We start from the raw sequence: 57,671 nt of genomic DNA, 5'->3' as shown, positions 1-57,671 counted from the left end.
CCAATCGCCGCCGCTGCGCGGTCTGCACGCTCGCTCGCCGCGCGAGCGATATGCATTTCGTCTTGAAATCGCGTCCACGCGATATTGGACTTCACCGCCCCGCACGCCTAGCCTTACGGCATTCCGATCGGACGCCGCTGCGGCGCCGTTCAATCCCTCTTCCGCGCTCGGCCAACAGGAGAATTCACGTGTCAACCGTATCAGGCGAATCGTCTTCGCCGCTTGCGCCGCCCACCGGGCGGCATGAGGCGTTCATCCGTTCGCTGACGGAAATCGTCGGCCAGCAGGACGTACTGACGAACGAGCGGGACACGCGGCGCTACCGGACCGGCTTCCGGTTCGGCGAAGGCCGGACGCTCGCGGTGGTGCGGCCCGGCACGCTGCTCCAGCAGTGGAAGGTGCTGCAGGCCTGCGTGGCCGCGAACGTGATCGTGATCTGCCAGGCGTCGAACACGGGCCTCACCGGCGGCTCGACGCCCGACGGCGACGACTATGACCGCGACATCGTGATCGTCAGCACCGCACGGATCCGCAAGGTGCACGTCATCAAAAGCGGGAAGCAGGTGATCTGCCTGCCGGGCGCGACGCTCGATCAGCTCGAGCAGACGCTGAAACCGCTCGGGCGCGAGCCGCACTCGGTGATCGGCTCGTCGTGCATCGGCGCGTCGGTGATCGGCGGCGTCTGCAACAACTCCGGCGGCGCGCTGGTGCAGCGCGGCCCGGCTTACACGGAGATGTCGGTGTTCGCCCAGGTCGGTGCGGACGGGCGCCTGAGGCTCGTGAACCATCTCGACGTGCGCCTGGGCGCGGTGCCGGAGGAAATCCTCGCGCGCCTCGACAACGGCGATTTCTCGGAGCGCGACATCGTCGACGGCGATGCGTCCGGTTCCGATCACCACTACGCCGAGCACGTGCGCGACGTCGATGCCGACACGCCCGCGCGCTACAACGCCGATCCGCTGCGGCTGCACGAAGCATCGGGCTCGGCCGGCAAGGTGATGGTGTTCGCGGTGCGCCTCGACACGTTTCCGATCGAAGCCGGTGCGAAGGTGTTCTACATCGGCACCAACGATATCGACGAGCTGACCGACATCCGCCGCCACGCGCTCACGCAGTTCAAGCGCCTGCCGATCGCGGGCGAATACCTGCACCGCGACGCGTTCGACATCGCGCAGAAGTACGGCAAGGACACGTTCCTGATGATCCGCCACTTCGGCACGAAGCGCATGCCGATGCTGTTCGGCTTCAAGAGCAAATGCGACGCGTGGTTCGACCGGCTCGGCTTCCTGCCGCGGCATCTGAGCGATCGCGTGATGCAGGCCGTCAGCAACCTGTTTCCGAATCACCTGCCGCCGCGCATTCGCGACTACGGCAAGCGCTACGAACATCATCTGATGCTGAAGGTATCGGCCGATACCGCGGAGGAAGCGCGCACCTTCCTGACGTCGTTCTTCGCGAAGCGCACGGGCGCGTTCTTCGAATGCACGCAGGCGGAAGGCGAGAAGGCGTTCCTGCACCGGTTCGCGGCGGCCGGCGCGGCGATCCGCTACCGCAACGTGCATACCCGCGACGTGGAGGACATCGTCGCGCTCGACATCGCGCTTCGCCGCAACGATCGCGACTGGTTCGAGACGCTGCCGCCCGACATCGACGCGCCGATCGCGATCAAGCTGTATTACGGCCACTTCCTGTGCCACGTGTTCCACCAGGACTACATCGTCAAGAAGGGCAACGACTGCCTCGCGCTCGAACACGCGATGTGGAAGCTGCTCGACGCGCGCCGCGCCGAATATCCGGCCGAGCACAACGTCGGGCACCTGTACCACGCGAAGCCGGCGCTCAAGGCGTTCTACGAAGGGCTCGACCCGTGCAACTGCTTCAACCCGGGGATCGGCCAGATGTCGAAGTTCGCGAAGTACCGCGAAGCGCACGACTGATCCGCCGCGGCCGCGCCGTACCCCGAACCAGCAAACCGTTTTCAGGAGCCGCTGCATTGAAAGTAGCCTTGTTCATCCCGTGCTTCATCGACGCGTTCTTTCCCGACGTGGGCGTCGCGACGCTCGAACTGCTCGAGCGCCTCGGCTGCGAGGTCGACTATCCGCTCGACCAGACCTGCTGCGGGCAGCCGATGGGAAACAGCGGCTGTGAAAAGCAGGCCGCGGCCACCGAGAACCTGTTCGTGCGCAACTTCGCCGGCTACGACTACATCGTCGCGCCGAGCGGCAGCTGCGTGCATCACGTGCGCGACCATCTGAGCGCGGCCGATCAGACGCCCGACGCGCTCGCGGTCCGCGGCAACACCTACGAGCTGGTCGAGTTCATTCACGACGTGCTGCAGGTGCACGACTTTCCGTGGGCGGAATTTCCGCACAAGGTCGGCCTGCACAACAGCTGCGGCACGCTGCGCGGCCTGAAGACCGCCAGCATGTCCGAAATCGGCGGCCCGTTCTTCTCGAAGCCGCTGACGCTGCTCAAGGGCGTGAAGGGCATCGAGTTCATCGAGCCCGACCGTCCCGACGAATGCTGCGGCTTCGGCGGCACGTTCTGCGTCTCGGAGGAGCCGGTATCCGCGCGGATGGGCGCCGACAAGGTGCGCGATCATGCGCGCAACGGCGCCGAGTACGTCGTGTCGGCCGATTCGTCGTGCCTGATGCACCAGAAGGGCTGCTCGGAGCGCCTCGGACTCGGCCTGAAGTTCATCCACATCGCGAGCATCCTGAACGGAGCACGAGCATGAAACGCGTCGACCACGTCGGTTACTCGAAGAAGTTCATCGCCGACGAGAAACACGTCGAGTTCCACGACAAGCGCCTCTGGGGGCTGCGCACCGCGCGCGACGAGGCCGTGCATGCGATCCCCGAATGGGAAACGATGCGCGCGCTCGCGTCCGCGGTCAAAGAACACACGCTCACGCATCTGCCCGACTATCTCGAGCAGTTCGAGCGCAATGCGACCGCGAACGGCGTGGTCGTGCATTGGGCGAAGGACGCGGAAGAGCACAACCGGATCGTCTACGACATCCTGCAGGGCCGCAACGTGCGCACGCTGGTCAAGAGCAAGTCGATGCTGACCGAGGAGTGCGAGATGCGCCCGTACCTCGAGGCGCGCGGCATCGCGGTGGTCGAAACCGATCTCGGCGAGCGGATTCAGCAGCTCGACGACGAGATGCCGTCGCATATCGTCGTGCCGGCCGTACACAAACTCGCGACGGACGTGGCGCAGACCTTCGCGGCCTCGTTCGGCACCGATCCGGCCGAAAGCAGCATTCCGCGGCTGGCCGAGGCGCAGCGGCAGGCCACGCGCCCGCACTTCCTCGCCGCGGAAGCGGGCATGACCGGCTGCAACTTCGCGGTGGCGGAGACGGGCGGCATCACCGTCTGCACGAACGAAGGCAATGCCGACCTAAGCGCCAACCTGCCGCCGCTGCACATCGCGTCGATCGGCATCGAGAAGCTGATTCCGAAGCTCGAGCACCTCGGCCTCTTCATCCGCATGCTGTCGCGCAATGCGCTCGGCTCGCCGATCACGCAGTACACGTCGCATTTCCGCGGGCCGCGCGACGGCGGCGAAATGCACTTCGTGCTGGTCGACAACGGCCGCTCCGAACGGCTCGCGATGGACGACTTCTGGTATTCGCTGAAGTGCATCCGCTGCGGCGCGTGCATGAACACGTGCCCGGTCTACCGGCGCAGCAGCGGGCTGAGCTACGGCGGCGTCTACTCCGGTCCGATCGGCGCGATCATCAACCCGACCTACGACTTCAAGAAATACAGCTCGCTGCCGTTCGCGTCGACGATGAACGGCAGCTGCACCAACGTGTGCCCGGTCAAGATCAACATCCACGAGCAGATCTACAAGTGGCGGCAGATCATCGCCGAGCGGCACGCGCTGCCGTTCGTCAAGCGCGAAGCGATGACGGTCGCCGGCAAGGTGCTGTCCCGGCCGAAGCTCTATCGCGCGGCGATCAAGGGCGCCGCCGGCGCGATCTCGACGCTGCCGCGCGCGGTGCTGTACAACCCGCTCAACGAGTGGGGCAAGCAGCGCGAACTGCCGGAGCCGCCGGCCGAAACTTTCCGTGACTGGTATCTGAAGAGGAACAAGAAATGAGCAGCCGCGACCTGATCCTTTCCCGCCTGCGCACGGCCGGCCGGACGCCGGCGCCGCTGCCGGCGGTGCCGTTGTTCGATCAGGATCTGCCGCCCGCGCTCGACGCGTTCAAGCAGGCGCTCGCGCGGGTCGGCGGCATCTGGTGCGAGCCGCCGGCGGACGGCGACCTCGACGCGCTGATCCGGGCGCGCTTTCCGGATGCGCGGGTGGTCTGTTCGGCGGTGCCCGAGGTGGCCGGCACGCGGCGCATCGAAGCCGTCGAGCGGCCGCACGAGCTGAACGACGTCGACGTCGGGATCGTGCGCCCGGCGTTCGCGGTCGCGGAAACCGGCTCGCTCTATCTGAGCGAGCGCGAGTATCGCGTGAACGCGCTCGGCTACCTGTCGCAACATCTGGTCGCGCTGCTCGACCCGGCGCAGATCGTCGGCAACCTGCATCACGCGTATCACCGCCCCGAGTTCTTCGCGGCGCGCTACGCGTGCCTGATGAGCGGGCCGTCCGCAACCGCCGACATCGAAGGCGTGCTGATCCGCGGTGCGCAGGGCATCCGGTCGCTGACCGTGATTCCGGTCCCGCTCGCAGGCGACGCACGTTGAGCGCGCAGGATCGACGATGGGTCTAGTCTCAACCGCTCGCGACCGATTGCGGCGCTTCGTCAATCTCGGCGGACACTACCTGCCGCTCGCCGAAGCGCTGCGCGGCGGGCTGATCTGTGTCGTGCCGGCCGTCGCCGCGGCGCGGCTGCATATGCCGATGCTGTGCTGGTCCGCGATCGCCGCGTTCTGGACCTGCCTCGCCGACGAGTCCGAGCGCCCGGCCGCCGGCCGCCTCGCCACCGGCCTGTCGTTCGGGATGCTGGGCGGCCTGGCGTCCGCCAGCGCGATCGCGACGCATGCGCTGCCGCCGCTGTCGATCGTCATCGTCGGGGCCGTCGCGTATCTGGGCGCGTCGGCGCGCAAGTGGGGCGGCGCGGCCGGCACGCGCGGCATTCTGACCGCGACCGCATGCGCCGTCTCTGCGTGTTTTCCGGTTCATGGCGGCGCGTCGGCCGTGCAGTACGCGCTGTTCTACTTCGGCGGCAGCGTCTGGGCGACGCTGGCCGGCATCGTCCTGTGGCAGACCGACGGCAGCGCACGCGCGCGGATGGCGACGATGGCGTTCCTGCATGCGATGGCGAACTTCGTCGAACGGCTCGCACGGGCCGCGAACGGCGATTCCGCCTCGCTCGAGCGCGGCCGCGCCGCATTGCGCGCGCGGCTCGACGCGATGATCGCCGTGTCGATGCACCCGCGCGGCGGTCTTCCGCCGCTGTCCGCCAAGTGGCGCGCCGATGCGGAACGCGCGATGGCGTTGCTCGCCGGCCTCGAGTCGCACATCGCCGCGGCCGGCGTCGGCGAACGGCGCGAAGCCGCCGCGCTGCTCGCGCCGGTGCTCGCGCAACTGGCGCGGCTCGTGGAAGCGTGTCCGCGCGCCGTTGGCCGCGACGGCGCGGCCGCCGACGCGGCGCAGTCGCTCGCGAACGACCTCGCCGAACTCCGCGCGACGCTCGCGGGGCGCGTCGCCGAGTTTCGTGTTGCGCATCGCGACGACGCGGGGCTGACGTGGTTGCGCGCGTGCGAAACGCTGATCGCGCGATACGCGGCAGTGCTGCTTCATCCGGCGGTGGAGTCGCCTTCTACCGCGACCGTTCCTGCGGCGCTCACCGCGCCGGCACCGGGCAAGCCCGCGCGCGGCGCGGGCCGGCTCGCCGCGCTGCGCCGCGAGATCGTCGCGCCGAATCCGTTTCATCGATATGCGTCGCGTCTTGCCGTGGCCGCGATGATCGCCGTCGCGCTCGCGCGCATCTCGGGCGTGCAGCAGGGATACTGGCTCGCGCTGACGACGATGTTCATCATGCAGCCGACGCTGTCGCAGACGGTGAAGCTGTCCGGGCTGCGCATCGGCGGCACGCTGCTCGGCGCGGTGCTCGCATCGGCCGTGTCGCTGCTGGTTCACGATCCGTTGCTGCTGGCGCTCGCGGTGCTGCCGCTCGCCACCGGCACGCTCGCGACGCGCAGCGTGAGCTACGTGTCGTACATCCTGTTCCTGACGTCGCATTTCATTCTGGTCGCGCATCTCGGGACGCCGATCGGGCCGTCATGGATGCTGGCCGCGCTGCGGGTCGGCAACAGTTTTGCCGGGGTGCTGGTCGGCGTGCTCATCAGCCTGCTCGCATGGCCCGACCGCGAGCATCACCGGATCGGCGAGGTGGCCGATCTCGCGATGGCGGCCACCGCGACCTACCTGCGCGCGGTCGGCGACGACGCGCCCGCGCGCGCGCGCGCGCGCCGCGAATCGCTGACCGTGCTGCGCCGCCAGGCGTGCGTTGCGATCGACCGGCTCGATGCGACCATCGCGGCGACGCGTTTCGAGTCGATTGCGTCCGACCCGCGCACCGCGAGCGCAACCGTCGCGATGCAGCAGATGAAGGCGCTGGTCGGCGCGCTCGCGCCGGTCGAGTATCTCGACGATACGCTCGACGCCCTGGACCGGGCGACGATTGCCGCCGCCGCGCGCGACGCCGCGCGCCTGATCGCCGACGCCGCGCCGGCGCCCGCGCCCGCGCACGCGACGCGGCCGGAAAGCCCGCGCGACGGCGATCGCGCGTCGGGCCACGCGCGCGAAATTCAGCGGGAAGTGGCCGAGCGTGCGTGGATCGTCCATGCGCTGCGTTCGCGCATCTCGGCCGTGCAGCGCGCGCCGTTGCGCCGCGCGGAAGCGGCGTCCGGCAAGCCGTCGAGCGCATCGCGGCAGCGCGTATGAACCCACGGATTCGAGCCGCCGTGCGTGGCTGCATCGTCGCGCTGTTCATTCCGGCCGTCGCGCGTGCGCAGGGCACGGTCGCGATTTCCGGCCTGATCGACGGCGGGATCGCGTTCGTCGACGACATCGGCAGCCACCGCGGCGACGCGCACGCGTTCCAGGCGAAATCCGGCGACGCCAACGTGAGCCGCTTGACGCTCTCCGGCAACGAGCCGCTCGGCGCCGATCTGAACGCGTTGTTTCTGCTCGCGACGGGGTTTGCGGTCACCAGCGGCGCGCTCGGGCAGCAAGGGCGGCTGTTCGGCTTCCAGTCTTACGTGGGGCTCGCGTCCGGCCGGTACGGCACGGTGACGGTCGGCCGCCAGTTCGATTCGACGCTGCAACTGGTCCAGCCGTTTGCATTGGCCGGCACGCCGTTCGGCGGCGTCGCGTTCGCGCATCCGTTCGACAACGACAATCTCGCGAACTACACGCGCACCAACAACTCGGTGAAGTACACGAGCCCGCTGCTCGGCGGCTTCCGGTTCGGCGCGACGTATGGATTTTCGAACGAGGCCGGCGGCTTCGGCAACAACCGCGGCTACGCGTTCGCGGCCACCTACGAGCACGGGCCGTTTTCGGCCGGCGCGAGCTACCTCGCATTCGACCGCGAAGGCAATCTGCCGCCCGCCAATGCCGATGGCGCGGAGCCGGCCGGCGCGCCGTTCAACGCGGCGCGGCAGCGCACCGTCAGCGCGGCGGCCGCTTACACGTGGGACCGGCTGCGGGTGTCCGCGATCGCGACGCGCACGCGGCTCGATGCGGTCACGTCGATCAACAACGTCGCCGATGCGCCGATCGTGCTGCACGGCGCGAACATCACGTTCCACAACGCGGAGATCAACGCGCGCTACGCGCTGACGCGCAAATGGACCGTCGCGGCGGACTACGTGTTCACCGTCGCGTCGTTCGACGGTGCGGCGGGCGCGGCGCGGCCGCGATGGCAGCAAGCCGGCGTCATCGCGATCGATGCGCTGTCGCCGCGCACCGACGTTTATACGGAAGCGCTGTTCCAGCATGCGAACGGACTGGCCGGAACGGGCATTGCCGGCGCGCAGATCTCGAATTTCTCGCGCGCATCCGGCGCGAATCAACTGGTGATGGCGGTCGGGATCCGGCATCGGTTTTGACGCGCATGCGGGCGCGGGGGGCGTGCTCTGGTAGCCGCGTACGACCGCCAGGCTCGTCAAGCATCGCCGCAGCAAGCAACACTACACCGGCGCGGCAACGCGCTGCGCGGCGAATCCGGCCAGCGTCCGCAACGCGTAGCGCGCCGATTGCAGATAGAACGCCTGCAGATGAAACACATGCCAGCGCGCGGCATGAATCTCGAGCCGGCACGGCACGCCGCATGCGCGCGCATGCGCGGCGAGCCGCTGGGCGTCCGACAGCAGCACCTCCTGATCGCCGACCTGCACCAGCATCGGCGGCAGCCCGCGCAGGTCGGCGTCGAGCGGGCCACGCGACGCGCCGGCGCCCGCGCCGTGATACCAGCGCAGCCCCTGTTCGAGCCAGCCGCGGCGGATCATCGGATCGTCGTGGCGGCGCGAGGCGAGCGTGGCGCCGCCGAGCGCCGCGTCGGTCACGGGCGAGATCAGCAGCAGCGCGGCCGCGGCCGGCTCGCCGCGCTCGCGCAGCGCCATGGCGAGCGCCAGTGCGAGCGCGCCGCCGGCCGAATCGCCGGCGATCACGATGCGGTGCGGCGCGTAGCCCTGCGCGCGCAACGCCTCGTACGCGGCCAGCGCGTCGTCGACGGCCGCCGGGCTCGGATGCTCGGGCGCGAGCCGGTAGTCGGGCGCCCACACCGGCAGCCCGGCTTCGGCCGCGAGGCGCGTCGTCACGCTGCGATGCGTACGCGGGCTGCCGACGCAGAAGGCGCCGCCATGCAGGTAGAGGATCACGCCGCCGGCGTCGCCACGTTTCGGCGCGATCACTTCGACCGGCACGCCGGCGGCAGCCGTCCGGTAGCGCAGCGTGCCGCCCGCGCCGGGCATCAGCGGCGACAGCATCGCGACGACGCGGCGCTGCACGCGCGCGCCGAACGGCGGCCCGATCAGCGGCCGGAACGCAGCGCGCAGGAAACCGCGCAACGACGCTGCGGCCAGCGCTTCCACGCGCCCGGCAGGCGGCGCGACGACGACCGCCTGTGTCGGCGCGGTGTCGCCGGCCAGCGGTCGCGAGAAGCGATACGCGGACAGGCCGGTGAAGCGCGTGATCCAGCGGTAGCTGAGCGTGAAGCCGGGCCAGTTCGTGCTGTTGTGGCCCGACGCGTCGACGTACCAGCTCTTGCAGCCGCTCCACACCGAGCCTTCGAGCCGTTGTTGCACGTGCGCGTTGTAGCGGCGGTAGCGGCGCGGGTCGACGTCGATCGCGCTCGCGCCGTCGCGCTGCATCGCGCGGAGGCAGCGCATCACGTGCGCGATCTGGCTTTCGAGCATGTAGACGATCGAGTTGTGGCCGAGGTTCGTGTTCGGGCCGTACAGCATGAAGAAGTTCGGAAAGCCCGGCACGGTGACGCCCAGATACGCCTGCGCGCCGCGCCGCCACGCGTCGTTCAGGTCGAGCCCGTCGCGACCGGTGATGCGCATCGGCGACAGGAATTCGGTCGCGGCAAAACCGGTGCCGTAGACGATCGCATCGACTTGATGGTGAACGCCGTCGTCGGTCTCGATGCCCGTTTCGGTCACGCGGCGGATGCCCCGCGTGACGAGCTCGACGTTGTCGCGTCCGAGCGCGGCGAGGTAGTCGCTCGACAGCAGGATCCGCTTGCAGCCGATCGGATAGTCGGGCGTGAGCTTGCTGCGCAGCGCAGGGTCGCGCACGTCGCGTGCGAGCAGCTTCCGGAACGGCCGGCCGACCGCGAAGTCCATCAGCCCGTGCAGCCGCGTGAAGGCGATCGCGCGCGATTCGTAACGCAGGTAGATCGACGCGCGATGCAGCTTCATCGCCCCCGGCAAGCGGCGAAACAGCGTGCGTTCCCAGCGGCGATACGGTCGATCCGGGCGCGGCAGCACGTAGGCCGGCGAACGCTGGAACACGAGCAGCCGCGCGACGTCGCCGGCGATCGCCGGCACGAACTGGATCGCCGATGCGCCGGTGCCCACTACCGCCACGCGCTTGCCCGCGAGCGGATAGTCGCGATCCCATTGCGCGGAGTGGAACGCGCGGCCGCGGAACGTATCGATGCCGGGCAGTTTGGGCAGCGCCGGCCGGCTCAACTGGCCGGTGCCGCTGATCAGCACGGCGGCGCTGAGCGTCGTGCCGTCGGCGAGCGCGACGCGCCACAACGCACCGGCTTCGTCATAGCGTGCGTGCTCGACCTCGGCGCCGAAGCGCAGATGGCGTGCCAGCCCGTACTTGCGCGCGCAATGCTGCAGGTACGCATGAATCTCCGGTTGCGGTGCGAACACGCGCGACCAGTTCGCGTTCGGCTCGAACGAGAACGAGTACAGATGCGAAGGCACGTCGCATGCGGCGCCGGGGTAGCGGTTGTCGCGCCACACGCCACCGACGTCGTGCGAACGCTCGACGATCACGAAGTCGTGTATGCCGGCGCGTTGCAGCGCGACAGCCATGCCGATGCCGGCGAAGCCGGCGCCGATGACGATGGCCGCGAGCGGTGCGCTCGCTTCGGCGGGACGTGACGTTTCAGGCGACGACATGACGGTTTTCCTCCGGGTGGTGGGCCGCGTCCGAGGTGCAGGACGGGCACAATGGGGCGGCGGTTTCGGATGCGGTGTCGATGGACGGCCGCGCGGGCACGCGGCGCACGCCGCGGATCAGGTCGACCGCCTTCTCGGCGATCATGATCGTCGGCGCATTGGTATTGCCACCGATCAGCGTCGGCATCACCGACGCATCGACGATTCGCAGCCCGTCGACGCCATGCACGCGCAGTTGCGGATCGACGACGGCGAGCGCGTCGCGTCCCATCCGGCAGGTGCCGACCGGGTGATAGACGGTATCGGTGCGGCGCCGCAATACGTCGCGGATCTCGTCGTCGGTGCTCACGTTGGCGGTGAACACGTCGCGCGTGGTCCAGTCGGCCAGCGCCGGCGCTTCCATCAAACGGCGCGTGAGCCGGAAGCCGGCGACCATGTCGTCGAGGTCGCGCGGATCGGCGAAGAACGCCGGATCGATGCGCGGCGCCGCGAGCGGATCGGCGCTGTGCAGCGTGACCGTGCCGCGGCTGCGCGGGCGCAGCAGGCACACGTGGCACGACAGCCCGTGGCCGGCATGGTGCCGGCGCGCATGATCGTCGACCAGCGCGACCACGAAGTGCAGCTGGATGTCGGGCGCGGCGAGGCCGGCGCGGGTCGTCAGGAAGCCGCCGCCTTCGGCGAAATTGGACGTCAGCATGCCGCGCCGCTCGCGCCGAAAGCGCGCGAATTCGCGCAGCAGGCGCAGCGCGCCGCGCGCGGACACGCCCATCGTGTCGACACCGCGGGTGCGGTAGCCGAGGACGAAGTCCGGATGGTCCTGCAGGTTGCGGCCGACGCCCGGCAGATCGACGCGCACCGGAATGCCGAGCCGCTGCAGTTCATCGGCCGGGCCGACGCCCGACAGCATCAGCAGTTGCGGCGTCTGCAGCGCGCCGGCCGCGAGCACGACCTCGCGCCGGGCCCGCAAGGTGCGCACCTCGCCGTGCTGCCGCACCTCGACGCCCGTTGCGCGCGTCCCGTCGAACAGGATGCGCAGCACCTGCGCGTGCGTCTCGACGCTCAGGTTGTCGCGGCGGCCGACGTGCGGCAGCAGATACGCGCGCGCCGCACTCCATCGCTCGCCGTGCTTCTGCGTGACCTGGTAGAGGCCGATGCCTTCCTGCTGCGCGCCGTTGAAGTCGTCGGTGAGCGGCAGCCCGGCCTGTCGCGCCGCTTCGAGATAGCGCGCATGGAACGGGTTGCCGGTACGCAGGTCGCTGACCCACAGCGGGCCGTCGCGGCCGTGAAACGCGTCGTCGAAGCATTCGTTGTGTTCGCTGAGCCGGAAGTAAGGCAGCACGTCGTCGTAGGCCCAGCCCTCGTTGCCGAGCGCGGCCCAGCCGTCGTAGTCGACGCGATGGCCGCGCACGTACACCATCGCGTTGATCGCGGACGAGCCGCCGAGCGCCTTGCCGCGCGGCTGGTAGCCGATGCGTCCGCCGAGCCCAGACTGCGGCACGGTGTCGAACGCCCAGTTGTTCACGCGCGTCGGCAGCATCGCGACCGCGCCGGTCGGCACGTTGACGAGCGCGTCGTCGCCGCGGCCGCCGGCCTCCAGCACGCAGACGGTCACGGAAGGGTCCTCGGTCAGCCGTCCCGCGGCGACGCAGCCGCCCGAACCGCCGCCGACGACGATGTAGTCGAAAGTCCTGCTCATGGAATCGTCTCCCAGTGGTCGATGGTCACGCGAAGCGCGTCAGCACGCGCAGCAGCAGATCGAAGGTCTTGCCGTACGGCGGATGGAACAGCGCGGTGCCGCTGCGGCGCGCCTGATGGAACACGGGCTTGTGGTGGCTGAACGTATCGAAGCCCCATTTGCCGTGATAGGCGCCGATGCCGCTCGCGCCGACGCCGCCGAACGGCTGGTGCTCCTGCGCGAGATGCCACAGGCAGTCGTTCACCGTGACGCCGCCCGACACCGTCTCGCGCAGCACGCGATCGCGCCGCGCGGCGTCGCGGCCGAACCAGTACAGCGCGAGCGGGCGCGGGCCGCGGTTCACGCGGTCGATCGCATCGTCGAGATCCGCGTATTCGACGATCGGCAGCACCGGGCCGAAGATCTCCTCGCGCATCACGCGCATCGTGTCGCGCGCGTCCAGCACGAGGGTCGGCGCGAACTTGCGCGAGCCGGCAGCGAAGCGTTCGCCTGCCGGGTTCACTTCGCGCACGCGTGCGCCGCCGGCGCGCGCGTCGTCGACGAGCGCCGCGAGGCGGTCGCGAGGCGTGGCGGCGATGATCGACGTGTAGTCGGGATTGGCGGCGAGCGTCGGGTAGTGATGCGCGATCGCGTCCGCCACGCGTGCCGCGACGGTCTCGGCGGTGCCGGCCGGCACCAGCAGATAGTCGGGCGCGATGCAGGTCTGGCCGGCGTTGAGCAGCTTGCCGAACGCGATGCGCGCGGCCGCGTGCGCCAGATCGCACGACGGGTCGACGATCGCCGGCGACTTGCCGCCCAGTTCCAGCGTGACCGGCGTCAGGTTCGCGGCCGCGGCCTGCGCGACGTCGCGCCCGACCGCGGTCGAGCCGGTGAAGAACAGATGGTCGAACGGCAGGCGCGCGAACACCTTCGCGGTGTCGACGTCGCCGGTGACGACGGCGAGTTCGTCCACATCGAACGCGTCGGCGACGAGCGATTCGAGCAGGGCCGACAGCCGCGGCGTCAGGTCGGACGGCTTGACCAGCACGCGGTTGCCGGCGGCGAGCGCGGCGACCGCCGGCCCGAGCGCGAGCTGCAGCGGATAGTTCCACGGCGCCATCACGCCGACGACACCGCGCGGTTGCGGCGCGATCCGGTTGTAGCCCGGCCGGAAATGCGCGGCGGTCGGCACGCGGCGCTCGCGCATCCACTGCCGCAGGTGCGCGCGCGCATGGCGCAGGCCGCTACGGACCACGAACAGTTCGGCGAGCTGCGTCTCGTGCGCGGAGCGTCCGCCGAAATCGGCGTCGATCGCCTGCACGAGCGCGGCTTCATGCGTATCGAGCAGCGCGCGCAGACGGTCGAGCCGCGACAGGCGGATCGCGAGCGGCGGCGCGGGATCGCGCGCATAGGCGGCGCGCTGGCGTTCGAAGCGGGCGGCGAGCTCGGGTGGGCGACTCGGTCGCATGGTGTCTCCTCCGGGGTGTTGGCGTCGTTCGGGCGACGACTGATGACGCCGATGGTGCGGGCCGCATGGGAAAACACCAATGCTGGTTCGGGACAATTGTTTTAGTATTTGGGCCAAATCGGCGCTTCGAGGGTTTCTCCGCATGAGCTTCTGGGACTTCACCCGGAGTCCGGCCAGCGCACGGCTGCTGGTCGATTTCGGCGACGAACGGGGCGTGCCGCATGCAAGGCTGCTGGCCGGCACGGGCCTCGCTGACGCGCAGCTCGACGATCCCAACGCCGAGGTGACGGCCGCGCAGGAACTGCGGCTGACCGGCAACCTGGTGCGCGCGCTCGGGCGTGCGCCGGGCCTGGGGTTCGAGGCCGGGCAGCGCTATCACTTCTCCGCGTACGGCGTGTGGGGCTATGGGCTGATCGCGAGCGCGACCGCGCGCGACGCGCTGGCGCTCGCGATGCGCTTCCTGCCGCTCACGTATGCGTACACGGTGATCACGTACCGCGAGGAGCCGCATTCGGGCGTGCTGAATTTCGGTGCGCCGGAGCTCGAGGCCGATCTGAGCCGTTTCCTCGTCGAGCGCGACATGGCGGCCGCTGCCGTGCTGCTGCAGGAAATCGGCGGCGGCGATTTCAGGTTGTCGCGCTTCACGATGCAGGCGGCGAGCGCGCCGAGTGGCGCCGCGCCGCGCATTGCCGGCATCGAACCGGTATTCGGCGCGCGGGCGAACAGCCTCGGGTTCGATCGCACGTTTCTGGACCGTCCATTGCCGCATGCGAATCCGCTGACCGTTTCGATGTGCGAGCAGATGTGCGCGCATCTGCTCGATGCGCGGCGTGCCCGGATTGGCACGGCGGAGATGGTGCGGCAGTATCTGACCGCGACGCCCGGCAACGTGCCGTTTTCGCTCGACGACATCGCACGGCTGATGAACACGAGCCCGCGCACGCTGAAGCGCCGGCTGCAGGAGGAGGGCACGACGTTCCGTACGCTGCTGGCCGAGGCCCGCGGCGCGATGGCCGAGGCGCTGCTCGGCGACGCGCATCTGCCGCTGACCGAAGTGGCCGAACGGCTCGGCTTCAGCGATTTATCGAGCTTTTCGCAGGCGTTCAAGCGCTGGTATGGGGTGCCGCCGGGGGCTTATCGGAGCGGGGTGCGGGGAGGCGGTGGGGCGGGGGGATGAGGGGGGGCGGCGTGCGCGGATTCGTCGATCGCTCGCCGACAGGTGGTTCGACGGTGGCGCCGGCGAATGCCCAGCGGTTGCGCTGCTGTTGGGATGGGCAAGCAGCCGGCTGCTTGCTTGGCGAGCTTGGCGCGCAGAACGTGACGTCGTGACGGTGTGCGCCGCGACACCGTCGAGGCGCGTCAATCGTCAATCGTCCGTTTCGTGCAAAAGCCGGCGGTCTCGGCTCAGAGCCGCATGCGGCAACGCTTCACGTCCAAATCCGACGGCCGTTTGCAGACCTCGCCGGGATCTCACGCAAGCCGGCTGTCCTGCCATCAATCGCGCTTCGCCCCAGCATCCGCCGCATGACCGCCCGGCAGCGCACCGAACATGTGCTGACTGCACTTCGCCTCGCGCCACGCGGTCCCGAGCCGAATGCCGCCGATCATCCGCCGCGCGACGGGAAGAATCTGTTCGCCCGCCAGAATGCCCAGCAAGCCGGCCAGCGCGATGGTAGGCGGCGCCGGAGACGGCACGCCGATCAGCGCGTAGACGACGCCGGCGAGAATACCGGCGAGAAGTGAAGCAGCGTACGGTTTCATGGCAATGGAACGTGACGGACAGCGTGTTGAAATGGCGATCGCGACCGGTTCGGCGGCGATCCGAAAGTCTCGAATCAGCCTATCAGGTCTTCGCGTTCGTCCCATGTGCTTTCATTGAAATTCAGATCTTTTAAGCCTGAATATCGCTGGTCGAGATAATCAGAACGATTAACTGGCGTAGTCGGCTGCTTGCCGCTGAAATGGTGCGCGTTGACTGTCGAACCGCTCGACACAACGCATCGGACGCCTCGCAGATTCGTCGGCGGGGCAAGCCTCACATTTCTCCGCGTCAAAGGACATCATCGCCATGAGCAACCCGAAGCTTGAAGTACTGACTCCGCACAACAGCCAGCTGATCTTCATCGACCAGCAGCCGCAGATGGCGTTCGGCGTGCAATCGATCGATCGCCAGACGCTGAAGAACAACGTCGTCGGCCTCGCGAAGGCCGCGAAGGTCTTCAACATCCCGACCACGATCACGACCGTCGAAAGCGACAGCTTCTCGGGCCACACGTATCCGGAACTGCTCGACGTGTTCCCGAACCAGAAGACGCTCGAACGCACGTCGATGAACTCGTGGGACGACCAGAAAGTGCGCGACGCACTGGCCGCCAACGGCCGCAAGAAGGTGGTCGTGTCGGGCCTGTGGACCGAAGTCTGCAACACGACCTTCGCGCTGTGCGCGATGCTCGAAGGCGACTACGAAATCTACATGGTGTCCGACGCATCGGGCGGCACGTCGCAAGCCGCGCACGACGTCGCGATGCAGCGCATGGTGCAGGCCGGCGTGGTGCCGGTCACGTGGCAGCAGGTGCTGCTCGAATGGCAACGCGACTGGGCGCGCCGCGAAACGTATGACGCGGTGATGGCGATCGCCAAGGAGCATTCGGGCGCGTACGGGATGGGCGTCGACTACGCATACACGATGGTCCACAAGAGCGCGCCGCGCACCGCGACGCCGCACGAGTCGATCCCGCCGGTTCCGGCGAAGTAAGCGCAGACGGGTTACGACCGTCGCGGCCGCTGCGGCGGGTTCCATGCGAACCCGCCGCAGCGGCCATTGCCGCGCGGGCGCACGTGAGCGCGTCACGCATGCCGCGCGCGGCATGCGGGCCGGCACACCGCCGCCGCGTTCGACATTCTCCGGGAGATTTATCGCATGGAACCCTATCTGGTTTCGCTTGGTGCGGGCCTGCTGATCGGTGTGATTTACAGCGCCATCAAGGTTCGCTCTCCCGCACCGCCGCTGATTGCGCTGGTCGGGTTGCTCGGCATGCTGATCGGCGTGCAGGCCTTGCCCACCGTCAAACAGCTGTTTGGCTTCTGATCATCAAGAGGTGATGCACATGACCGCAACCGTGACCCAACCGGATCTGATCCTGCATAACGGGCGATTCACGACCCTCGACCGCGCGAACCCCATCGCGACCGCGGTCGCAATTGCCGCCGGCCGCTTCGTCGCCGTCGGCAGCGACGCGGATGTGATGCCGCTCGCGGGCCGCGCGACGAAGGTGGTCGATCTCGGCGGCCGCGGCGTGCTGCCCGGCCTGATCGACAACCATTGCCACGTGATTCGTGGCGGACTGAACTACAACATGGAGCTGCGCTGGGACGGCGTGCCGTCGCTCGCCGTCGCGATGGAGATGCTCAAGCGCCAGGTGGCCGTGACGCCCGCGCCGCAGTGGGTGCGCGTGGTCGGCGGCTTCACCGAGCATCAGTTCGTCGAGAAGCGCCTGCCGACGATCGACGAACTCAATGCAGTCGCGCCGGACACGCCGGTGTTCATCCTGCACCTGTACGATCGCGCGCTGCTGAACGCGGCGGCGCTGCGTGTCGTCGGCTATACGAAGGACACGCCGGAGCCGCCGGGCGGCACCATCCTGCGCGATGCCGCGGGCAACCCGACCGGCCTGCTGCTCGCGAACCCGAACGCGACGATCCTCTACGCGACGCTCGCGAAGGGGCCGAAGCTGCCGTTCGAGTATCAATACAATTCGACGCGCCATTTCATGCGCGAACTGAACCGGCTGGGCGTCACGGGCGTGATCGACGCGGGCGGCGGCTCGCAGAATTACCCGGAAGACTACGAGGTGATCCGCAAGCTGCACGACGCCGGCGAGATGACGATCCGCATCGCGTACAACCTGTTCACGCAGAAGCCGAACGCCGAGAAGGAAGACTTCGTGAACTGGACCAAGAGCGTCAAGTATCACGACGGAACCGACTACTTCCGCAACAACGGCGCCGGCGAGATGCTGGCGTTTTCCGCGGCCGACTTCGAAGACTTCCGCGTGGCGCGCCCGGACCTGCCCGCGCAGATGGAGGACGACCTCGAAGGCGTCGTGCGCGTGCTCGCGGAGAACCGCTGGCCGTGGCGCATGCACGCGACCTATGACGAAACGATCAGCCGCGCGCTCGACGTGTTCGAGAAGGTCAACAAGGACATCCCGCTCGAAGGGCTGAACTGGTTCTTCGATCACGCGGAAACCATCACCGAGAAATCGATGGACCGGATCGCCGCGCTCGGCGGCGGCATCGCGGTGCAGCACCGGATGGCGTATCAGGGCGAATACTTCGTCGAGCGCTACGGCGCGCAAGCTGCCGAGGCGACGCCGCCGGTCGCGAAGATGCTCGGCAAGGGGCTGAAGGTGTCGGCCGGCACCGACGCGACGCGCGTGGCGTCGTACAACCCGTGGGTATCGCTCGCGTGGCTCGTGACGGGCAAGACGGTCGGCGGCCTCAGGATGTATCCGCAGCGCAACCTGCTCGATCGCGAAACCGCACTGCGGATGTGGACCGAGTACGTGACGTGGTTCTCGAACGAAGAAGGCAAGAAAGGGCACATCGCGGTGGGGCAGCTTGCCGACCTCGTGGTCCCGGATCGCGATTTCTTCGCGTGCGCGGAGGACGATATCGCCGCCACGACTGCGTTGCTGACGGTGGTCGACGGCAAGATCGTCTGGGGTGCGGGGCCGTTCGAGTCGCACGACGCGCCGATCCCGCCGGCGATGCCCGATTGGTCGCCGGTGCGCGAGTTCGGCGGCTACGGCGGCTGGGGCGCGACGCAGCGCGCCGGTGCGCCGCTGCAACGCGCGGCGGCCGCCGCGATGTGCGGCTGCGCGAACGAATGCAACGTTCACCAGCATGCGCACGCGGGCGCATGGGGCAGCGCGTTGCCGACGTCCGACGCGAAGGGCTTCTGGGGCGCGTTCGGATGCTCGTGCTGGGCGATCTGAGATGACGGCACGTGCGGCTTACGACTGTCCGGCCTGGGTCGGCGCACTGCTGTCGCAGCGGTGGGTGCTGCCGGTCGCGCGCGCCGCGCTGGTGTCCGCGTATCTGATCGCGGGCATTTACAAGCTGCTCGACTTCAATGCAGCTGCCGCGGAGCAGGCGCACTTCGGCCTGCATCCCGGGCCCGTCTGGGCCGCGATGGCGATCGTGGTCGAGATCGGCGGGCCGCTGTGCGTGTTGTCCCGGCGCTTCACGTGGCTCGGCGCCGGTGGCCTCGGCGTGTTGACGCTCGTCGCGATGCTGGTGGCCGCCGACTTCTGGAACATGTCGGGCGCCGCGCGCTTCATGGCGCTCAACGCGTTCTTCGAGCATCTCGGGCTGATCGGCGGGCTGGTGCTCGTCGCCGTGCTCGGCAATACGCGCCGCCAGGCCGACGCCGACGCGTCCGTTCGATGAAGATGCGGCCGCCGCGGCGAGCATGCGCGGCGACGCCGATTTTGGAACGAGCAAGCGTGCGGTAGCCGAAGTGGGCGTGACGAGACAGGGCGTCTCTGTGTTCGCACGCAGATCGATCTGCTGATCGAAGGCGAAGCCAGCAGCCGTCGGAACGGGCAACGCCGGGCGGTACGCGCAGGTTGCGTATCGCCCGGCGCTCGCCGTATCCACGGTACGGTACGCGCTGCGTTCATCGATGCAGCGCATGCGACGCGCCCGCGCGACGTCGGCTCGTCGTCCGCAATCTCTCCCATCGTTTCGATTCCGCTTACGAACCTCGTCAAGCGCGAACGGCGCGACGCGCGATCGTCCCGCCGACGATTCACGGCGCGTGTGCGCGACACCGTGACGAGCGAACCGAATCGGTCGACCCACGCGAGCCTGGGCATCGGCGCGATCGCCGCTGCGTCGATTTTTACAGCGGGCTGCGAGGCCGCTCGGACACGCGCCGACGGCCGCGTGCCGCGAGCCCAGTCGTCACCCCGCGGCGCACCGAACCGGCCGTCCACTATGCGCGGAACAGGCCCGGCTCGCGCGCCGCAATCGGCATCGGCTCCGTTGCATCGGGCGAACCCGCAGCCGCACGGTTCGCTACGGCATCAACCGGTCGTGCAGCGGCGCGCGAAAGATCCGCTGCGGGTCGTAGCGCGCGAGCGTTGCCCGCGCGGCGTCCCAGTTGCTTGTCGTTGGCTGACCGTCGCGATACAGGCGCGGGATCGTGACGGACAGCATGGTGCCGTCCTGCCACGCGGCGGTGTCGGTGTAGCCCCAGCCCTTCGACCATTCGGGGCGCAGCATCGCATACGAACCCGTGTAGTTGGCCAGCATCCATTGCTCGATCTCGCGATAGAAGCGGTCGGCGCCGGGCGTGCCGGGCAACGTCAGAATGTCGAACCAGACGGCGACGTCCCATTCCGGGTGATCGGGGCGCGGCGTGAGCGCGGACAGCGTCGGCGCCACCGCTGCAGCGCCGACGTCGGCCGGCTGGTCGAGGCCGGTGATGCGGATCTCGACCGGGCCGTTGATCGGATATTCGTTGCGTGCCTTGTACGCGTCGATGCGGTTCTGATAGAACTGCACGAACTCGCCGATCACGCGCTGCACGTCGGCGCGCCGCGCCAGTACGGCGTAGCCGTTCGCGGTCACGCGCAGCGTCGTCGGCCGGATGTACTGAAGCACCGTGCGCGACCAGCCCCAGAGGTCCGCACTGAGCGTGAGCGCGAGGCCGGCGGCCGTCACCGCGAACTGCGTCTGGCCGAACAGCGGCGTCAACGAGGCTTCGCCGCCGATCACGATCCGCTTCACGAGATCCGAGATCGACTGCGAGATCGAATCGGAGAACGGATAGTTGTACGGCTGCGTGACGGCGCGCGACAACAACGGCTTGCTGGGCGTCGGCGTCCAGACCTTGAGCCACGGGGCGCTCGTGAACGGAAACCAGATCGCTTCGATCCGGCCTGAGCGGTCGAGCAACGATGAGATCGTGCGGCCGGCCGTGCCGGCCGGTGCGAACAACTCCGAAGCCGGAATGTCGACGAAGCTCTGGCAGCGCAGCCGCTGGTTGGGCCCGGCGATCAGCGTGACGTCGACGACGAAGGCCATCCCGAGATGCGCAAGGAAGGCGCCGATCTCGGGATCGTTGCGCTCGAACCGGCGCAGCGCGTATTGCTGCCGCGCCGAATCGAACACGACCGCCGTCAGCGCGACGACGAGATTGCTCAGCGACCCATAGCTATGGCCCGGCTGCAGCGTTTCGCCGGCGGCCGGCACCGCGGTGCCGTGCGCGTCGATCGCGAGCGCGCCGCCGAGCGTGATGTCGCCGGGCGCAGGCGCGGCGATCACGCCGAGGCCATATTGCTCGAGCGTCGCGAGCAAGCTCTCCAGCGACACGCCCGTTTGCGCGGTGACGCGCGCCGGACGCGCCGACGTGTCGACGGATACGGTCGTCAGCGACTTCGTCGTGTCGAGCAGCACGACATTGGCGGCGCCGGCGCCCGGATCCAGCGTCAACGGCGACCAGTTGTGCATGTAGCCGCGCGGTCGGACGCGGTAGCCGTTCGCGCGCGCCCAGTTGACGATCGCGACGACGTCATCGGCCGAGCGCGGCGCGGCCGTCCACACGTCTTGCACGGCAACTTCGCCGCTCCAGTTCTGGAACGCCTGCTTGTAAAGCGGCACGTCGGCCGGAAAGCCGGGCGGCGTCGCGCCGGCCGACTGCGCGTGCGCGGCGATCTGATAGAGCGGGGTCCAGCCGGCGACGACGCCGGCCGCCGCCAGCTTCGCCATGTCGGCCAGGAAGGATCGGCGCGCGGGTTCGTCTCGGAAGTCTTGATTCATCGTGTGCTCCAGTTCTTCGGATGCGTTTTGTGATTGGAGAAACGGCAATCGATGCGTTGAGGCGGGTGTGGCACTTCAAGCGCGTGTGATGCGCGAACGAGGTGGCGCGAGCGCGCATCGTCACGGGCGTTCAACGAGAGAAACGAGTATTTTTCGGACGACTTTTGCAACGAGCCGTCGACCGATCCTTCGGCCGAGGGAATATCGGTATTTCGATTGAATCTTTAATTGCGGCGGGCGGCCGTCAGCAACGGCGCGCGATAAAAGATGATGCGGCGTGAATGTTTATAGGCATGTTTCGATTTTCTGAATAAACGCTATCGTAATTCAAGGTAATTGGACTGCACATGCGTTATATCGCCGGGCGAGATTAGCAATTTATCCATCCGTGAGCAAGCCGCGGAGTTGATGAACTGCGCGGCTTCAATGTGGTGGGTTTGCGGCAGACAATGAGTGGCATTTTGTGGGTATTTTGCAACGCGGGCGTCGACACCGTCGTAAATATTATCGAGGTGGATTTTTATTGCCGAATGGGGTAATCGGTCGGACGAGGCCGCCCGGCGGCCGCGATAAATTGTGCCCTGTCGTCGCGCATATTCGGCCGAGCATTGAGGGATTCGCAACAATGCACGGTATGCGGAACGCGAAGCCATACGGTTAAAAGAAAAACGGCGCGGCAAAGGTTGATATTCCAACTGCCGGGAACGTCGAATGGCGAGAATTCGTGGTATGCCGACGTCATCGGATTGTTACAGAAATTCAATGCAAAATGATATTGATTTATCGAGTTGATTCATGTTGCGTTCGCGTGTCAGACGGTAGGGGAAGCTGAATTCGTATTCTCGATGGTCGAAAATCGACGAAGTCACCATCACGCCATCTGCAAACTTCTAAAATCGTGGCTATCATACGCAGCGGGTATTTATGCCGATCAAATTCAATGAAAATGATTGTTTCATTTTTCGATTGCGATTTTTGTTTGATTTGCGGGGAACTCGTCCCGTTCGAAACGTCGTCGGTTTTTTCGATTTAGGCCTTCAACACGTGTGGCGACGGCGCGGTAAGCGCGGCGGCTGCGCGCAACGATGCGTGTCGACAAGTACCGGCAGCAAATCGCGCCGATGCACGCGGACATTGCGCCGTCGGTCGTCACGCAGGCACAACTAGGAGAGTCAGATGGTCGCGATATTCGCGAAGCTTGGGAAGGTGATTTCGAGCGCCGGCAGCGAGCGATTCGCATCGGACATGCATGCGTTGCTGGTCGAATCCGTTCCGCTCGCCATTACCCGAATGACGGAATGGACGCTCGACAAGCCGGCCGGCGAAGTGGTGCACGTGCAGTCGCTCGGCGCGTTCGGCACGGCGGCGGCGCAGGGCGAGCGCGAGCCGGCGCATCCGCTGTTGAACCGGATCCGGTCCGCGAGCGACCGGCAACTCATCCACATCAGCCCGCAGCGCCAGCACGGTCACGGCAGCGAAGCCGCGCCGCCGCGCGGCGCATGCGATGGATTCCAGTGTCATCTGGTGTCGGGCAAGGCGAACCGCCGCTACGTGATCTCGCTGCATCGCGCGGCATCGCATCACGACTTCTCGTTGCGGGAAATGTCGTTCCTGAAGAATTTCGCCGATACGCTGCTGCCGCTCGTCGAATGGCACGCGTCGACGCGCCGGCACGGGGAGCGCGACTGCGCGCCGGCGCCGCTCGCGACCGGCGGCCTGCCGGGCGTCGATGCGCTGCGGCACGAGTTCGAGTCGAGGCTGGCGCGAGCGGCGGTCGCGCTGTCCGCTCGCGAAAGCGAAGTGTGCCTCGGCCTGCTCGCGGGCAAGATGCTGCGGGAACTGGCCGAAGAGCTCGGCGTGAAGGAAAGCACGGTGGAGACGTACATCAAGCGCGCCGCGGTGAAGCTCGGCATCAGCGGCCGGCACGGGCTCACGAAATGGATGATCGACGACTGCACGACCTACGCGTCGGCAGCGTGATCCGGTTCATGCCGGCGATCGACGACGATCGCCGGCAAGGCCGAGCGAGCCCCGATTGCGGATGTGCTTGGCCGCTTCGACGCCGGTTGCAGCAAGAGCCGTGACGATGTCGGTCGGCGCTGCGGCGCGGTTGAGTCCGAATGTACGATAGCCGGCGTACGAATCGACGTACAGCGCGGCCGCCGTGGCGATACGTGACGCGTTCGTACGACGCCTGCATCGGCGGCCGCCATGCAGCAGCGCGCGGCGCCGGGCTCAACGCACGCAGAGTAACCGACGGCCCTCGCGCATCCTACCCGCGAGCGTTCAGGTACCGAGGCGCGACGCCCCGCAGTCGCGGCACGCGCCGCCGGTGCGCTCCAGGCCGGCTTCCGTCGCGCCGCCGGCCGTCTCGTCCAGCATCCATCGCGTCAGGCCATGACGGCCGCCGAAGCCGAGCTTGACCGCGGCCCGCTTCAGGTAAGTCTCGACGGTGCTTTCGCGCAGCGCCAAGCGCATCGCGATCGCGGCCACCGTGTCGCCGGCCAGCAGCGCAGTGCACGCGTCGATCTCGCGCGCCGACAGCGTGACGCCGGCATGCCGCAGACGGTCGGCGAATCGCCGCGCGACGCGCTCGCGGCCAGATTCCGTCGCGGGCGGCGCAACGGCGGCGAGCCGCGCCGGTGACGGCGGAGCCGAGCCCAGCGCCGTCGCGTGGCTCGCGACGATCGGAAACAGCACGTGCGACAGTTCCTTGATGAAGTCCTGCTCCTGCGGCGAGAAATCGTCCGCCGTCTCGGCGCGATGCAACGAGATCACGTAACAGTGCGTGCGCTTGCGGCTCACGAGATGGAATTGCCGGCCGTGCGGCGATGCGTTTGCCGACAGCAGCGCGACGATGCGCTCGACCAGCGCGGGGGCCGCGCCGAGGCCGGCCGGCGGGTCGTCGACGTACACGTGGCGCGCGCTCGCTTGCGGCGGCATCTGCGCTTCATGACCGGCCCCTGCCGCGCCGGTCTTGTCGGGCGCGGCGCCGAGGCTGCGCATCGCGAGCTCGCCGGCGGGCGCGGCGTCGACCGAAAATTCCGAAATGCGAATCTCGTCGACGGGGACCGCCGCCGAGATCAGGCTGTACATCATGCGGGGAAAGCGTCGGCTCCCGCTGCTCGAGATCGCTTCGCCGACGTGTGCGGACAATCTGCTGAACTCCATGAATGGATTCCTGATGAGACGTTGAAGCTGCGCTTGCGCGCACGGATGCCGACGTGATTTAAGCACCGGGCGGCGGCCGCGTCTGTAACGGATAGCAGGGACAGCCGATCAACCGCCGACGGCGACGCGCGCGCCCGGCGCGCCGCTCATCCTGCCGCTTCGGCTCGCGCGGTTTCCATCGCCGTATCGGAGAAGATCCGGCCGCGCTCGAGGCGAATGACGCGATCGGCCAGCCCGAAGTACTGGTCGTCATGCGTGATGATGACGACGCACTTGCCGCGCGCTCGCAGGTCGGGCACCAGCACCTCGTAGAAAAACCGCTTGAAAACGGGGTCCTGATCGGCGGCCCATTCGTCGAGGATATAGATCGGGCGATCCTCGATGTACGCGCAAAGCAGCGCGAGCCGCTTGCGTTGCCCGGTCGACAGCGCGGTCGTCGTCGAGTAATGCTTGCCGTCGATCGTGATCTTGTCAGCCAGCTTCAGCGTCTCGAGGTATCGGCGCGCACGCGCGATGCCTTCGTCCTCGCGATCGGGGCCGATCACGCGGTCGAACAGATGGAAATCGGTGAAGACGGCGGAGAACAGGTTTCGGTAGCGCTCCCGCGCATCGTCGTCGACGACTGCGCCATCGAGCGCGATGTGGCCTTCGGTGGGCGCATACAGGCCGCTGAGCACCTTGCCCAGGGTGCTCTTGCCGCTGCCGTTTCCGCCGATCACGTAGACCAGCTCGCCGGCATGAATCGTCATGTCGATCGGGCCGAGCACGAAGTCGGTCGTCGACTCGCTGTCGCGGTAGTTCATCTTCACGCCCTTCAGCTCGATGACGCGCCACGCGCCGGCCGATGACGATTCCGGCGCACGCTCGGGCGAGCGGTCGGCGGGCGAGACCTGCGTGTCGTCGACCAGGAAGCCGAACTCCGCCAGCCGCGCGAGCGCCGTCTTGCCCTCGGCCACCATCGGCAGAATATTGATCAGCATGGTCAGCGGACCCATCATGTAGAGCACGGCGAGAATGCTCGCGGTGAGCACCGACGGATCGACGACGCCGAGCGACGGCACGCCGAACAGCAGGAAGCCGAGCAGCACGGCCACCGTGATCTGGCCGATGGTGTCGCCGCCCATGAACCAGAAGCGCTCGATGTAATTGAAGCCGGCCACGCGCTTCGACGACAGCTCGATCGCGGCACGCGTGAACCAGCGCCGCCGCGCGCGGTTGAGCTTGAGCTCCTTGATGCCGAACACGAGCCCGTGCGTGTATTCGTTGAAGCGCACGAACTCGTCGCGAACGCGCTCGGTGAAATTGACCGCCCTCCGGTAGAAGAACAGGTAAAGCGCGAGGCCGACGATCGTCAGGACCATCGTCGACGCGAAGACGATCCAGGACAGATACGCGAGATAGACGATGCTGCAGATCAGCACGACCGATTGAACGATGATCGTCGGTATCGTCAGCAGCGTCTGGCTCAGTTGCGGAATGTCCTGGGTGAGCAGCGTCAGGACGTTCGGCGCGCCGCGCCGGTCGATTTCGTCGAGCGGGGTCGCCAGGATCCGCTTGCACAGGTTGACGCGCAGGCGCGTCATCAGCTTCATGCACGCATAGGACGGCATCACGGCAGCGCCGCTGCGGCAGACGATCGCCACGACGTTGACCGCGATGAACACGAGCAGCAGCGTGCGTCGCTCGTCCTGGTCGTGCAGCGCGCGGCTGATGAGGCCGACGCCCACGATCGACGCGACGCCGCTCAGCAGCCCCGTCAGCACCGTGCCGAGCGTCAGCCACGGATGGCTGCGCCACATCAGCGTGACGGCCGAATGCCACGGCGGCGATTTGCTTTCAGCGAAATCCATGGGATGCCAATATGCTCAGTTGACCAGGTGGCTCAGCTCGACGTTGTGCGCCGCCGACCGCAATCTCGACGCGGTTTCGTGCCGGCCGAGGAACGCGATGCTGGCGACGATTTCGAGCGGCGAGTCGGAGAACAGCACGCAGCACTTCAGCACGCGCTGCGCACGGTCCCAGCCGAGATCGGCCGCCGCGGCCGCGGCGCGCAACGACGCGTCGACCGACGCGGGCGCCCACGCGGCGGCCTGGCTCAGCCGCGAATCGGCCGCGCGAAGGAACTGCAGCAGCGTGCGCGGATTGCTCACGATGCTGTACATGAGAACGTAATCGACCCGCCGCTTCTTCGTGATCAGCGGAAAAATCAGATCGATCACGTCGGCGGCCGATTCGCATTTCCCGAAGGTCAGCGCAATGGCCTCGGCGAGCTTGTGATCGCGGTGGAGCGAATCGAGTGCGGACTGCACGAACGCCGCTTCATGGTCGGCGGTGGTGATTTTCATGGTCGTCATAGTCTGTCGGGATAGGGATTGCTGCGAACGGCGCACGCGGCGCTCACCAGCCGTCGGGAATCGGCAGCGAATAGGCCAGCGGCTTCTCCGGCATGACCTCTTCCATGATGTCGGAGTAGCCGGACTCCTGTCCGACCAGGTTCGGCTCGAAGCAGTAGCAGTTGAAGGTCTTCTGCAGCACGAGGTTGTTGCGGTCGTTGATCGCGGGCGGCCGTTCGTTGATCGCAATGAACGCGTCGTACAGCGAGTCCCTGACGACGTAGGCGTGCGCGGTCAGCGTCTCCACGGCCTTCACGACGTTCGGCGCGACGGGAATCGGCGGCGTGAAGTGGTAGGCGCCCAGGAACAGCATGTGCCAGTCCTGCGGCACCTGCGCGATGAACTCGGGGAAGCGCTCCGCGAACTCGGGGGCGAAGAACGCGTCGTCCTCGAAGATCAGGACTTCGCTCGCGCCGGCGGCCTTCGCCTGTGTCACGGCGGCGAGATGGCTCATCGTGCAGCCGTAATCCTGTGGCCGCATGTGGCTCAGCGAGGCCGGCACGCTGATCTGTCTGGCATCGACGGCGGACAGCCGTTCGACGGTGCGGATGTCCTGTTTCGCGAATTTGCGCTGCATCGCTTCCCAGCGGTCGGGGCGCCGGTCGAGGTTGATGCAGACCTTGCGGGCAAAGGTGTTGTCGATCGTCGCGGTCGATTTCATGAGGGCGTTTTTTCCAGGAACGGGTTGAGATGGGCAGCGACGGCGCCGGCATGCGGATCGAGCAGCATGGTCAGGTGGTCGCCGGGGACGTCCATCACGGCTACCGGCAGCGTCGAGAAGCGCGACCATCCCCAGGTCGGGTCCAGACGGAGCTGGGCGATCTCCGGCGACGGGGCGTGGTCGCCGGGGTCGTGCTCGACGCTGCGCAACAGCGCGATCGGCACCGGCAGCGGCTCGGCCTGCGGCGCGTAGCGCGACTTGAAGTTGGCCTGATAGACGCGCAGATAGGCGCGCAGCCGGTCGGAGTCGGCGTCCGCGAACCAGCTGCCGCGAGCGCCGATCCGCGCGAGAATCAGGCCCGCCTGGCCGTCGGGATCGAGCGCGACGAGGTCGTCGCGCGTCACCTGAAGATCGGCGCCGAGGAAGGTGCCGATTTCGTGCGCGATCGCGACGAGCCAGTCGGTGTCGTCCCAGTCGTGCCAGTAGGCGGCGGCCGTGCTGTCGACCGGCGCGGACGCGTCGAAGATCGCCAGCAGTTTCACGACCGCGCCCTTGGCGACGAGCTGCCGGCTCATCTCGAGCGCCACGTGCGCGCCGAACGAATGGCCGGCGAGGTAGTACGGCCCGGCGCCCACCAGCGGCCAGATGCGTTCGACATGGCGGGCCGCAATGTCTTCCACGTGAGTGAGCGGCTCACACGAGCCGTCGAGGCCGAGCGCTTCGAGCCCGTACACGGCGTGGGCCGCGCTCACATGGTGCGCGAGCGGATGGAAGTAGACCACGTTGCCGCCCGCGCCCGGCAGCAGGAACAGCGGCGCCGCGGGGCCGCCGTCGCGGATCGGCACGAGCACGTCCGTGCGCGCCGACGTCGCCTGGGTCGCGAGCGCCGCCGCCATTTTCTCGATCGTCGGATTCTCGAACAGACAGGAAATCGGCAGCCGGCGCGCGAACGCCTTCTCGACGTTCGCCATCAGCTGGATCGCGATGATCGAATGGCCGCCGAGATCGAAATAGTTGTCCGTGACCGCGATGTCGTCGCGCTTGAAGATCCGCTGCCAGATCTCCAGCAACGTGCGCTCGTCGGCCGACGGCGCAACGACGGCCCGCGCGGTCGCGGCCGCGTCGGCGGCAGGCTCGACGGCCGGCGCGGCGTGCCCCGGCGCGCCGTGCGGCGTGCCCGGCCGGCCGGCGGCGCTCGCCGCATCGACGAGCTGGCCGGTCAGTTGCAGCGGGTCGTCGGCGAATCGCTCCAGCAACGCGCGCAGCGTGTCGAGCATCTGCCGCACGACCTCGGGCGCGACGCGGCGTGCATCGTGCGAGAGCTCGAAGCCGATGCGCTCGTTCGGATGCACGGTCAGCGTCAGCGGGTAGTTCGATTCGGCGAACGCGCGGACGTCGAGAATCTCGATTTCGTCCGGCCCGAGATCCGGGGCCGCGGCCACCGGGAAGTTCTCGAACACCAGCAGGCTGTCGAACAGGCTGTCGCCGGCGGGCAGCTCGCTCCACGACTGGATATCGACCAGCGAGCTGTACGAATGCGGCTCCATCGCGGCCTGTGCGGCGTGCAGCGCCGCCAGCCAGTCGACGAACGGGCGCTCCGGCGCGATGCGCACGCGCAGCGGCAGCGTGTTGATGAACAGCCCGACGATCGACTCGACGCCCTCGAGCGCCGGCGGGCGGCCCGACACGGTGACGCCGAACACGACGTCGTCGGTCGCCGCGCGGCGCCACAGCACCAGCGCCCAGGCTGCGCGGATCAGCACGTTCAGCGTGACGCGATGGGTCCGCAGCAGCGCTTGCAGCCGCGCCGTCAGCGCGTCGTCGAGCACGAACTGCTGTTTGCGCAGCGTGTCGCGCCGCGCGGCGTCGCCGGCCGCCGGCTGCGCGGCGCTGCCCGCGATCGGCGTCGCGGCCCGGAAGCCTGCGAGTTCGGCGCGCCACCAGCGCTCGTCGGCCGCGCGCGGATGGCGCGCGAGCCAGTCGAGGTACGCGCGGTAGCCGGGCACCGGCGCGACGGCGACCGGCGCGCCGCTGCGGGCGAGCGACAGGTAGTCGTCGAACACCTCCTTCATCAGGATCGCGGTGCTCCAGCCGTCGAGGATGATGTGGTGCGCGCTCCAGCAGAAGCGATGGCGCGTGTCGGTTTCCTGGATCAGCGTGCAGCGGAACAATGGCGCACGGCGCAGATCGAAGCCGCGCTGCCGGTCGTCGGCGAGGAACGCGTCGAAGTCCTGCGCGCGGCGCGTCGCGTCGCGGTGTCGCCAGTCGACGAAGCTCCACGGCAGGTCGACCGTATGCAGCACGGTCTGGACCGGGCGTTCGCGGTCGGCCCAGGCGAACGCGGTGCGCAGCACCGGATGGCGCGCCATCGCGTTGGCCCACGCCTGCCGCAGCGCCGGCACCTGCAGCGGCCCGCTGACGACGAAGCTGAACTGCTGGAAATAGGCGGCCGGGTCGAGGTCGTACAGCGAATGGAACAGAATGCCCTGCTGCAGCGACGACAGCGGATAGCTGTCGTCGACGCCGTCCCACGCGGTGTCGCGCACCGATGCCGCGAAGTCGAGCAGCCGGTCCTTGAAGTGCGCGGCCAGGTTCTCGACCGTCTGCCGACGGTGAAGCCGCTCTCCGTAATGCCAGTCGACCTGCAGCTTGCCGTCGGCAACGGCGGCGACGATCTCGAACGCGTGCGTGCGCTGCGAGCGCTCGGCGCGCAGCGCACCGAGATCCTCGCCTGCCGGCCGCCAGTCGTCGGACTGCTGCAATACCGTATCGAGCTGGCCGTGATAGTTGAACAGGATGTCGGCCTTCGGCAGCGCGGCGAGGCTCGCGCGCACGGCGGCGTCGGGGCTCAGGTAGCGCAGCAGCGCATAGCCGAGGCCGTCGGCCGGGATGCGCCGCAGTTGCTGCCGCGCGGCACGCAGCGCGTCGCCCGGCGCCTGCATCGCGTCGACTTCGAGCACGACCGGATGGATCGACGTGAACCAGCCCACCGTGCGGCTGAGGTCCAGCGCCGCATCGGCCACGTGGCGGCCGTGGCTCTCGAGGTCGATCCGGGTGCGGACGTTGCCGGTCGCCATGCTGCACGCTTGCGCGAGCGCGACCAGCAGCACGTCGTTGATGCGCGTGTCGTACGCGCGCGGCAGCCGGCGCAGCAACGCCGTGGTGGCGGCTTCGTCCAGCTCGAACGACACGGACGCCGCATCGCCGACCGCGTTGTGAGCGCCCGCGGCCGGATAGTCGACCGGCATCGGCTCGACGGGCTGCGCGAGCAGCGCCTGCCACGTCGGGGCTTCGTCGGCAATCGCTTGCGAGCCGGCCAGTTGCTGCAGATGCAGCGCCCATTCGCGGAACGACGTCGTCTTCTCGGGCAACGGCCGGCCGTGGTACGCGGCATGCAGATCCTCGACGAGCACGCGCCACGACACGCCGTCCACCGCGAGGTGATGGATCGCCACGAACAGGCGGGCGAGCGGCTCGCCGGCCGCGCGGAACAGCCGCGCCGCGAGCAGCGGGCCGTGCACGATGTCGATGCCGCGCTGCGCGTCGGCGGCCGCCGCGCGCATCGCCGTGAGGCGCTCGGCGGCGTCGCCTGCGACGGTCTGCGCCGCGAAGATGGCGGGCATCGCGCCGCTGCCGAGCACTTCCTGAGTCCAGCCGTCCGCGCCGCGCGAGAAGCGCGTGCGCAACGCGTCGTGATGTTCGCAGACCTGCCGGAACGCATCCGCGAGCCGCGCGGCGTCGAGGTCGGCCGGCACCTCGATCAGGACCGTCTGGTTGTAGTGCGACGGCATGTCGACGTCCTGTTCGAAGAACCAGTGCTGTACAGGCGTCAGCGGCGCATCGCCGAGCGGGCTCGCCGCCGGCGCGGGCACGGCGTGCGCGTCGGGCGCGGCGGCCAGTTGCGCGATCGTCTGGTACTGGAACAGCTGCTGCGCCGTCACGCGCAGCCCGGCCCGGTTCGCGCGCGCGATGACCTGGATGCTGAGAATCGAATCGCCGCCGAGCTCGAAGAAATTGTCGTGAATGCCGACGGACGGCAGTTGCAGTACCTGCTGCCAGATCGACGCGAGCAGCATTTCCCGCGGCGTGACGGCCGGCGCGTATGGCCGCGCCGCATCGTCGGCCGCCGCCGGAACCGGCAGCGCCTTGCGGTTGATCTTGCCGTTCGGCAGCAGCGGCAACGACGCCAGCGCGACGAATTGCGACGGCACCATGTAGTCCGCGAGCTTGCCGCGCAGATGGTCGCGCAGGCCGGCGATGTCCCGGGAAGCGGTCGCGACGTATGCGATCAGGAAGGTTCGCGCGTCCTCGGTTTTCGCGATCACGACGCAGTCGTCGACCGCCGGATGGGTGCGCAGCACGGCCTCGATTTCGCCGGGCTCGATGCGCAGGCCGCGCAGCTTGATCTGATGATCGATGCGGCCGAGGAACTCGATGTTGCCGTCGGGGCGGTAGCGCGCGAGGTCGCCGGTGCGGTAGAGGCGCGCGTGCGGGTCGTCGGAGAACGGATCGGCGATGAACTTCTCGGCGCTCAGATCCGGCTCGTTGTAATAGCCACGGCCCACCGGCGTACCGCCGATCAGCAACTCGCCGGGCACGCCGATCGGCGTGGGCTGCAGCTGTGCGTCGACGATGTAGATGCGCGTGTTCGCAATCGGCCGGCCGATCGGCACGATGCGCTGCGGGTCGTCGCGCCGGCATTCCCACGCGGTCACGTCGACCGCGGCCTCGGTGGGGCCGTACAGGTTGTACAGCTTGACATCCAGGCGCTCGAAGCAACGCTGCTGGAGGTCGTAGGGCAACGCTTCGCCGCTGCACACGACGCGGCGCAGCGACGCGCAGTGCGCGTCGAGTTGCGAATGATCGAGGAACGCACGCAACATCGACGGCACGAAATGCAGCGTGGTGATCCGCTCGCGCTCGATCAGTTCGACCAGATAGTCGGTCTCGCGCTGCCCGCCTGGGCGCGCGAACACGAGGCGCGCGCCGGTGACGAGCGGCCAGAAGAACTCCCACACCGACACGTCGAAGCTGAACGGGGTTTTCTGCAGCACGGCATCGTCGGTGTCGAGCGCATACGCGTGCTGCATCCACAGAATGCGGTTGACGATCGCGCGATGGGTATTGAGCGCGCCCTTCGGCCGGCCGGTCGAACCCGACGTGTAGATCATGTACGCGAGGTTGTCGTTGCTCAGGTCCAGCGCCGGGTTGGACGTGAGCGCGGCGTCGAACTCGGACGTATCGCGATCGACGACGATCGTGCGTGCGCCGGTATCTGGCAGCGCGGCGAGCAGATGCTGCTGCGTGAGCAGCCAGCGCAACTGCGCGTGGTCGATCATGAAGCGCACGCGTTCGGCCGGATAGTCGGGGTCGACCGGCACGTATGCGCCACCGGCCTTCAGGACCGCAAGCAACGCGACGATCATGTCGAGCGAACGCTCCATCGCGACGCCGACGAGCGTATCGGGCGCGACGCCGAGCGCGATGAGCCGGTGCGCGAGGCGGTTGGCGCGAGCGTTGAGTTCGGCGTAGGTGAGGGCCGCGCCGTCATAGACGGCAGCGACGGCATCGGGCGTGCGCTCGACCTGTTGCTCGAACAGCCGATGCAGCGGTTGCGCGGCCGCGTCGCCGAAGTCGACGTCGGTGCGGTTCCATTCGACGGTCACCAAAGCGCGCTCGGCGTCGCTCGTCAGCGGCAACTCGCCGAGCGGCCGGTCCGGCGCGGCGATCACTGCATCGAGCAGCGTGCGGAAGTGCGCGGCCATCCGCTCGATCGTGCTGGCGTCGAACAGGTCCAGGTTGTATTCGATCGCGCCCGCGAGGCCGTCGTCGGCATCCTCGACGTGCAGCGTGAGATCGAACTTCGACGTGTGGCTCTCCACCTGCACCAGCGTGGTCACGAGGCCGGGAAAGTTCAGCGCGTCGGGCTGCGCCTTCTCGTACGCGAACACGACCTGGAACACCGGCGTGCGGCTCAGGTCGCGTTCGAGCGCGAGCGCGTCCACCACCTGCTCGAACGGAATCTCCTGACGGCTGTAGGCGTCGAGCGCGACGCGCTTCACGCGTGCGAGCAGTTCGCCGAAGCTCGGGTTGCCCGACAGGTCCACGCGCAGCGCGAGCATGTTCGCGAAGAAGCCGATCAGCGGCTCGGTCATGCTGGAGCGCCGATTGGCGATCGGCGAGCCGATCACGAGGTCCTGCTGGTTGCTGTAGCGCGACAGCAGCAGCGCATACGCGGCGAGCACGACCATGTAGGTGCTGGTGCCGGACGCGCGCGCGAGCGCGCGCAGGCCGCCGGCGCGATCGCGGTCGAGCTGGAACGGCAGCACCGCGCCGCGAAACTGCTGGATCGCCGGCCGCGGGCGGTCGGTCGGCAATGCGATCACGTCCGGCGCATCGGCGAGCGCGGCGCTCAGCAGCGCAAGCTCGCGATGCGTGTCGGCGGATGCGAGACGCTCGTGCTGCCACACCGCGTAATCGGCGTACTGGACGGCCAGTTCCGGCAGCGAGCGCCCGGCGTAGAGCGCGGCCAGTTCGCCGAGCAGAATGCCCGACGACCACGCGTCGGAGACGATGTGATGCATCACGATGCCGAAGACGTGCAGCCGCGCATGCACGCGATACAGCGCGACGCGATGGAGCGGCCCGGCGGCGAGATCGAACGGCCGGTCGGCCTGCTGCGCGAGCCGTTCGAGCGCATCGGCTTCGCTCGCGACGTCGACGACGTCGAGCGCGACCGATGCGGGCGGCGCGATGCGCTGGACCCCGAGACCGTCGACGGCCGGAAAGGTCGTGCGCAGGATCTCGTGACGCCGGCAGATCTCCGACACGGCGGCGCGCAGCCGCTCGACGTCCAGCTCGCCCTCGAAGCGCAGCGCGCTCGAGACGTTGTAGGTCGACGACGGTCCTTCGAGTTGCGCGAGGAACCACAGGCGCTGCTGCGGAAAGGACAGCGGCAGGTCGCCGGCGCGCGGGCGCGGCACGATGCTGCCGGCCGTCGAACCGGCGCGCGGCGACGACGCCTCGATCAGGTCGGACACGGCGCCGATGGTCTGGAGCTCGAAGATCGCGTCGATGCCGATCTCCACCGCGAAGCTGCTCCATATGCGCGACACCAGCTGCATGGCCTGCAGCGAATCGCCGCCGTAGTCGAAGAAGCGGCCGGCGAGATCGACGGCCGGGTTGTCGAGCACATCGCGCCAGATCCGCAACAGCTCGAGCTGAATCGGCGTGGCGTCGGCGTCGACGGCGGCATCGTCGGGTGCGGCGGCGGGCGTCAGCGCGAGCAAGGCCGGGCGATCCAGCTTGCCGTTCGCGTTGAGCGGAAATTCGGCGATCGGGACGAGGTCGGACGGCACCATATAGTCGGGCAGCTTCGCGGCCAGGAAGGCGCGCAGGTCCGCCATGCTCAGGTTCGCGGAACCCTTGACGTAGGCGGCCAGCTTGCGGGCGCCGTGCGCGGACTCGCGCACGATGACCGCCGCGCCGACGACCTCCTCGTGCGCGGCGATCGCGGCCTCGACCTCGCCCAGCTCGATGCGGTGGCCGCGGATCTTGACCTGGTCGTCGACGCGTCCGTAGCACTGGATCCGTCCGTCGGGCAGCCATCGGCCGATGTCGCCGGTCCGGTAGATGCGCGGTTCGTCGGGATACGGCTGCTCGACGAACTTCGCGGCGGTGACGTCGGGACGCTGGTGATAGCCGCGCGCGAGGCCGGCGCCGGCGATGCAGATTTCCCCCGGCACGCCGAGCGGAACCGGGCGCAGCGCATCGTCGACGATGTACACGCGCGTGTTCGCGATCGGCCGGCCGATCAGCACCGTGGACGGCACGTCGTCGACGCGCTCGACGATGCAGCCGACCGTCGCTTCGGTCGGACCGTACTCGTTGTAGATCTCGATCGCGGGGTCGATCTTGCGCAGCGTCGCGATGTGCTGCGGCGTGAGCTCCTCGCCGCCGACGATCACCTTGCGCACGCCCGAGCGCCCGAGGTTCATGTATTCCAGCAGGTGAATGTGGGTCGGCGTGAGCTTGAGCGTGTCGACGCCGCTGCCGGGCTGGAACATGCGGGCCAGGATGGTGTCGATGCTCTCCGACTGCGGATAGATGCGCAGCGTCTTGCCGCGCACCAGCGGGCAGAAGATGTTGGTCAGCGTGAAGTCGAAGCACAGCGAGCTGTACAGCCCGAAGCTGCCGGTCGTGCTTTCCGGGAAGTAGTAGCCGGCGGCCCAGCCGATGTAGTGGGCCAGATTGCGGTGTTCGAGCAGGCAGCCTTTCGGTTTGCCGGTCGAGCCGGACGTGTAGATCACGTAGGCGAGCTGCGCCGGCTCCGCGCGGCACGGCGGATTGTCCGGCAGCGGCGTCCAGCCGGGCAGCTCCTGATCCAGCAGCAGCGTCGCGCCGGAGAATTCGTACCACTGCGCGAGCTGGTCAGAGTGCGTCAGCAGCAGCGCGAGGCCCGTGTCGGCGAGGATGTGATCGATCCGTTCGGCCGGATACGCTGGGTCCAGCGGCACGAACGCCGCACCGGCCTTCAGGATGCCGAGGATCGCGACGATCATCCATTCGGAGCGGTCGAACATGACGCCGACCAGCGCTTCCGGCCCGACGCCGTGATCCTCGCGCAAGCGATGCGCGAGGCTGTTGGCGCGCGCGTTCAGATCCGCGTAGCTCATCAGCGACGTGTCCGTGACGAGGGCCGGCGCCGCGGGCGTGCGGGCGACCTGCGCCTCGAACATCTCGACGACCGTCGGGTGGCGCGGCCCGGCCGTCGCGGTTTCGTTGAAGGATGCCAGCAGCCGGCGCTCCGCCGGCGTGCTCGCGACGATGTCGCCGACCGCCGCGTCGAGGCGTTCGAATGCCTCCAGCACGGCGCCGAGGCTGTTCGCGAAACCGTCGATGACGAACGGCTCGATCGCGTCGCTATGGTGCAGCTCGATCTCGCCGCGCGCGAGCTGCAGCTGAAGCTGCAGGTCGTCGTCGCGCAGGGTCGGCGCTTGGTGGACGCGATCGTCCGCGAGCACGACGCGCGTGAGCTGCGCGACGTCCATGTCCTTTTCGTTGCGCACCAGCGTGTCGAGCGGGAAATGGGGCGCGGCGTAGCTGTCTTCGACGATCGCGGCCACGCGCGCCAGATAGTCGTCGACGCGCTCGTCGGGACGGACCTCGATGATCAGCGGAATGGCGGCGGCGCGCGCCGACGGCTGCGCGGCGAGGCCCGGCGTGCCGAGCACCGTCACGGGGATTCTGAAGTACTTCCACAGCAGAAACGCGATGCCCGCCGCCGCGACCGCGAACTCGCCGAGCTCGCCGTCGCCGATGCGCCGCAGCACGTCGACCGACGCGCGCGTGAGCGGCACCGTGCGCGACAGCCGGCGCGCGGGCTGGCGGCCCGGTCCGTGCGGTGCGATCCGATAGACGCCGGCAACCTGGGACAGGCTTTCGCGCCAGAAACGCGCGGTATGCGCATAGCGATGGTCGGTGACCAGCACGTTATTGTCTTGCACAGGACACTCCTTGAGACGATTTGTTTAGCTGGAACGACCCGCGGCCGCGCGCATGACGCGCGCCGCGGTCGCCACGGACGGCGCGCATCAGGTCTTCTCCTCGATCGCGGCGTCGGCCGTGCGCTTCAGGCGCAGGCCGACCCGCACGCGCTCGCCGCCCGCGGGCGCATCAGAGGAGAGCGCGATGCGATCGATCGGCATGGCCGGATCGCGACGGAACGCGTCGTGGATCGCGAGCAGCCGGTCGCGCATCGCGGCGATGGTCGCGGCGCGGAACAGGTGCGTGTTGTAGATGAACTGGATCAGGTGCGTGCCCGCGCTTTCGACGACCTGGAACGACAGATCGAACTTCGCGGTCGTGTCGGGCGGCGAAACGTCGGTGATGCGCAGGCCGGACTGCGGCGCCGGCATCGACACGTGGTTCGCCTGAATGTCGAAGACCGGCGAATGGTTGGCCGGCGTGCGGATTTTCAGATCGTCGAGCAGCGCGTCGAACGGATAGGACGCGTGCTCGAGCGCCTGCGTCGACGCCTGCGCGACGGCGTCGATCACGTCGGCGACGGTCGCGGTGTTGCGCACCGGAACGCGCAGCACGACGGTGTTCAGGTACGGGCCGATCTGCGGCTCGAGCTGCTCGCGGTCGCGTCCCGCGGACACGCTGCCGATGACGATGTCCTCGCGCCCCGTGTAGCGGTGCATCAACACGCAGAACGACGCGAGCAGCACCGTGTAGAGCGACGTGCGGTGCGCGCGGGCGAGGGCCCCGAGGCCGTCCGCCTGAGGCTGCGACAGCGCGACTTCGAGCGTCTGCCCCGCATGGCCGAGCCGTTCGGGCCGCGGAAAATCCGCCGCCAGTTGCAGGCGCGGCAGCGGCGGCGCCAGTTGCTGGAGCCAGTACGCGCGATGCGCGGCCGCGCGCGGGCCGGCGACGCTCGCGTTGTGCCACGCGGCGTAGTCGCGGTACTGGATCGACAGCGGCGGCAGCGCGCGCCCGTCGTAGAGCGCCTGCAGATCGTCGGTCAGCACGCGGATCGACCACGCATCGGAGATCACGTGGTGCATGTTCAGCAGGAGCAGGTGCCGGGCCGGCGACAGCCTCACCAGCCTGACGCGCAGCAGCGGCCCCGTGGCGAGATCGAACGGCTGCTCGCTTTCCGCGCGAATCAGCGCATCGATCGCGTCCGGCCCGGCGTCGGTCGCGAGCGTCGCGTGCTCGACGCGGAACCCCGACGCGTCGCGGCTCAGGATGCGTTGGCGCAGCTCGCCTTCGCTCATCGCGAACACCGTGCGCAGGCTCTCGTGGCGATCGACCAGCCGGTCGAACGCGGCGACGAGGCGCGCGGTGTCGACGGCGCCGTCCAGCTGCAGCGCGCCCGCCATGTTGTAGGTCGACGGGGCCGCGCTGCGGCTCGCGAGCCAGATGCGCTTCTGTGCGCGGGATACCGGATACGACGCTTGCGCGGCGAGTGCCGGGATGAGCGCGTCGGCGGCGGCGTCGTCCGCGGGCGACGAGGCGAGCTTGCGCGCGAGGGCGCGCGGCGACGGCGCATGGAAGATGTCGGCCACCGCGACGTTCAGTTTCAGTTCGCGGCGGATCCGGCTGACCATCTGGATCGCCTTCAGGCTTTGGCCGCCATGCTCGAAGAAGTCGTCGTCGACGCCGGTCGGCCGGTGGCCGAGCACGTCGGCGAAGATCCGCAGCAGCGCCGCTTCCACCGGCGTCTGCGCGTCGGCGGGCGCGCCGGCCGGCGCCGCAGCGGCTTCCGGCAGCGGCAGCGCCGCGCGGTTGATCTTGCCGTTCGGCATCACCGGCAGGGCCGGCAGCAGCACCACCGCGTCGGGCACCATGTGCGCGGGCAATTGCTCGCGCAGCGCGTCGCGCACGCGCTGGGGCGTCCAGCCGGCGTCCGATGCACCCGATGCACCCGCCGCGCCGGCCGCATACGCGGCGTACGCGCACAGCGTCTTGCCCGCGTCCTGCGTGTCGCGCGCGACGACGACCGCGTTCGAGATGCCGGCGAGGCCGGTCAGCGCGGCTTCGATTTCGCCGAGCTCGATCCGGTAGCCGCGGATCTTGACCTGGAAGTCGCGGCGGCCGAAGAAGTGGAGATTGCCGTCGGCCCCGAAGCAGCCGATGTCGCCGGTGCGATACAGGCGTGCGCCGGGTTCCGGGCTGAACGGATCGTCGCGGAACACCGCCTGCGTGCGCGCTTCGTCGAACAGATAGCCGCGCCCGACGCCCACGCCGCCGATGCAGATTTCGCCCTTGGCGCCGACCGGGCACGGATTCATGTCGGCGTCCACGACGTAGAGGCGCAGGTTCTCGATCGGCCGGCCGATCGGGATGGCCCGCAGCGCCGGCGCGTGCGTCATGGCGTAGTGCGCGACGGAGTCCGACGCTTCGGTCGGGCCATATGCGTTGATGAGCCGCACGGCCGGATTCAGCCGGAACCACGCCTGCGCGGTGGCAGGCTGCAAGGTTTCGCCGATCGTCAGCAGCGTGTCGAGGTCAGGGAAGGCCGGCTCGGCGTGCTGTTCCAGCTCTTCGACGAAGGTCGCGAGATACGACGGCACGAATTGCATCGCCGTGATGCGGTCGCGACGGAGGCAGTCGATCAGGCGCGCGGGCTCGAGAATGACGTCGTCGGGATAGATCACCGTCGTGCCGCCCGACGCCAGCGCCGCGAAGCACTGCCACACCGAAATGTCGGAGCAGTGCGACGCGGTCTGCGCCACCGCGCCGTGCGCGCCGAGCCCGACTCGGCGCGCCATCGCGAGCACGTGATTGAGCATGCCGCGATGCTCGACCATCGCGCCCTTCGGCTGCCCGGTCGAACCAGACGTGAAGATCACGTAGGCGAGGTCCGCCGGGCCGGCGCGCGGCGTGCGCGGCGGCGCGTCGCCGTCGCCGTCGCGGTGCGCGGCATGCGCGGGGTCGACGAGCGGCACCGACGCGAGCGCGACCGGCGGCCGACGGTCGGCGCCGACGATGATCGAAGGGCGCGCCAGCGTCAGGATCGTCTCGACGCGCTGGGCCGGATAGGCCGGATCGACCGGCACGTATGCCGCGCCGCATTTCCAGATGGCGAGGATCGTCTCGAGCATCAGCGGCGAGCGCGGCATCCACACGGCGATCCGGTCGTCCGCGCGCAGCGGCGCGGCCCGCATCAGACGGGCGGCGATCCGCTCCGCGCGTTCGACCAGCTCGCCGTAGGTGCGCACCTCCGTGCCGCAGCGCACCGCAATCCGGTCCGGGTGGGCGGCTGCGACGGCGTCGATCAGTTCGGGCAGCGTGCGGTCGGCCGGAACGGGCGCGCCGGTATCGTTCCAGCCGTGCAGGAGCGCGTCGCGCTCGGCGGCGGCGAGGAGCGGGATGCTGCGGTTCGGGCGATCCTGCGCGCCGGCCAGGCCGACGAGCAGCGTTTCGACATGGCGCAGCAGCCGCACGATCGTGTCGCGATCGAACCGCCCGTCGTCGTACAGCGCCTGCAGCGACAGGCGCTTGCCCGGCGTCACGACCAGCGTGAGCGGGTAGTTGTTCGGATCGGACACGTCGAATGCGCCGATCCGCAGGCCCGGCAGCGCATCGGCCAGCGCCTTCTCGACCGGATAGTTCTGGAAGATCAGCAGGCTTTCGAACAGCGGCACGCCGGGCGGCAGTCCGGCGAATTTCTGGATGTCGGCGAGCGGATGGTGCGCATATTCGTCCTGCTGCGCGAGATCCGCCTGCAGCTGGGCGAGCCATGCGGAGGTCGGACGCGCGTCGATTTGCACCCGCACCGGCAGCGTGTTGATGAACAGCCCGACCATCTCGTCCGACGCCGGCAGCGACGCCGGGCGACCGGACACGATCGTGCCGAACACGACGTCCGATTCGCCGCTGTAGCGGCTCAGCAACTGCGCCCACGCGCCCTGCGCGAGGGTGTTGAGGGTGATCCGGCTGGCTCGCGCGAACGCGACCAGCCGCTGCGTGTCGTGCTCCGACAGCAGCAACGGCTCTTCGACATAGGCGCCCGGCGCGGCCGTGCCGTCGAGTTCCGGCTGGCCCAGTACGAGCGGCGTGGTCGCCGGGAAATCGGCCAGTTTCGCCTGCCAGAAGCGTTCGGCGGCAGCGGTGTCCTGACTTGCGAGCCAGCGCACGTAATCGCCGAAGGCCGGTGGCGGCGCGACGTCGGCCGCTGCCTGATACGCGGCGGCCACTTCGCTCAGCAGCCGCGCCGAGCTCCACCCGTCGAGCAGGATGTGGTGATGGCTCCAGTGGAACCGCCATGCCTGATCGCCGAGGCGGAACAGCGCGAGGCGGAACAGCGGCGCCTGCGTGAAGTCGAAGCCGCGCGCCCGGTCCTGCGCCACGTAGGCGTCCCAGCGCCGGTGCGCGTCCGCGGCGGATGCCGCGCGCAGATCCTCGTCGTGCCACGGCAAGTCGATCCGGCGATGCACGACCTGCACGGGACTTTCGGTTTCTTCCCAGTGAAACGAGGTTCGCAGGACGTCGTGTCGCTGCGCGACCGTCTCCCATGCGCGGCGGAAGCGTGTGGCGTCGAGCGCGCCGTCGATCCGGAAATTCAGGCTGCTGAAGTACGCATCCGACTCGGGTTCGAACAGGCCGTGGAACAGCATGCCCTGCTGGGTCGGCGTCAGCGCGTAGACGTCGGCGATCTCGTCGGCGGCGAGCGCTGCCGGCGCCGACGCCGACAGCGCGGGCGACGCGGCATGTGCGGCGACCAGCGCCTCGAGCGCCGCGACGTACGCATGCGCGACGCGCCGAATCGTGTCGGCGTCGTGGCATGCGCGGCTGAATTCCCATGCAACGTGCAGGCGATTGCCCGCGACGTACGCGTTCACGTCGAGCAGGTGCTCGCGCAGCTGGTCCGGATGGCGGCCGTCGCCGCTCGGCTCCGCGGCCGGCTGCCAGTCGCGTGCGGCGGCGAACAGCTGGTCGGTCTGGCCCAGGTAGTTGAACAGCAGCGCCGGCTGCGGCAGCGGGCCGTCGAGGCGGTCCTGCAGCAGGCCGTAGCCGATGCCGCCATTCGGCACCGCACGCAGTCGCGCCTTGACCGACGCCACCAGTCGCGCCGGATCGCGCACACCGGCATCGGCGCTCAGCACGACCGGGAAGATCGACGTGAACCAGCCCACCGTGCGCGAGATGTCGAGCGCGTCGATCAGCTCCTCGCGCCCGTGCGCTTCGAGATCGACCAGCACGTCGGCGCAGCCGCTCCAGTCGCCGACCGCGCGCGCGAGCGCCGCCAGCAGCAGGTCGTTGATCTGCGCGTCGTAGGCGCGCGGCGCGGCGCCGAGCAACGCCGCGGTGGCGGCCTCGCCGAGTTCGACGACGATCGTCTCGGCGGACGACACGGTATTGGCGGCGGCCGGCGCGGCGCGATCGACCGGCAGCCCCGGCTGCGCGCCGCGCGCGACGGCCTGCCAATGGGCGAGATCGGCGTCGGCGGCGCCGGAGCCGGAGCCGGCCCACGCCGATCTCGCCTGCGTCCATGCGGTCCAGGTCGCGCTGCCGCCGGCGAATTCCGGCGCCTTGCCGTTGCGCAGCCGCGTATAGGCGTCGTACACGGTTTCGAGCAGCGCGCCCCACGACACGCCGTCGACCACCAGATGATGGGCAATCAGCAGCAGACGCAGCGAGCGGCCGCCATCGAGGCGCAGCAGATCCGCACGCACGACGGGGCCGTGCGCGAGATTCAGGCTCGCATGCGACTGCGCGACGTGCTGCGCGAGCTCGTCGCGCACAACGTCGAACACGCCGACCGGCACCTCCTGATCGTCGACGACTTCCTGAAGCCAGCCGGCTTCGCCTGCGCGAAAGCGCAGCCGCAGCGCGTCGTGCCATCGCACCGCGTGCCGCAGCGCCTGACGCAGCAGCTGCGGGTCGAGGTCCGCCGGCACGTCGAGCAGCACGGCCTGGTTGTACTGATCCGCATCGGTCTTGCGCTGCGCGAAGAAGCGCTGCTGGATCGGCGTCAGCGGCAGCGGGCCGGACGACGCGACGAACTGCGCGGCGGCCGCTGTGCCGAGCGTGGCCACGGCGGCGAGCTCGGCGACGGTCGGATGCTGGAACACCAGCCGCGTCGTGATCTTCAGGCCGGCCCGGGCCGCCAGCGACACGATGCGCATGCTGAGGATCGAATCGCCGCCGAGCGCGAAGAAGTTGTCGTGGATGCCGGGCGAGGCGATGCCGAGCGCTTCGGCCCAGATGCCGCACAGCAGCGTCTCGGTGCGCGTGCGGGGCGGCGTCGGCGCGTCGGCGACGGCGGACCGCCGCGACCGGTCCGGCGCGGGCAGCGCCTTGCGGTCGATCTTGCCGTTGCCGCTGAGCGGCAGCGCGTCGAGCACCACGTAGACGCCGGGAACCATGTAGGCCGGCAGCGTGGCGGACAGCGCCGCGGCGATCTCGGCGTCGCCGAGCGACGCGCCGTCGCGGAACGCGACATACGCGCACAGCGCGGCGCGACCGTTCTCGTCGCGATAGTCGAGCGCGGCCGCCTGGCGGATCTCCGGAATCGCGGCCAGCGCGTTGTCGATCTCCCCGAGCTCGATCCGGTAGCCGCGGATCTTCAGCTGGTGGTCGCTGCGGCCGTGCAGCACCAGCGTGCCGTCGGGCAGATAGCTGCCGATGTCGCGCGTGCGGTACAGGCGCACGCCGCGCTGCGGACGGAACGGGTCCTCGACGAACACCTCGCGCGTGGCGGCTTCGTCGTTCAGATAGCCGCGCCCGACCGCGACGCCCGATACGCACACTTCGCCGGGGATCCCGATCGGGCACAGGTTCATCTGGGCGTCGACGACGTACAGGCGCACGTTGCGCAGCGGCTTGCCGACCGGCACGTACGGCGTGGTCGGCGCACTGGTCATGCGGTGCTGCGCGACGTCGTCCGACGCTTCGGCCGGGCCGTAGGCGTTCGACAGCGCGATGTCCGGGAACAGGTCGAACCACCGTTTCACCAGCGCGGGGCTCACCATCTCGCCCGTGACGAGCAGTTCCTGCAGATGCCGCATCGACGCCGGCCGTTCCGACGCGCGGTCGAGCACGGCCGACAGATACGACGGCACCAGTTCCAGGATGCTGACGCGGGCGGCTTCCAGATAGTCGACGAAACGCGCGGGATCGCGGATGCAGTCGTCGTCGACGATCACGGTCCTGCCGCCGACGAGCGGCGCCGTGAAGAACTGCCAGACCGAAATGTCGAAGCAATGCGGCGCCGTCTGGGCAATCACCGACGACGCCGTGATCGACAGCGCGTCGATCTCGGCGAGCATGTGGTTCAGCATGCCGGCGTGCTCGACCATCGCGCCTTTCGGCTTGCCGGTCGAGCCGGACGTGTAGATCACGTAGGCGAGGCCGTCGGACGACACCGGGCGGCCGAGGTTGCTGTCGTCGGCATCGACGTCGCCGCCGTCCGCGTCGAGCGACACGACCGGCGCGATTGCGGTCAGCTCAGGCGGAAGGAGGCCGTCGCAGGTGATCACCAGCGCCGCGCCGGAGTCTTCGAGGATGGTGCGGATGCGGGCCGCCGGATAGTCGGGGTCGATCGGCACGTACGCGGCGCCGCATTTCCAGACGGCGAGGATCGCCTCCATCAGTCGCGCCGACCGCTGCATGCAGATCGCGACCAGCGTGTCGGGCCCGAGCTCGGCGGCGGCCAGCAGGATGCGCGCGGTGCGGTTCGCGCGGGCGTTCAGTTCGGCGGCGCTCAGCACGCCGTCGCGGTACTCGACCATCGGCCGCTCGGGATGCTCGGCGGCCGCCTGCTCCAGACGGTGCACCACGGTGCGCGCGGCGTCGAACGGCACGGCGGTGTCGTTGAACACGTCCTGCAACCGATGCCGTTCGGCGTCGGGCAGGATCGGCACGCGGCCGAGCAGCCGGCCCGGATCGGCCGCGAACGCGTCGAGCGTCGCGGCCACGTGGCCGAGCATGCGCTGCATCGCGTCTTCGTCGAAGCGACGCGGGTCGAACGACAGCTCCATCTTCCAGTCGTCGCGGGCCGTCACCACGAACTCGAGCGGAATGTCGGCGCGGTTGTAGAGCTGCACCTCGTCGACGGCCAGCCCGTGCGCGCCGTGCGTGAGCGACGCGTCGAGCGGGTAGTTCATGAAGGTGACGTTGCTCTCGAACAGCGGCGTCGCCGCCGGCACGTCGCTGCAGCGCTGGATGTCGGGCAGCGGCGTGTGCTCGAACGGCGCGCGGGCGGCCACACGGGCCTGGATCATCTTCAGCCACGGCACCAGCGGCTGCCGCGGATCGACGCGCACGCGCACCGGCACCGTGTTGATGAACAGGCCGAGCATGGTTTCGATGCCCGGCAGATTGACGCCGCGCCCGGACACGACCGCGCCGAACACCACGTCGGTCTCGCCGCTGTAACGCGACAGCACGAGCGCCCAGGCCGCCTGCGCGAGCGTGTTCAGCGTGATGTGATGACGCGCCGCGAACTGCCGCAAGCGCGCGCTGAGATCGGCCGACAGGTCGGCCTGCACCTGTGCGAGACCCTGGCCGAAGCGCTCGCTCGCGCCGGCGCGCGCCGCGTTCGGCAGCGGGGTAGGCGAGCGGAACCCTTCCAGATAGCGCTTCCAGTATTGCTGCGCGGCCTGCGGGTCGCCCTGCTGAAGCAACTGGATATAGTCGCGATACGGGCGCACCGGCGCGAGCGCGGGCGGCGCGCCGCGCAGCAGCGCACCGTAGACGTGGAAGATCTCCTCGATGACGAGCGACAGGCACCAGCCGTCGGCGAGGATGTGATGGTGGCTCCAGCTGAACAGATGGACATCGTCGGCGATGCGCACCAGGCGGCAGCGCACGAGCGGCGCGCGATCGAGCGCGAAGCCCTCGGCCAGATCCGCCTCGAGATGCGCGCTCCAGCGCGCGCGCTGTTCGCGCTCCGGCACCTCGCGCCAGTCGTCCTGCACCCACGGCAGCGTGGCGTGCGCATGCACGACCTGCATCGGCTTGTCGACTTCCTCCCAATGGAACGACGTGCGCAGCACCGGATGCCGATCGACGAGCTGCTGCCATGCGGCATGAAACGACGCAGGATCGAGGCTGCCGGCGATCCGGCAACTGAGCTGGTTGAAGCTGCTTCGCGAGCCGGGCGCGTGCACGGCATGAAACAGCATCGCCGCCTGCATCGGGGAGAGCTCGTAGATATCGGCGATGGTCGGGGATGTCACGATTTGATCCTTGAGACGAGGGCGTCCAGCGCGTCCTGGCTGATGCGCGCAGCCGGAAAGTCCGACGGGCTGAGCCCGTGCTGTCCGTCGCGGGCGGCCGCGACGATCGACAGCAGGCGGCTGCGGTAGCACTGCGTGAGCCGCTCGACGACGTCCGGCGCGCAGCTCGCGCCGTTGTAGTGCCAGGTGAGGCGCAGGCGCCCGTCGAACACCATCCCGTCGATTTCGAACAGATGGCCGCGCCGTGCGCGCGGGCTGTGTTCGGGGCTCTGGAAATCGAGCACCGGCTTCCAGTCGGTGTCGTCGCCCAGCACGCGATCGACCTGACCGAGATAGTTGAAGCGCACCGGCGCCGGCGGCTGCCGCTCCAGCGCGGCCGCGACGCGCGGGTCGCGGCCGAGGTAGCGCGCGATGCCGTAGGGCAGCCCGCGCAGCGGCACGGCGCGCAGCTGCTCCTTGACGGCGCGCAGCGCCTCGACGGCCCCGGTCGCGTCGCCGGCGTCGAGGTACACCGGATAGTGCGCGGTGAACCAGCCGATCGTGCGCGACGTGTCGACGCCGTCGAACAGCGCCTCGCGGCCGTGGCCTTCGAGATCGACGACCAGCGACGCGGTGCCGGCCCAGTCGCCGAACGCGAGCAGCAGGGCCGTCAGCAGGACTTCGTTCACCTGCGTGTTGAACGCGCGCGGCACGTCCTGCAACAGCGCGAGCGTGTGCTGCGGGTCGAGCTCGACGACGGCCGTGCCGGCGTCGGCGACGGTGCCGACCGGCATGTCGTCGAAGCACGCCAGCGCGTCGACGTTCCGCTGCAGCCAGTAGTCGAGCCCGTCGAGCCCCTGTGCGCCGAGCGCGGCGACGCGGGTCGACCAGTCGAGCCACGACGTCGTCTTCGGCGGCAGCGCCACCGCTTCGCCGGCATCGAGCTGCCGGCACGCCGCGTACAGATCCTCGAACAGCACGCGCCACGACACGCCGTCGATGACCAGATGGTGAGCGACGACGAGCAGGCGTTGCGGCGCGTCCGGTTCGAACTGGAACAGATGCGCGCGCAGCAGCGGCGGCGACGACAGCGCGAAGCCCTGCTGCATGTGCGTGGCCGTGTCGAGCATTGCGGCGTGGCGGGCGGCGGCCGGCGCGCCGGCCAGCGACGTGACGCCGAGCGGAATCGCGAGCGGCGCCGCCGCATGCGTTTGCCGCCACGCGCCGGCCACGCACTCGAAGCCGAGCCGAAGCGCGTCGTGGTGCGTCGCGACGGCCGTCAGCGCGCGCTGCAGCACGTCGGGCCGCAACGTCGCCGGCACTTCGATCATCGTCGACTGGTTGTAGTGGTGCGGGTCGGCCACGTCCTGCGCGAAGAACCAGTGCTGGATCGGCGTCAGCGGCGCCGGCCCGACCACCGGCTCCTGCGCGGCGCGCAGCGGCGGCGCATCGACGACGACCTGCGCGAGGCCCGCAATGGTCGGATGCGCGAAGAACTGGTCGGCGGTGAATTTGAGGCCGACCTGCTGCGCGAGCGACATCACCTGGATGAGCAGGATCGAGTCGCCGCCCAGCTCGAAGAAATTGTCGTGCACGCCGATCGGCGCGCGGCCGAGCACATCCGACCAGATCCTGCCCAGCCGCGCTTCGACGTCGTTGGTCGGCGCGGCGTACGCGGCGTCGGCCGGCCCCGGCGAGGCGTCCAGCGCGTCGAGCGCGGCAAGTGCGTTGCGATCGGGCTTGCCGTTCGGCGTCACGGGCAGGCGTTCCAGCGCCACGATCGACGCGGGCACCATGAAGGCGGGCAGATGTGCCCTCAAGTGCTCGCGCAGGCTCGCGGCGCTCGCCGTCGCCGGGGCGACGCAGGCCATCAGCTGCTTGTGCTGCGCGGCGTCCTCGCGCACGAACACGATCGCGTCCGCGACGTCGGGATGCTGCCGCAGCGCCGCTTCGATCTCGCCGATCTCGATGCGGTAGCCGCGGATTTTCACCTGCGTGTCGCGGCGGCCGGTGATTTCCAGGTTGCCGTCCGGCAGCCACACGCCGAGGTCGCCGGTGCGATACAGGCGCTCGCCGGGTTCGAACGGATGCGCGACGAACGCGGCGGCCGTCAGGTCGTCGCGGCCGAGATAGCCGCGCGCCAGCGCGACGCCCGACACGCAGACCTCGCCCGTGCAGCCGTCGGGCGCGAGCGCGCCGTGCTCGTCGAGCAGGTACAGGTGCGTATTGCTGATCGGGCGGCCGACCGGCAGACGGCTGCCGTACGCGATCGCGGGATCGACCACGTAGTCGGCGATACAGACGGTCGCCTCGGTGGGGCCGTACGAGTTGTGGCAGATGCGGGTACGCGCCAGCTCGCGCAGCTCGGCCGCGCGCGCGGCGTCGCCCGCGCTGATCACGCGTTTCACGGTGTCGAGCGCGCGCCAGTCGAGCGCGGCGAGATAGGCCGGCGTCGCGTTGATGGTGGTGACGCGCTGCTGCGCGACGTATTCGACGAAACGCGGCACGTCGCGGATCACGCTCGGTTTCGCCAGCACCAGACGCGCGCGCGCAAGCAGCGTGACGAAGATCTCCATGATCGAGCCGTCGAACCCGGGCGAGTAGAACTGGACGAAGCGGTCGTCAGCGTCGAAGCCGAACGCGTCCACGTGGTACCGCGCCATGTTCAGCAGCCCGGCGTGTTCGAGCACGACGCCCTTCGGTACGCCCGTCGAGCCGGACGTGTAGATGACGTACGCCGCATCGTCGGGCCGCACGTCGGCCTGCGCCGGTTCCGGTGCGGGCTCGAGCGTGTCGAGCTGGAAGTCGAGCGCGAACATCGGAATCGCCCAGAAGTCGGCGAGCAGGGACAGATGTTCCGATTGCGTCAGCAGCGCTTTGACCTTCGCGTCGTCGATCATGAAGCGCAGCCGCTCCGGCGGAAACTCCGGGTCCAGCGGCAGATAGACCGCGCCGGCCTTCAGCGCGCCGAGCAGACCGACGATCCAGCGGACCGAACGGTCGGCCACGACGCCCACCACGTCGCCGCGTTCGATCGCGTATTCGGCGCGCAGGAACTGCGCGAGCCGGGACGCCTGGTCGTCGAGTTCGGCATAGGTCAGCGACGCCTCGGCGCTCGCGACGGCGATGCTGTCCGGCGCGGCGGCGACCCGCTGCGCGAACTGTTCGAGGAAGGTGCCCCGGACCGCGACGGGCGCCGCATGCGCACGCAGGCGCGCGCGCTCGGCGTCGTCGAGCAGCGACACGGTGTCGAGCGGCGCGTCCAGCGCGCCGAAGCCGGCCACGACGTTGCCCAGATGGCGTGCGAGGTGCCGCAGATAGTGCAGCGTGAACACCGTTGGCCGGCCCGTCAGCACGATCTCGTAGCCCGCGCGGCGTCTGATCTCGATCGACAGGTCGTAGTCCGCCGCCGCCCACGCTTCGTGAAGCCCGTCGAAGCGCACGCCGACGTTGGTCGTGCGCCGTTCGCCGTGCAGCTGGTGCGCGAGCGCGGCCACCGGAAAATCCTGATACGAATAGCTGCGCTGCACCGTGTCGCGCAGCTGGTTCAGATACGCGCGAACCGTCGGGCCGGGCTCGATCGCGTCGAACAGCGGCAGCGGATCGGTCAGATCGCGTGCGGCCGCGGCGACGAGGCCCGGGGTCTCGACGAACGCCGCGGACGTGTCGCCGTAACGGGCCAGCACGCGGAACAGCGCAGCCAGCAGCACGACGAACGCGCCGAGCTCGTTGCCGGCGGCGAGCTTGTCGAGCGTGAGCGACGCGTCGCCGTCGAGCGCGTACGTCAGTTCCGGCGCGGGGCCGAGCGGCAGTGCATAGGCTTGCCACGCCTGCTGCAGCCGGAAGTCCTCGGCGCTGCGGCCGAGCGCGTCGCGCCAGAACGCCGCGTGTTCCCGGTATTGCCCGCTGGTCGACAGCGCATTGAGATTCAGTTCTGACAAAGCACGATCTCCCTCGTCCCGTACAGGATTTCCGACGCGATGCCCTTGGCCTTGCAGTGCGCGACGAATTGCGTGGACTGGACGTGGCTGGGCGAGTTTTCGTCGAAGGTGTTGTCGAGCAGATGGTTCAGCCACGGCTCCTGACCCATCGCATAGACGTACGCCGCGTTGAACGCGAAGTCGTCCACCAGTGCGGCGGCCTCGCCGAACTGGCAGCCGCGCGCGCGGCGCGACTGGTCGATGTCGCGCGGCAGCGCGTGCGGAAACAGCGGGCCGTAGACCCACGACGGCGGCGCGCCTTCGGTCTCCATCCCGACGAACAGCGTGTCGGGCTTGCCGACCAGCCGGAACACGTGCTCGTAGAGGCACAGATCGAGGTTGCACGAATCGGCGATGCACAGCGCCGAGCGCGAGCCGAAGCGAATCATGAAGCTCTGCTTGCTCTGGATCGCGAGGTCGTTGTGTTCGCCGAGGAACGGAATGGCCGTGATGGCGCCGCCGGGCAGCGGGATCTCCTGCGCGTCGCGGACTTCGAGCACGTCGGCGAAGCCGAGCTGGCGCAACGCCAGTTGCAGCGACGGATCCTGCGGAAAGCCGTCGAGGTTCCTGCCGACCACCACGGTCTTGATCTTGTGGCGAAGCTGCAGCAGCGTTTCGAGCACGATGTGGTCGTGATGGCTGTGCGTGATGAGCACGTAGTCGATCTGGTCCGGCAGGTCCGCGAACGTATAGCGCGGCAGCGCGGTGTCGTAGCCGTAGCTGATCGCCGGGTCGATCAGGATGCTCACGCCGCGGCTCTGGATCAGCAGGCACGCATGGCCGTAGTAGTGGATCCGGACGTCGTCGCCGTCGAACGAGCGGTCCGGCTTCGGCGCCGGCGCCTCCTCGACGAAGAACGAGCGGAACAGCGGCTCGTCGCGTTCCTCCACGCGCATCAGGTCGACGATCTTCGCGTAGCTGGCGGGCGTCTCGCGCATGCGGAACAGCGCGTCGAGCGCGGGCTCGTCGAACGCCATGTCGCGGAACAGCGTGCGCTCGTCGCCGAGCCGCGGCGTGCTGAGGATGAACGGCCGCGGCGTGTGTTCCTCGATCGCCGACAGCGCGATGCTCTGCGCATCGCGCGCGTAGAACGGGCTCGCGTACAGCAGGCTTTCGAAGATCCGGAACGACGGGTTGTGATTCAGGTCGTAATAGATCTCGACGTAACCCTTCAACACGTCGGGAAGCGCGCGATAGAGCGGGTCCGAGGCCATTCCCTTCGCCTGGTCCAGCAGCAGCGCGGCGAACGCCTTGTAGGCCTTCGCCAGCTCCAGCTGCCGGGTCGCGCGGCGCTCGGTCTGCTCGATCAGCGCGCGGATCTCGTCGATGCGCTTGCCGTCCAGATCGAGGAACGGGCCGCCGCGCATCGCGGGGTCCTTGCACGCGGCCGCATGCATCAGCGGCGATGCGGCGTACGACTTCAGCAGCGGCAGGAACCGCTCAGCCACGTTGAGCGCGGCGGTCAGCGGCGGCAGCGTGTGGAACCACGCGTACCAGCTGTTGATCAACGGTTCGAACTGGATGTTCTGTCGCAGGTAGACCTGCGTGTTGGACGAAATGGTCAACGAAGGCTCCTTAGAATGCGCTCAGTTCGACGCTGGGCTGGCGCGCGTCGGCCTGCAGCGCGCGCTGTCCGAGCGTCAGGTTGCGGATGCGGACGCCCGGATCGGCCAGCACTTCGCCGACCACGGACGTCAGTTCGTCCGCAAGGCCACGCACCAGCGCGTCGCTGAAGCGGCCGGCGTGATAGACGACGCTGATCGCGAGACCGTCCGCACGCGGCTCGGCGAGGAACCAGAAATCGGTGGCGGCTTCGCTGTCCGCGTGCTGCGGATCGTGATCCGGCAGCTCGGCGAGGCGCACCGGCCCCGCATAGCGATCGGTCGCGCCGTCACGCTGGTTCTGCAGCGTCAGGCCGATGTCGAACAGCGGATTGCGTCCGGCGACGCGCTCGATGTGCAGCTCGTCGAGCAGGCGGTCGAGCGGATACAGCGGATGCGAGAACGCTTCGAGCGTGGTGTCGCGCACGCGGGTCAGCAGCGTGTCGAAGCGGTCGTCGCCGGCGACCCGATCGCGCAGCGCCAGCACGTTCAGGTAAGGGCCGACCTGCGACTCGAGTTCAGGCAGCTCGCGTCCGGCGACCGGCGTACCGACGACGATGTCCTCCTGGCCGGAACGGCGGTAGAACAGCGCCTTGATGGCCGCCAGCAGCGCGATGAACAACGTCGCGCCGTGGCGCTTGCCGAGCGCGTCGAGCGCCGCCGTCTCGGCGGCCGGGAGCGCGAAGCGCCAGGTTTTCCAGCTCGGCGCGGCCGGCTGCGCGACGTCGCCGGGCAGCGCCAGCGCGCGCAGGCCGGCCAGCTTGTTCAGCCAGTAGTCCTTCATGCGCGCGCCGTCCGGGCCGGCGAGCAGCCGGTTCAGCCAGCCGGCGTAATCCTTGTACTGGATCTGCAGCGGGGGCAGCGGGTTGTCGCGACGCTGCACGAATGCGTCGTAGAGCCTCGACAGATCGTCGAGCAGCACCTCCGTCGACCAGCCGTCGGTGACGATGTGATGCATCGTGCAGATGCACACGTGCCGCACTTCGGAGAGCCTGAGCAGCTTGACGCGGAACAGCGGGCCGGTGGCGAGATCCATCGGCCCGAGCCGCTCGCTCGCGTGGATCGACATCGCGCGCGCATCGCGGTCGGCCGCGTCCTGCAGATCCACGACCTCGACCGCGAACGGGGCTTCGTCGGGCGGCAGCACCTGTTGCACCGGCTGGGTGCCGGCCAGCACGAAGCGCGTGCGCAGGATCTCGTGACGCTCGCTCAACGCGCGGAACGCCCGCACGAGCGCGTCCACGTCGAGCACGCCTTCCAGCAGCAGCGACGTGGGCAGCGGCCCGCCGGCCTGACCGGCATTGAGGCGATCCTGGACCCAGAGCCGCGTCTGGGCCGGCGACAGCTCGTAGTGGGCCTGCGGCGGCAGCGGCGTCACCGGCGCGTAGTCGATCGGCTGCGTCGCGGCGATGCGCTTCGCGAGGCTCGCGATGGTGGGGTGCTCGAACAGGCTGCGCATTTCCAGCTTCGCGTGCAGATCGCGACGGATGCGCGCGACGACCTTGGTCGCCAGCAGCGAGTTACCGCCCAGCTCGAAGAAATTGGCGGTCGTGCCGATCCTTGCGTTGCCGAGCACCTCCTGCCAGGTCGCCGCCAGCTGCGCTTCGAGCGCGTTGCCGGGCGCGACGTGAGCCACGCCGTCGGCCGGCTCGGGCAGGTGGGCGCGATCGAGCTTGCCGTTGGGCAGCTGCGCGAACGCGGGCACGACGACGAACGCGGACGGCACCATGTATTCGGGCAGCCGCTGCCGCAGGTGCGTACGCACGGCGTCGATCACGTCGGCCTCGCGATGCGGCGAGCACAGCCATGCGACGAGTCGCGCGCCGTCGTCCACGCCGCGCAGCGCCACGACCGCGGCGTCGACCAGCGGGTGCGACGTCAGCACGGCCTCGATTTCGCCGGGCTCGATGCGCAGGCCGCGCAGCTTGATCTGATGATCGATGCGGCCGAGGAACTCGATGTTGCCGTCGGGGCGGTAGCGCGCGAGGTCGCCGGTGCGGTACAGGCGCGCGTGCGGGTCGTCGGAGAACGGGTCGGCGATGAACTTCTCGGCGCTCAGATCCGGCTCGTTGTAATAGCCGCGGCCCACCGGCGTACCGCCGATCAGCAGCTCGCCGGGCACGCCGATCGGCGTCGGCTGCATCTGTGCGTCGACGATATAGATGCGCGTGTTCGCAATCGGCCGGCCGATCGGCACGATGCGCTGCGGGTCGTCGCGCCGGCATTCCCACGCGGTCACGTCGACCGCGGCCTCGGTGGGGCCGTACAGGTTGTACAGCTTGACATCCAGGCGCTCGAAGCAACGCTGCTGGAGGTCGTGGGGCAACGCCTCGCCGCTGCACACGACGCGGCGCAGCGACGCGCAGTGCGCAGCGAGTTGCGGATGATCGAGGAACGCGCGCAGCATCGACGGCACGAAATGCAGCGTCGTGATCCGCTCGCGGTCGATCAGTTCTACCAGATAGTCCGTCTCACGCTGCCCGCCGGGGCGCGCGAACACGAGACGCGCGCCGGTGACGAGCGGCCAGAAGAACTCCCACACCGACACGTCGAAGCTGAACGGGGTTTTCTGCAGTACGGCATCGTCGGTGTCGAGCGCATACGCGTGCTGCATCCACAGAATGCGATTGACGATCGCGCGATGGGTGTTGAGCGCGCCCTTCGGCCGGCCAGTCGAGCCCGACGTGTAGATCATGTAGGCGAGGTTGTCGCCGTTCAGCTCGGGCGTGGGGTTCGACGTCGGCGCCGCATCGAGGTCGAGCGTGTCGCGATCGACGACGATCGCCTGCGCGCCGGTATCTGGCAGCGCGGCGAGCAGATGCTGCTGCGTGAGCAGCCAGCGCAGCTGCGCGTGGTCGATCATGAAGCGCACGCGCTCGGCCGGATAGTCCGGGTCGACCGGCACGTATGCGCCGCCTGCTTTCAGGATCGCGAGCAGCGCGACGATCATGTCGAGCGAACGCTCCATCGCGACGCCGACGAGCGTATCGGGCGCGACGCCAAGTTCGATGAGCCGGTGCGCGAGGCGGTTGGCGCGCGCGTTGAGTTCGGCGTAGGTGAGGGCCGCACCGTCGTAGACGGCGGCGACGGCATCGGGCGTGCGCTCGACCTGTTGCTCGAACAACCGATGCAGCGGTTGCGCGGCCGCGTCGCCGAAATCGACGTCGGTGCGGTTCCATTCGACGGTCACCAGATTGCGCTCGGCGTCGCTCGTCAGCGGCAACCGCGCAACCGCGGCCGACGCGTCGGCGGCCGCAGCCGTCAGCAGCGTCTCGTAGATGCCGAGGAATCGCTGGGCCGTGCGCTCGTCGAACAGATCGGTGTTGTAGTCGCAATCGATCAGGAGCTCGTCGCCGGCGTCGAGCACGTTGACGTTCAGATCGAACGCGGTATAGCGGATCAGCGGCGCGACCAGGCCGACCGTCAGGCCCGGCAGTTCAGGCAGCGCCGACACGGGCTCCAGGTTGAACACCGCCGACACGAGCGGCGCGGCGTTCAGATCGCGCTGCGCGCCGATTTCGCGGACCAGCTCGGCGAACGGATAATCCTGGTGCTCGAGCGCATCGAGCAGGTTCTGGCGGGTGGCAGCCAGGAAGCTGGCGACCGACGCGCCGTCCGGCAGCGTCGAGCGCAGCGGCAGCAGATGCGTGCAGTAGCCGGCCACGCGCTCGCTGCCGGCCACCGAGCGGCCGGTCACCGGGATGCCCGTGACGATGTCCTGTTGACCGGCGACGCGATGCAGGAACAGATTGAAGCCCGCGAGCAACACCATATAGAGCGTGCAGCCGTTCTGGCGCGCGACGGTGCGCAGCGCCGCGGCCGCCGCGGCGTCGAGGTGCAGCGACAAGCGCGCGCCGTGAAACGTCTTCACGGCCGGCCGCGGATAGTCCGCGGGAAGACTCAACGGCTCGACCGCGCGCGCGCATTGCGCGAGCCAGTAGTCGCGATTCGCCTTCGTTTCCGGGCTGTGACGCTGGGCGTCGAGCGTCTTCAGGTACTCGCGAAACTGCAGCGGGGCCGCGTCCGGCGCGGCCCCGGCATACGCGCGGGCCAGATCCTCGAGCAGCACGCCGAACGTCGAGCCGTCGCAGACGATGTGATGGGCCGTCATCACCAGCAGGTGATGCTCGTCGTCCATGCGCACCAGCGCGGCGCGAAAGAGCGGCCCGTTCACCAGGTCGAACGGCTGGCGGCTTTCCTGCTGGCGCCACGCGTCCTGATCGCGGTCGATCAGCGGCAGCGCCAGCGTCAGCGACGGATGCACGATCTGGCCCGAGCCGTCCGGCAGGATCGTGGTGCGCAGCGCCTCGTGCCGATCGACGAGGCTCTGGACGGCCGCGCGCATCGCGGCCTCGTCGAGGCGGCCCTTCAGTTCGAGCGTCGTGTTGACGTTGTACGCGAGCGAGCCCTCGGGATCGATTTCCGACAGCACCCACAGCTGGCGCTGCGCCTCGCTGAGAGAAGCGACCGTGCCGTGCTTCGAGTGCGGCCGGATGAAGCCGCCGCGCCGCAGGTCGGCCACGCTGTCCTTCACCGCGCCGATGAACCGCTCGATGTCGGCATCCGTATGCGCGGTCGACAGGAAGCAGGTGCGCCATTCCCAGATGTAGATGCCCTTTTCGAGCATGTGATAGAAGAACAGGTCGAGGTTTTCGGTGAATTCGAAGCGGAACATCGAGCCGAACCAGGTGACCTTGATCGGCGCCTCGGCTTCCACGAAGAAGGCATTGAGCGTGTCGGCGATCTGCGCGGTCCGTTCGTTGAGCGCGGCCTGCAGCGCCGGGCCTTCCTGTTCGATCTTCTCCAGCACGGCCAGTGCGGCCGCCATCGCGAGCGGATACTGGCAGAAGGTGCCGCCGAACGCGGTGCGGTCCGCGGCGGGGAACGAATGGTCGCCGTAGGTCCACATGCCGCCGTCGATCGCATCCATGAAGCGGGTGGAACCCGCGATGACGCCCAGCGGCAGGCCGCCGCCGATGATCTTGCCGTACGTCGCGAGGTCGGCCTTGATGCCGAACATCGCCTGCGAGCCGCCCGGATGAACGCGGAAGCCGGTGATCATTTCGTCGACGATCAGCGCGACGCCGGCTTCCTCGGTGATGCGGCGCAATTCCTTGAGGAACCCGACCGGCTGCAGCGACGGGTTGCGGCTCTGCACCGGCTCCACCATCACGGCGGCGAGCGTCGGCGCGAGGTTGCGAATGGCATCGAGCGCGGCGTCGCTGCCGTAGTCGAGCACGATCATGTTCTCGATCGAACCGAACGGCACGCCGGGCGCGATGGTTTCCGTCGCGCCTTCCGCGTTCGCCGCGGCGAGCGTGCCGTCGGCGTGGCCGTGATACGAGTGCGTGAACATCACGATCTTGTCGCGCCCGGTCACGGCGCGCGCGAGCCGCATGGCGGTCATGACGGCCTCGGTGCCGGTGTTCGAGAACGCGACGCGATCGAGGCCGGTGACGCGTGCGAAGCGCGCGGCGACTTCGCCGACGAGGCTCGAGCGAGCGCCCAGTTCGAGCGGGCGCTGCCATTCGCGCGTGACCTGCTGCTGGATGAAGTCGGGCGAATGGCCGAACAGATGCACGCCGAAGCCCATCGTGAAGTCGATGTACTCGTT

27 protein-coding genes (1 of these 27 cut by a window edge) are annotated in these 57,671 nt (G+C 68.9%); 12 read left to right on the top strand and 15 right to left on the bottom strand.

Annotation, left to right across the window (positions count from 1 at the left end; genetic code table 11):
- The first annotated feature begins 188 nt into the window (after nt 1–188).
- Genes dld through AK36_RS28310 form a run of 6 tightly spaced genes read left to right on the top strand, consistent with a single transcriptional unit; the run spans nt 189 to nt 8,078 of the window.
- Nucleotides 189–1,937, top strand: coding sequence for a D-lactate dehydrogenase (dld, locus tag AK36_RS28335; RefSeq protein ID WP_011880332.1), 1,749 nt, complete (start codon nt 189–191; stop codon nt 1,935–1,937).
- A 56-nt stretch (nt 1,938–1,993) separates the two neighbouring features.
- Nucleotides 1,994–2,737 (top strand): (Fe-S)-binding protein, encoded by a 744-nt coding sequence (locus tag AK36_RS28330; RefSeq protein WP_011880331.1) that lies wholly within the window; start codon nt 1,994–1,996, stop codon nt 2,735–2,737.
- On the top strand, nt 2,734–4,107 hold the full coding sequence (locus tag AK36_RS28325; protein ID WP_006481909.1) for a lactate utilization protein B: 1,374 nt from the start codon (nt 2,734–2,736) through the stop codon (nt 4,105–4,107). Before AK36_RS28330 ends, AK36_RS28325 begins: the two co-directional genes overlap by 4 nt.
- Nucleotides 4,104–4,703 (top strand): LutC/YkgG family protein, encoded by a 600-nt coding sequence (locus AK36_RS28320; RefSeq protein ID WP_045579775.1) that lies wholly within the window; start codon nt 4,104–4,106, stop codon nt 4,701–4,703. Before AK36_RS28325 ends, AK36_RS28320 begins: the two co-directional genes overlap by 4 nt.
- Before the next feature lie 16 nt (nt 4,704–4,719).
- Nucleotides 4,720–6,909, top strand: a complete 2,190-nt coding sequence (locus AK36_RS28315; RefSeq protein ID WP_045579774.1) for an FUSC family protein — start codon at nt 4,720–4,722, stop codon at nt 6,907–6,909.
- Nucleotides 6,906–8,078, top strand: coding sequence for a porin (locus AK36_RS28310; RefSeq protein ID WP_011880329.1), 1,173 nt, complete (start codon nt 6,906–6,908; stop codon nt 8,076–8,078). Before AK36_RS28315 ends, AK36_RS28310 begins: the two co-directional genes overlap by 4 nt.
- Before the next feature lie 81 nt (nt 8,079–8,159).
- Here the strand turns inward: AK36_RS28310 and AK36_RS28305 are convergent, their stop codons facing one another.
- Genes AK36_RS28305 through AK36_RS28295 form a run of 3 tightly spaced genes read right to left on the bottom strand, consistent with a single transcriptional unit; the run spans nt 8,160 to nt 13,753 of the window.
- A complete protein-coding gene (locus AK36_RS28305) occupies nt 8,160–10,610 on the bottom strand; it encodes a flavin-containing monooxygenase (protein ID WP_045579773.1) in 2,451 nt (816 codons plus the stop codon).
- Complete coding sequence (locus tag AK36_RS28300) at nt 10,597–12,306, bottom strand: GMC family oxidoreductase (RefSeq protein ID WP_045579772.1); 1,710 nt, start codon at nt 12,304–12,306, stop codon at nt 10,597–10,599. The genes AK36_RS28305 and AK36_RS28300 overlap by 14 nt, the downstream gene beginning before the upstream one ends.
- Before the next feature lie 25 nt (nt 12,307–12,331).
- Nucleotides 12,332–13,753 (bottom strand): coniferyl aldehyde dehydrogenase, encoded by a 1,422-nt coding sequence (locus AK36_RS28295; RefSeq protein ID WP_045579771.1) that lies wholly within the window; start codon nt 13,751–13,753, stop codon nt 12,332–12,334.
- A gap of 142 nt (nt 13,754–13,895) precedes the next feature.
- Between AK36_RS28295 and AK36_RS28290 the strand changes: the two genes are divergently transcribed.
- Nucleotides 13,896–14,930, top strand: coding sequence for an AraC family transcriptional regulator (locus tag AK36_RS28290; RefSeq protein ID WP_045579770.1), 1,035 nt, complete (start codon nt 13,896–13,898; stop codon nt 14,928–14,930).
- 317 nt (nt 14,931–15,247) lie between these two features.
- Here the strand turns inward: AK36_RS28290 and AK36_RS28285 are convergent, their stop codons facing one another.
- A complete protein-coding gene (locus tag AK36_RS28285; RefSeq protein WP_045579769.1) occupies nt 15,248–15,514 on the bottom strand; it encodes a XapX domain-containing protein in 267 nt (88 codons plus the stop codon).
- Between the two features lie 307 nt (nt 15,515–15,821).
- Here AK36_RS28285 and AK36_RS28280 point away from each other — a divergent pair, with 307 nt between their 5' ends.
- From AK36_RS28280 to AK36_RS28265, 4 genes are all read left to right on the top strand, one after another.
- On the top strand, nt 15,822–16,508 hold the full coding sequence (locus tag AK36_RS28280) for a hydrolase (protein ID WP_045579768.1): 687 nt from the start codon (nt 15,822–15,824) through the stop codon (nt 16,506–16,508).
- A 165-nt stretch (nt 16,509–16,673) separates the two neighbouring features.
- A complete protein-coding gene (locus AK36_RS28275) occupies nt 16,674–16,841 on the top strand; it encodes a DUF1427 family protein (RefSeq protein ID WP_014725963.1) in 168 nt (55 codons plus the stop codon).
- Nucleotides 16,842–16,860: 19 nt separating this feature from the next.
- The gene (locus tag AK36_RS28270) at nt 16,861–18,750 is read left to right on the top strand and encodes an amidohydrolase (RefSeq protein WP_045579980.1); all 1,890 of its coding nucleotides are present in this window, start codon (nt 16,861–16,863) and stop codon (nt 18,748–18,750) included.
- Nucleotide 18,751: 1 nt separating this feature from the next.
- On the top strand, nt 18,752–19,204 hold the full coding sequence (locus AK36_RS28265; RefSeq protein ID WP_014725961.1) for a DoxX family protein: 453 nt from the start codon (nt 18,752–18,754) through the stop codon (nt 19,202–19,204).
- Nucleotides 19,205–19,834: 630 nt separating this feature from the next.
- Here the strand turns inward: AK36_RS28265 and AK36_RS28260 are convergent.
- The gene (locus AK36_RS28260) at nt 19,835–21,580 is read right to left on the bottom strand and encodes a cholesterol oxidase substrate-binding domain-containing protein (protein ID WP_045579767.1); all 1,746 of its coding nucleotides are present in this window, start codon (nt 21,578–21,580) and stop codon (nt 19,835–19,837) included.
- Between the two features lie 317 nt (nt 21,581–21,897).
- Entirely contained in the window at nt 21,898–22,275 is a 378-nt protein-coding gene (locus tag AK36_RS33535) for a hypothetical protein (protein WP_126221133.1), read from the bottom strand.
- Nucleotides 22,276–22,756: 481 nt separating this feature from the next.
- On the opposite strand from AK36_RS33535, the gene AK36_RS28255 reads away from it, so the two are divergent.
- A complete protein-coding gene (locus tag AK36_RS28255) occupies nt 22,757–23,560 on the top strand; it encodes a helix-turn-helix transcriptional regulator (protein WP_014725956.1) in 804 nt (267 codons plus the stop codon).
- 306 nt (nt 23,561–23,866) lie between these two features.
- On the opposite strand, the gene AK36_RS28250 is transcribed toward AK36_RS28255, so the two are convergent.
- From AK36_RS28250 to AK36_RS28210, 9 genes are all read right to left on the bottom strand, one after another.
- A complete protein-coding gene (locus tag AK36_RS28250) occupies nt 23,867–24,751 on the bottom strand; it encodes a helix-turn-helix transcriptional regulator (protein WP_045579766.1) in 885 nt (294 codons plus the stop codon).
- Nucleotides 24,752–24,897: 146 nt separating this feature from the next.
- A complete protein-coding gene (locus AK36_RS28245) occupies nt 24,898–26,601 on the bottom strand; it encodes a cyclic peptide export ABC transporter (RefSeq protein ID WP_045579765.1) in 1,704 nt (567 codons plus the stop codon).
- A 15-nt stretch (nt 26,602–26,616) separates the two neighbouring features.
- Nucleotides 26,617–27,096: a hypothetical protein gene (locus AK36_RS28240; RefSeq protein WP_224019696.1), complete on the bottom strand. Its 480-nt coding sequence runs from the start codon at nt 27,094–27,096 to the stop codon at nt 26,617–26,619.
- 52 nt (nt 27,097–27,148) lie between these two features.
- Nucleotides 27,149–27,805, bottom strand: a complete 657-nt coding sequence (locus AK36_RS28235; RefSeq protein WP_045579764.1) for a glycosyltransferase family 25 protein — start codon at nt 27,803–27,805, stop codon at nt 27,149–27,151.
- Entirely contained in the window at nt 27,802–37,311 is a 9,510-nt protein-coding gene (locus AK36_RS28230; protein WP_045579763.1) for a non-ribosomal peptide synthetase, read from the bottom strand. The genes AK36_RS28235 and AK36_RS28230 overlap by 4 nt, the downstream gene beginning before the upstream one ends.
- Before the next feature lie 87 nt (nt 37,312–37,398).
- On the bottom strand, nt 37,399–46,455 hold the full coding sequence (locus tag AK36_RS28225; RefSeq protein ID WP_045579762.1) for a non-ribosomal peptide synthetase: 9,057 nt from the start codon (nt 46,453–46,455) through the stop codon (nt 37,399–37,401).
- A gap of 38 nt (nt 46,456–46,493) precedes the next feature.
- Entirely contained in the window at nt 46,494–50,417 is a 3,924-nt protein-coding gene (locus tag AK36_RS28220; RefSeq protein WP_045579761.1) for a non-ribosomal peptide synthetase, read from the bottom strand.
- Complete coding sequence (locus AK36_RS28215) at nt 50,405–52,021, bottom strand: MBL fold metallo-hydrolase (protein WP_045579760.1); 1,617 nt, start codon at nt 52,019–52,021, stop codon at nt 50,405–50,407. Before AK36_RS28215 ends, AK36_RS28220 begins: the two co-directional genes overlap by 13 nt.
- A gap of 10 nt (nt 52,022–52,031) precedes the next feature.
- Nucleotides 52,032–57,671, bottom strand: the 3' end of a protein-coding gene (locus AK36_RS28210; protein ID WP_045579759.1) for a hybrid non-ribosomal peptide synthetase/type I polyketide synthase. It continues 7,827 nt past the right edge of the window; only the last 5,640 of its 13,467 coding nucleotides appear in the window; its start codon lies off the right edge, out of view — the gene reads right to left on this strand; it ends in the stop codon at nt 52,032–52,034.

The sequence above is a fragment of the Burkholderia vietnamiensis LMG 10929 genome (genome assembly GCF_000959445.1).
Classification (GTDB): domain Bacteria; phylum Pseudomonadota; class Gammaproteobacteria; order Burkholderiales; family Burkholderiaceae; genus Burkholderia; species Burkholderia vietnamiensis.
Note: the sequence above shows the minus strand (reverse complement) of the source record. Positions and strands in the feature narration are given on the sequence as shown.

Coding starts and splice junctions, on each gene's coding strand:
- AK36_RS28325 (WP_006481909.1), top strand. CDS start 2,734: ATGAAACGCGTCGACCACGTCGGTTACTCGAAGAAGTTCATCGCCGAC.
- AK36_RS28320 (WP_045579775.1), top strand. CDS start 4,104: ATGAGCAGCCGCGACCTGATCCTTTCCCGCCTGCGCACGGCCGGCCGG.
- AK36_RS28315 (WP_045579774.1), top strand. CDS start 4,720: ATGGGTCTAGTCTCAACCGCTCGCGACCGATTGCGGCGCTTCGTCAAT.
- AK36_RS28310 (WP_011880329.1), top strand. CDS start 6,906: ATGAACCCACGGATTCGAGCCGCCGTGCGTGGCTGCATCGTCGCGCTG.
- AK36_RS28305 (WP_045579773.1), bottom strand. CDS start 10,610: ATGTCGTCGCCTGAAACGTCACGTCCCGCCGAAGCGAGCGCACCGCTC.
- AK36_RS28300 (WP_045579772.1), bottom strand. CDS start 12,306: ATGAGCAGGACTTTCGACTACATCGTCGTCGGCGGCGGTTCGGGCGGC.
- AK36_RS28295 (WP_045579771.1), bottom strand. CDS start 13,753: ATGCGACCGAGTCGCCCACCCGAGCTCGCCGCCCGCTTCGAACGCCAG.
- AK36_RS28290 (WP_045579770.1), top strand. CDS start 13,896: ATGAGCTTCTGGGACTTCACCCGGAGTCCGGCCAGCGCACGGCTGCTG.
- AK36_RS28285 (WP_045579769.1), bottom strand. CDS start 15,514: ATGAAACCGTACGCTGCTTCACTTCTCGCCGGTATTCTCGCCGGCGTC.
- AK36_RS28280 (WP_045579768.1), top strand. CDS start 15,822: ATGAGCAACCCGAAGCTTGAAGTACTGACTCCGCACAACAGCCAGCTG.
- AK36_RS28275 (WP_014725963.1), top strand. CDS start 16,674: ATGGAACCCTATCTGGTTTCGCTTGGTGCGGGCCTGCTGATCGGTGTG.
- AK36_RS28270 (WP_045579980.1), top strand. CDS start 16,861: ATGACCGCAACCGTGACCCAACCGGATCTGATCCTGCATAACGGGCGA.
- AK36_RS28265 (WP_014725961.1), top strand. CDS start 18,752: ATGACGGCACGTGCGGCTTACGACTGTCCGGCCTGGGTCGGCGCACTG.
- AK36_RS28260 (WP_045579767.1), bottom strand. CDS start 21,580: ATGAATCAAGACTTCCGAGACGAACCCGCGCGCCGATCCTTCCTGGCC.
- AK36_RS28255 (WP_014725956.1), top strand. CDS start 22,757: ATGGTCGCGATATTCGCGAAGCTTGGGAAGGTGATTTCGAGCGCCGGC.
- AK36_RS28250 (WP_045579766.1), bottom strand. CDS start 24,751: ATGGAGTTCAGCAGATTGTCCGCACACGTCGGCGAAGCGATCTCGAGC.
- AK36_RS28245 (WP_045579765.1), bottom strand. CDS start 26,601: ATGGATTTCGCTGAAAGCAAATCGCCGCCGTGGCATTCGGCCGTCACG.
- AK36_RS28240 (WP_224019696.1), bottom strand. CDS start 27,096: ATGAAAATCACCACCGCCGACCATGAAGCGGCGTTCGTGCAGTCCGCA.
- AK36_RS28235 (WP_045579764.1), bottom strand. CDS start 27,805: ATGAAATCGACCGCGACGATCGACAACACCTTTGCCCGCAAGGTCTGC.
- AK36_RS28225 (WP_045579762.1), bottom strand. CDS start 46,455: ATGCAGGCGGCGATGCTGTTTCATGCCGTGCACGCGCCCGGCTCGCGA.